Genomic DNA, 56269 nt, shown 5'->3' on the forward strand with positions numbered 1-56269 from the left:
TCTCAGCCGGTGGCAAGACAGCGGTGGTGTCCACCATCAACGGTGACTCCAACGTGCCGTTCTACAAAGAACTGGGCAACGCAGGCTTGAAGGCCAAAGACGTGCCCGTGGTGGCATTCAGCGTGGGCGAAGAAGAACTGCGCGGCGTGGACACCAAGCCGCTGGTGGGCCACTTGGCGGCATGGAACTACTTCATGAGCATCAAGAACCCGACCAACGATGCCTTCATCAAGAAGTGGAGCGACTACGCCAAGGCCAAGGGCATTGCGGGTCACAAAGACAAGCCATTGACCAACGACCCGATGGAAGCCACCTACATCGGCATCCACATGTGGAAGCAAGCGGTCGAGAAGGCCAAGAGCACCGATGTGGACAAGGTGATTGCGGCGATGGCGGGTCAGACCTTCACGGCACCGAGCGGCATCACCAGCAAGATGGATGAGAAGAACCACCACTTGCACAAGTCGGTGTTCATTGGCGAGATCAAGGCCGATGGCCAGTTCAACGTGGTGTGGAAGACACCCGGTCCTGTCAAGGCCAAGCCATGGAGCCCGTTCATTGAAGGCAACGACAAGAAGCCTGATGAACCTGTGAAGAAGTAAGCTCAAGCCTTGCGTTCTTGCTTGTTGGTATCGGCGCACATTTTGTGCGCCGATTCTTTTTAGGAGTCTCTTTATGTCACCCTCACGCAGACATCTTCTTCAAAGTTTCGCCGCATTGGGCGCGTTGGGGTCTGTCGCCCCTTGGGCTTTGTCCGCCGAAAAAATCAAACCGGGCCATGACGCGGCCTTGATCGTGGTGGACGTGCAAAACTGTTTTATCGAGGGCGGCACCTTGCCCGTGGCCAAAGGTGCTGAGGTGGTGCCGGTGATCAACCGCATGGCCAGCGCGTTTGCCAACATCGTGGTCACGCAAGACTGGCACACCCCCGGCCACGCTTCGTTTGCCAGCGCGCACCCCGGTAAAAAACCGTTTGAGACCACCACCATGCCCTATGGCACGCAGGTGCTGTGGCCCGACCATTGTGTGCAAGGCAGTGCCGACGCGGCATTGCACCCTGAGCTCAAGTTGCCCAGTGCCCAATTGATTTTGCGCAAGGGTTACCACGCCGATGTGGACAGTTACTCGGCCTTCATGGAGGCCGACCGCAAGACGGCCACGGGCTTGGCGGGCTACCTCAAGCAGCGGGGTATCAAGACGGTGTTTGTGGTGGGTTTGGCCACCGACTTTTGTGTGGCCTGGACGGCCTTGGATGCGCGCGGCGCAGGCTTTGCCACCTATGTGGTGGAAGACGCCTGTCGTGGCATCGACCTCAATGGCTCAGTGGCCGCGGCTTGGAAAAACATGACCGCCAAAGGCGTGAAACGCATTCAGTCGAGCGACTTGGCCTTGGCCTGATTCAGCCGACTTGTTGCCCACTCATTTGCAAGCCAATTTGTTCTGGGTTGGTGCTGGCCGTGGGCAGGGCGGGTGACAGCTGGCCGTTGGCGATGACGGCCATGCGGTCGCTGATCATGAACAGCTCGTCGAGTTCTTCCGAGATCACCAAAATCGCCACGCCCTGGTTGCGCAAATCAATCAGGGCTTGACGAATCAGCATGGCTGCGCCCACGTCCACGCCCCAGGTGGGTTGCGACACCACCATCACTTTGGGCTTGAGCATGATCTCGCGCCCGACGATGAACTTTTGCAAGTTGCCACCCGACAAACTGGTGGCCAAGGCGGTGGGCCCACCGCAGGCGACTTTGAAGCGTTCAATCACCGCACGTGCAAAGGTGGTGGTGGCTTGGCGTTGGATCACACCCAGTTGCACCATGCCTTGGCGCGCCCCCGTGAGCAAGGCGTTGTTGGACAAACTCATCGGCGGCACCGCACCGCGCCCCAAGCGTTCTTCGGGCACAAAGGTCAGGCCCACGCTGCGTCGCTGCGCCGGGTTCATGCGTCCAACCGCTTGACCGCACAGAGTCACCGTGTGTGCAGCCTCTTGTGGCACTTCGCCTGAAATGGCGGCCAGCAGTTCTTTCTGGCCATTGCCCGAGATGCCTGCAATGCCCACGATCTCGCCGGCGCGCACTTGCAGGTCAATGTGTTGCAAGTGGGTGCCAAAAGGGTCCGCGCTGTGCAGGCTCAAGTCTTTGACTTCCATCAGCACGGGACCAGCTTCTTGCGGCTGACTGGCGCATTCGGGCAGGTCGGTGCCAATCATCAGGCGCGCCAGTTGGCTGGATGTTTCTTGTTTGGGGTTGGCATAGCCCGTGACTTTGCCGCCGCGCAGCACGGTGGCGGTGTCGCACAAGGCACGAATTTCGTCGAGCTTGTGGCTGATGTACAAAATGCTGCACCCTTCAGCCGCTAAGCGGCGCAAGGTGTCAAACAAGACCAGCACGGCTTGCGGCGTCAGCACCGAGGTGGGCTCGTCCATGATCAGCAGCTTGGGGTTTTGCAACAGACAACGCACGATCTCCACCCGTTGCCGCTCACCCACCGACATGGTGTGCACCATGCGGCTGGGGTCGATCGGCAGCCCATAGCGTTGCGACACCTCGGTGATGCGGCCCGACAGGGCCTGGATGGATTCAGGCTCGTCCAACGACAGGCTGATGTTCTCGGCCACGGTGAGCGACTCGAACAAGGCGAAGTGCTGAAACACCATGCCAATGCCAAGGCGTCGCGCTTGGGCTGGGCTGTCGATGGTGACCTCGCGGCCTTCCCACACGATGTCACCGGCGTCGGGCTTGGTGACGCCGTAGACAATTTTCATGAGCGTGCTTTTGCCGGCACCGTTTTCACCGAGCAAGGCGTGAATTTCGCCAGCGCGCACGGTGAGGTCGATGCCTTGGTTGGCGATGACGGTGGGGTAGCGCTTGCTGATACCACTCAAGACAAGCCGTGGGGTGTTGGAAGTCATGCGCAAGCAGGCCGCAATAACTGTGCCGTATGGCTGCGGCGCATCACCGCTGTCTGCGCTGCTTGATTTGTGTACGTCTTGCACTGCACCAGTGATTGCGGCGGGCTTGTTTGCTTCATGCTGGTGCGGCGCGCCTCTTTGCGGGGCTCTTTGAGGGTGGGGCTGCCGTGGGGTCTTGGTATGCAACTTGCGTTGCATCCAGCACCTCCACTTGTTGCCATGAAACACCTGTCCCCAACCCTTCTCGCTCGTGCGATGTTGCGCGTGGTGTTGCCATGAGGCTCAAACTCGTTCCTCGCGCAGAGCCTTTGCAGTCGATGCGGGTGTGGGCACCCGTGATTGCGATTGGCCTGACCTTGCTGGCGGGTTTTTTGATTTTTATGGTGTTGGGCAAGAACCCTTGGTTGGCTTACCAAGCGTTTTTCATTGACCCGCTGCGTGACGCCAACGGCATCAGCGAGTTGCTGTTGAAGGCCTCGCCCTTGTGCCTGATTGCGCTGGGCTTGGCGGTGGGTTACCGCGCCAACATTTGGAACATCGGTGCTGAAGGGCAGATGTATGTGGGCGGCATTTTTGCCAGTGGCTTGGCGATTTATTTCCATGAGGTCGATGCGCCCTGGGTGCTGCCCTTGATGGTGGTGGCCGCTGCGCTGGGCGGGGCACTGTGGGCGTCTCTGACCGCCCTGTGCCGGGCCCAGTTTCATACCAACGAAATTTTGGTGAGCTTGATGCTCACCTATGTGGCCGATCTGGTGGTCAAGTTTTTGGTCTACGGGCCTTGGCGTGACCCCATGGCCAACAACTTTCCCATCACCGTGTCGTTCTCAGACGCGGCCTTGTTTGCGCCGTTGGCTTCTTATGGCTGGGACCTGTGGGAGGGCACGCGCATCAACAGCTCGGTGTTCATCACCTTGGTGGCCATTCCTGTGGCGTGGTTCTTCATGCAAAGCTCCTATGCGGGCTTTCAGCACTTGGTGACGGGTGAGGCCCCGGCGGCGGCACGTTATGCGGGCTACCGCGACCGCTGGATCATCTGGATCACCTTGCTGATTGGTGGCGCTGCGGCGGGCTTGGCCGGTGTGTCGGATGTGGCAGGCCCGCTGGGGCAACTCAACGACCGCTGGACGCCGGGCTATGGCTTCACCGCCATCATCGTGGCGACCTTGGGCCGCTTGCACGCGCTCGGGATTGTGTTGGCCTCGTTGCTGATGGCCTTGCTCTACTTGGGCGGCGAAGCGGTGCAGGTGACCATGCAATTGCCCAAGGCGGTGAGCGAGGTGTTTCAGGGCTTGCTGCTGCTGTTCTTGTTGGCCTGCGATGTGTTGGTCAAGTACCGCGTGGTGTCGCTTGACGTCAACCCCAAAGCGCTGGGAGGCACCGCGTGATGGAGTCTCTCACCCCCTTGCTGGCCAGTGCCTTGGGTGCGGCTATTCCTTTGTTGTTGGCTGCTCTGGGCGAGTTGATTGCCGAGCGCGCCGGGGTGCTGAACCTAGGGTTGGAAGGCATGATGTTGTTGGGTGCCTTGGCCAGCTTCATGACGGTGGCCAACGGCGGCTCGCTGCCACTGGCCGTGTTGGTGGGCATGGCGGTGGGCGTGTTGGCGTCGCTGGTGTTTGGTTTTGTGACCATCACCTTGCAAGCCAACCAGGTGGCGGCAGGTTTGTCGCTGACCATCTTGGGCTCGGGCATCACGGCTGTGTTGGGTCGCCCCTATGTGGGCTTCAGCGCTCCGAGCAGTTTTGCGCCTTTACCCATTCCTTATTTGCAAGACCTGCCATTGCTGGGTGCTTCGTTTTTCTCGCTTGACCTGCTGGGCTATGCCGCGCTGGTGTTGCTGTGGGTGGTGATGTGGTTTCTGCGTCATACCCGCGCTGGGCTGACCTTGAAGGCCGTGGGCGAGTCGCCGGTGGTGGCGCGCTCCTTGGGGCTGCATGTCACGCGTGTGCGTTATGCAGCGGTGGCGTTTGGTGGGGCCTTGTCGGGCCTGGCGGGCACCTACTACTCGGTGGCGCAATTCAAGATGTGGCAAGACGGCCTGACCTCGGGCAACGGCTGGATTGCCTTGGCCTTGGTGGTGTTTGCCACCTGGCGGCCACACCGCGTGGCGATTGGGGCCCTGCTGTTTGGCAGCGTCACGGCGCTGGGGCTGTACTTCCAGGCCATCGGCATCAAGGTGTCCACCTTTGCGTTGGCCAGCTTGCCCTACCTTGCCACGGTGGTGGTGTTGGTGGTGCTGTCGTCCAACCAAGAAACCATCCGCCGCCATGCACCTGCCTGGCTAGGCAAACCTTTTTACGACGACGCCTGAGGCGTTGGGTTGTTTTTTTCTCGCGCTTATCCCTTCATCCACTTAGGAGTTTTGACATGACATTTATGAAGATCAAATTGGCTTGCGCCCTGGCACTGGGTGTGGCGGGCTTGAGCCAAACCGCCGTGGCCGCGCCCCCTGTGAAAGCGGCCTTTGTGTACTTCGGCACGCCGGGCGACGGCGGCTGGACCTTTGCCCACGACATTGCCGTGAAGCAGGCCAAAAAAGAACTGGGTGATGCGGTGGAAACCACCATCGTGGAAAACGTGCCTGAGAGTGCCGATGCCGAGCGCGTGATCCGCGACCTGGCCAGCAAGGGCAACCAGTACATCTTCACCACCTCGTTTGGCTACATGGAGCAAACCTTGAAAGTGGCCAAGACCTTTCCGAAGGTCGAGTTCTATCACAACACGGGTTTCAAGTCGGCCCCCAACGTGCACACCTACAACTCGCGCATGTACGAGCCCGCCTACCTGGCCGGCATCATTGCCGGGCGCATGACCAAATCAAATGTATTGGGCTATGTGGCTTCTTTCCCTATTCCTGAAGTGGTGCGCAACATCAATGCGTACACCATGGGTGCGCGCAGCGTGAACCCCAAAGTCAAAACCAAGGTGGTGTGGATCAGCTCTTGGTATGACCCCGCCAAAGAGCGTCAAGCCGCCGAAACCATGATCGGCCAAGGCGCTGACATGTTGATGCAAAACACCGATTCATCGGCCACCTTGCAAGCTGCTGCCGACAAGGGCGTGTTCGCCTTTGGTTGGAACTCGGACATGTCGGCTGTGGCCCCCAAGGCGCACCTGGCTTCTGTGACCCAAGTCTGGGGCAACTACTACACCGCCGTGCTCAAAGGCGCGGTGGCTGGCAAACCCATGAAAGACAACGTCTGGGGTGGCTTGAAAGAAAAGATGAACGGCTTGGTGTCGTTGAACAGCAGCTTGCCAGCCAGCGTGAAAAAAGAAGTCGAAGCCAAGCAGGCCGAGATCGTGTCTGGCAAGTTCAAGGTCTTCTCTGGCCCCATGAAGTTGCAAGACGGCACCATGAAGCTGGCCGCTGGTCAAGCCTTCACCGACGCTGACATCGACAGCATCAAGTTCTACGTCGAAGGCGTAGAAGGCCAGTTGCCCAACTGATGCCTGAGCTGACCATGTCAGACGTTCAAGCCCAGCCCTTTGCCTTTGCTCTGCGGCCCGCACAAGCCGCGTTGCTGATCATTGACATGCAGCGCGACTTTGTGGAGCCGGGCGGCTTTGGCGAAAGCCTGGGCAACCGTGTCGAGCCCTTGCAAGAGATTGTGCCTACGGTGCGCAAGGTGTTGGACCATTGGCGAGCCATTGGGGGCTTGGTGGTGCACACCCGTGAGTCCCATGCGCCTGATTTGAGCGACTGCCCGGATGCCAAGCGCTGGCGTGGCAACCCCAGCCTGCGCATTGGCGATGTGGGCCCCATGGGGCGTGTGCTGGTGCGCGGTGAACCGGGCAATCAAATTGTGGAGGCACTGGCCCCTGTTGAGGGTGAGCTGGTGATTGACAAGCCAGGCAAGGGCGCGTTTTATGGCACCGACTTGATGGCGCAATTGCAGCAGCGTGGCATCACACAGCTGGTGGTCATGGGTGTGACCACCGAGGTGTGCGTTCAGTCCACGATGCGTGAAGCCAATGACCGAGGCTACGACTGCTTGTTGATCGAAGATGGCACGGCCAGTTACTTTCCAGAATTCAAAGCGGCCACCCTGGCCATGATCACCGCCCAAGGCGGTATCGTGGGGTGGACCTGCAAGGCCCAAGACCTGCTGTCAGCCAGCGTCTGAGGCGGTTTTGCCTTAGCGGCAGACCCAAGAAATCATCTATGTCTGGGCCCTGTGCGGCCACCACGGCGTCTGGAACGCCGTGTTGTGCATGGGAGACATTTTTTCTTTGTAGTATCTCCATACACAGCCAGGAGGTTTCTATGTTCAAAGTTCACGCCGTCGCCGCCCACCGTTTGCCCCAGCTCTTGCGTCAAATGCCCAAGGCTGAACTGCACATCCACATTGAGGGTTCGCTAGAGCCCGAGTTGATTTTTGCGCTGGCGCAGCGCAACGGTGTGGCCTTGCCCTACGCCAGTGTGGAGGCGCTGCGTGCGGCCTATGCTTTCACCAACCTGCAAAGCTTTTTGGATATTTACTACGCCGGGGCCAGCGTGTTGCTGCATGAGCAAGATTTTTACGACATGGCCTGGGCCTACTTGCAGCGCGCAGCGGCCGACCATGTGGTGCATGCCGAACTCTTTTTTGACCCGCAGACCCACACCGAGCGTGGCGTGCCGATGGCGACGGTGATCCACGGTTTGCACCGTGCCTGCGTGGACGCCAAAGCGCAGCTGGGCGTGGATGCCCAACTCATTCTGTGTTTCTTGCGCCACCTGAGCGAAGAGGCCGCCTTGCACACGCTGCAAGAGGCCTTGCCTTTCAAAGACAAGTTCATTGGTGTGGGGCTCGATTCCAGCGAAGTCGGGCATCCGCCTGAGAAGTTCACCCAGGTGTTTGCGCTAGCCAAGTCCCATGGGCTGCACTTGGTGGCGCATGCGGGGGAAGAGGGGCCACCGGCCTACATCTGGAGCGCGCTCGATGTGTTGCAAGTGGAGCGCATCGACCACGGTGTGCAGGCCATCCACGACCCGGTGCTGATGCAGCGCCTGGCCAAAGACCGGGTGCCGCTCACGGTGTGCCCCTTGTCCAACCAAAAGCTGTGCGTGTTCCCCAACTTGGCCGACCACAACATTGCGCAACTGCTCGACGCGGGCTTGTGCGTCACCATCAACTCAGACGACCCGGCCTACTTTGGCGGCTACATGAACGACAACTTCGTGCAGACCTTTGCCGCCACCGGCATGAACGCCCAGCAAGCCTATGCCCTGGCGCGCAACAGCTTTGAAGCCAGCTTTGTCAGCGAGGTTCAGCGCCAGCACTGGCTGCATGAACTCAAGGTCTGTTTTGAGCGCTTTGTTGAGCACGATGACTGAGCCGTTGCGAGGTCAGAAAAACTGTTGCTCAATGGTGGTGACGAATGTATGAGCCTGTTCGGTTGCCCATTGTGCGTCGTCGATGGAAAGTGGATCACCTTTGTAATCAGCGATCAGGCGCAAGTCTTCAACTTTATTCAGCGCACGTCCTAACTCTAGCGATAGCCGACCCGTTTTGACCAGATGCAAAGAGAAAGCAGTGATCAACCCACTGTGTGTTTTGGCAATGTCTGGTGGCACGGGTGAATGGCTGGCCAATAAGGCGGCTCTTGCTGCATCGAACATGGCGTAATAAGCGCGATTGCAAGCCCCATCACTGTCGCCTTCCTTCAGAAGCGCAAAAGCTGATGCAAGGGCGCGGTGTGCCTTGTTCATCAGCTCTTTCGTGTTCATAGTTTGACCCCATCGCGGGCGATATTGCTCAGAAGTTGTGGGTTGGTGTACGCACTGGGATGTGCCCACTCATCTTCCCAAATGGGCAAGGGTTGTATACGAATGCCCGTGTCGAGCAAAACGTCATACGCGATGTCATCCATTGCAAGCTTGGTCGCTACAAAAGGGGCCGATGCGCCGCGCAATAAGACGGCTACATCGGCGTCGCTTTCTTCATGTGCTGTGCCGCGCGCGTGACTACCAAACAAAAAAACTTCGCTGATATCGTAGGTGCGCGCCAGTGCACGTGCAAACTGTTTTGCAGCTAGCAAAGTGGAGATATTAACGTGCGGAATCATGAAAATATTGTAGGCCGAAGCCCCTAAAATGCACCCATGAGCATCAAATCAGACAAATGGATTCGCCGCATGGCAGAGCAGCACGGCATGATCGAGCCGTTCGAGCCAGGTCAAATTCGCCAAAACGCGGCGGGCGAAAAAATCGTCAGCTACGGCACCAGCAGCTACGGCTATGACATCCGTTGCGCGCCCGAGTTCAAAGTGTTCACCAACATCTACAGCACGGTGGTGGACCCCAAGAACTTCGACGAGCGCAGCTTTGTCGACATGAACTCGGATGTCTGCATCATCCCGCCCAACAGCTTTGCATTGGCGCGCACCGTGGAGTACTTCCGCATTCCGCGCAATGTGCTGACCGTGTGCTTGGGCAAAAGCACCTACGCGCGCTGCGGCATCATCGTCAACGTGACGCCGTTTGAGCCCGAGTGGGAAGGCTATGTGACGCTGGAGTTCTCCAACACCACACCGCTGCCCGCCAAGATTTACGCCGGTGAGGGCTGTGCCCAGGTGTTGTTCTTTGAGAGCGACGAAGTGTGCGAGACCAGCTACAAAGACCGTGGCGGCAAGTACCAGGGCCAAGTGGGTGTGACCCTGCCCAAGACCTGAAATCGGCGGATTGGGTCCGATTTTGGGAGATTCGCCAGGGGTGCGACAATCAGCACCTGACATGACGACCTCTTTTTCCAATTTGCAGCTGGCCCCCGCGCTGGCACGCGCCGTAGCCGAAATGGGCTACGAGTCCATGACCCCCATCCAAGCCCAGGCCATTCCGGTGGTTCTGACGGGCCAAGACGTGATGGGCGCCGCCCAAACCGGCACGGGCAAAACAGCGGCTTTCTCGCTGCCTTTGTTGCAGCGCCTGCTCAAGCACGAAAACAGCTCCACTTCGCCTGCGCGCCATCCTGTGCGCGCCTTGGTGTTGCTGCCTACGCGCGAGCTGGCCGACCAGGTGGCCCAACAGGTCAAGGCCTACGCCAAGTACTGCAACCTGCGCAGCGCGGTGGTGTTTGGTGGCATGGACATGAAGCCCCAAACCTTGGAGCTGAAAAAAGGCGTCGAGGTGCTGGTGGCCACACCCGGGCGTTTGCTCGACCACATCGAAGCCAAGAACGTGGTGCTCAACCAAGTGGAATATGTGGTGCTCGACGAAGCTGACCGCATGTTGGACATTGGTTTCTTGCCCGACTTGCAACGCATCTTGAGCCACTTGCCCAAGCAGCGCACCACACTGTTGTTCTCGGCCACCTTCTCGCCCGAGATCAAGCGCCTGGCGGGCAGCTATTTGCAAAACCCCGTCACCATCGAAGTGGCGCGCCCCAACGAGACCGCGTCCACCGTGACGCAACATTTCTACAGCGTGGGTGTGGACGACAAATACCGCGCGCTCAAGCAGTTGGTCAAAAGCAATGGCATCACCCAAGCCTTTGTGTTTTGCAACAGCAAACTCGGCTGCGCCCGCTTGGCTCGCTCGCTCGAACGCGATGGCCTGCGCACCACCGCCTTGCATGGCGACAAGAGCCAAGACGAGCGCTTGAAAGCCCTCGAAGCCTTCAAGCGCGGCGAGGTGGACTTGCTGGTGTGTACCGATGTGGCCGCACGCGGCCTGGACATCAAAGACGTGCCTGCGGTGTTCAACTTTGACATTCCGTTCAACGCCGAAGACTATGTGCACCGCATTGGCCGCACCGGTCGTGCAGGTGCCTTGGGGCAGGCCATCAGCTTTGTTTCGGGCAGCGACCAGCGCTTGGTGGCTGACATTGAGAAGCTGCTCAAGACCAAGATCGAACTCGAAGCCGTGGAGTTTGAAGAAGACCGTCCGCGTGGCCGCATCAACACGGGCCGCCGTGCCTGGGGTGAAGACGATCCACGCGACGTGCTCGACAAGCCCCGTGCCCCAGAAGGTCAAGCCCGTGCTCGCCGCGAAAGCAACTACGCGCCTGTTGCACCCCGTCCTTCGCGTGACCCGTTCTTTGACAAACCCTACGAAGCACCGGTGCGGGCTGAGGGCGAATCGACCGCGCCCAAAGAACCCCTGCGCAAGTCGCCCAACATCAAGCCCAAGCGCAAAGTGGCGGCGTTGTTCAAAACCGTCGAGTGAGCCTCATGCCTTGAGTCTCATGCCAGCGGGTCCAGGGCTTGCTGGCATTTCACGCTCAGAACGGGGAGTTGACGCACATCGCCAATGACCTCTGGCTGCTCGATGCGCAAGGCACTCAAGCAGCCGCCCCACACACAGCCGTCGTCCAGACACACCACGTTGGGTTGGTTCACCTTTTTGAGCGTGGACCAATGGCCAAAGGCCACTGTTACATGGGCGCTGCGCCTGCCTGGCACCTCGAACCAGGGCATCAAGCCCTCAGGCGCTTGGTCTGCGCTTTCTTTCACACTGAAATCCATTGCGCCTTGCGCATCGCAAAAACGCATGCGCGTGAGCGCGTTGACGATCACACGCAAACGGTCGGCACCTTGCAAGTCATCGTGCCACTGGTTGGGTAAGCCGCCATACATCTGCGGCATGAAGGTGGCCAGCGCATCACCGCGCAACACGTCTTCCACTTCGCCGGCCAGTGCCAAGGTTTGCTCAGGTGTCCACTGCGGCAGCACGCCGGCATGCACCATCAGCACCTGTCCCAGGCGAATCGCCATGCGTTGCTGGCGCAACCAATCGAGCAACACCGTGCGGTCGGGAGCGTTCAAGATATCGGCGATGGTGTCTTGCCGGTGTGCAGCGCGCACCCCTTGTGACACCGCCAACAGGTGCAAATCATGGTTGCCCAAAATGCATTGCGCACTGCTGCCATAGGCCATCAAGCGGCGCAGCACACCCACGTTGTCGGGGCCTCGGTTGACCAAGTCGCCCAAGAGGTAGAGCGTGTCACGGCTCGGAGAAAAATCGACGTGGGTGAGTAAACGTGCCAAGGCTTCGTCGCAACCTTGTACGTCACCAATCAAGTAAGTCGTCATGATGGAATTGTCTAACGCTTTTTGGGTGCAACTTCACGCTCTGGATTGAGATTGCGTTCACATTTGCCTGCGTGTGATCGGGATGTCTCGGTGCCAATCGTTTATATACTCAAATGGATATAATTCAAGATGAAACCTGTTCAATTTCTTGGCGACTCCCTCAAGAGGATCGTGAATTTCCTGATGCAGCACGTCAGGACGTCGGGCGTCAACTCGATCTTGTGCAAAAGGGGAGGCAGCCCAATGACTTCAAATCCATGCCATCTATTGGCAAGGGTGTCGAAGAGATCCGGCTTTGGGATGAAGCAGGAACATTTCGTGTCATCTACACCGCTCGAATGAAAGAGGCGATCTATGTTTTGCATGCTTTTCAAAAAAAGACGCAAACAACCTCTAAGAACGATGTGGAAATTGCAACGGCTCGATTTAAATTGTTGAGAGGAGAAAAGTGATGAAGTCCAAACCAGACAGATTCAAAAGCGTTTGGGATGCCCTCGCCGATACACCCGAAGAGGCAGCCAACTTGCGCGTGCGTGCAGAACTCATGGACAAAATTATTCACTTGATCGCCAGCAATGGATGGACGCAAGCCGATGCAGCCATTCATTGCAAGGTGACGCAGCCACGTATCAACGACTTGGTTCGCGGAAAGATTTCCCGGTTTTCCCTCGATGCATTGGTCAATATTGCGGCAGCACTCGGGCAACATGTTCACGTTGAACTTGAGGCTGTCTGACGTTGACTCAGCTTCTATTTTTTAATCTTGTTCTACCCGATTGCCCCACATGGATGTTTTGCTGATTGTTTTACTGACCTTCTTGAATGGCATCTTCGCCATGTCCGAGATGGCGTTGGCATCCAGTCGCAAGGCGCGCTTGGCAGCACTCAATGAGGCGGGCGACAGCGGGGCGCGTGCAGCGCTCAAGCTGATGGCGCATCCGACCCAGTTTTTGTCCACGGTGCAAATTGGCATCACATCCATTGGTGTGCTCAACGGCATCGTGGGGGAGGCGGCTTTCAGTGCCAAGTTGTCGGATTGGTTGCTCACCCAAGGCGTGGCTGATCGCTTTGCCGAAGGCATGGCCACCGCGTTGGTGGTGACGCTCATCACCTTCAGCACGATCTTGTTTGGTGAGTTGGTGCCCAAGCGCATTGGCCAGCTCTACCCCGAACCGGTGGCACGTTTGGCGGCGCCCTTGATGTTGGCGCTGGCCACCATCGCGCGTCCGTTTGTGAGTCTGCTCTCGGCCAGCACCAGCGCCATGCTCAAGCTCTTGCGGGTGGAGGTGCATGGTGGTCGCACGGTGACCGAAGAGGAAATCAGTGCCAGCTTGGTGGAGGGGGTGGATGCGGGCGTGATTGAGCAGCACGAACACCAGATGGTGCAAAACGTGTTCAACCTCGACGAGCGTTCCCTAACCTCCATCATGGTGCACCGCTCTGACATTGAGTGGCTGGACGCCAAGACCACTGTGCCGCAAGCGCTGGCACAAGTGGGTGCGCAAGGCGCGCACTCTTGGTATCCGGTGTGTCGCGATGGCTTGGACGATGTGGTGGGCGCGGTCAGCGTGTCGCAATTGCTGCGTCTGCCACCGGGCACCGACATGACGGTCGAGACCTTGGCTCAGCCGGTGTCGTTTGTGCCTGAGACCTTGAGTGGCTTGGATTTGCTAGAGCAATTTCGCCGCCCTGTGGAGCGGGCCACCGCACACGGTCGCATGGTGCTGGTGGTGGACGAGTACGGCGTGGTGCAAGGCTTGATGACGCCGCGTGACCTGCTGGAAGCCATTACCGGTGAACTGCTGCAAGCCACCGCCACCGACGAAGCCTGGGCCACACCGCGTGCCGATGGCAGTTGGTTGATCGATGGCTTGATGCCCGTGGCCGAGTTCAAGGCACGCTTGCACATTCGTGAATTGCCTGATGAAGACCGTGACATCTACAACACTGTGGCTGGATTGATCATGGCCATCAGCGGCCATTTGCCTGCCGTGAGCGAGTGGGTGGACTGCGCGGGCTGGCGCTTGGAAGTGGTCGACTTGGACGGACGCCGCATCGACAAGGTGCTGGCCACACTCAATGTGAAAGAAAAGCGTTGATCCTGGCGCACACCTGAACCCACTCTGAGTGGGCAATGTTTTCGTAATCGTGGTTGGTGTGCAAGAACGACAACTCGATGGTGGGTGACAGCGGGTATTTGTGAGGCACCTCCTGTCCACCGTATTCGTCGTCAAGGCCTTGAAAAATCAAAAACGGTTTCTTCACGTGGGCCAAGTGCTGTGTGCGTTCTTTCTCTTCCGGTTTGTCCGGGTGTTTGAAGGGGTAACCGAAGCCAATGATTTTTTGAACGGTGGGCGCATCGGCCAGCAACGACGCCATCCGTGCTCCCGCTGAATGGGCCAGCACATGGATGTTTTTTTCAGGCCCTAAAGAGGCCAGAACCTTGCGTAGTTTTTGCACTTGCTTCTCGATGCTGTGTGGTCTCAACACCTGCCAGAAATAAAACCAGCGGCTTGGATGCGGCAACAGCAACAAAGCCTTGATGGGTTTTTTGAACAGTTTGCGTAAGACACTCCATGTTTTGGAGGACAGCCACAGGCTGTGGCGGGTGGTGTCTTCGTAGGTCTGTGTAAGCCATCTTTCGGTGGCCGTCCTCTTGGATTCAAACCACACCAAGGTATAGCCTTGCGCTTGCAATGTGTCCATCAGACCTTGCAGTTGCGCCGAGTTCTTTTGATGGCTGCTGCGCCCTAAAAAGAACAACAACTGCTTGTTCGCAAGCGAGCCCAGGTGGTAGAGATGGCCACCTGCAACGGCACGCGATGAAAGGTTCATCCGCGTTTACACACGCCGTTGGAATGGCAGTTGATACATCCACACGGGCCGTCCATCCGCGCCGTAAATCACGCCTGATGGCTGCAACTCACGGGCTTCAAACTCCAGGCTCACCAACCACGCGCCGCGACGCATTTCTGCCTCGGCTTTTTCCACTGCACGGGGCATGCTCTCTGGGCGTTGAAACAAATACACCAAGTCGTAACTGCGCCAGTCCACCAGCCACATGTCGCCCTGGCGAATGTTGGCAAACGAACAACGCATGGCGCTGAGCACGCGCAGCGGCCAGCTCATCTCCAGCCCATTCAAGTCGGCGCGTGGGTAGGCGTCGCGCAGCGCGATCAAACCGTCGCCCATGCCGCTGCCTGCATCCAGAATGCGCGCGCCACCCAACAGGGTGATGTGCTCGGGCAACTGTCGCAACGCTCTTTTGGGGGTGGGGAACAGCGGTGCATCGCGCCACGCACTGCGTGGGTAGAGCAACACAATCAGCCCCAACAAAATCAACCAGCCCAAGGGCGGCATGGCAAAACTGCCCGATGAAGCGACCAGCGACAGCGGAAAACCCAGCACGATCAACGCGCGACGCATGGTGGTGCTGCCAAACGTGGTGAGCAAGCCACCACAAAAAGTGGCCACCAGCATGGCCACGGTGTCGCTGGCACCTAGGTGACGCAAACCGAGGTAACAGCCCCAAGCAGAGCCCCAGGCGAGCAGAGCGGGAATAGGCCAATTCAAGACTTTCATGGGTGAGAATCATAGGGCTTCACTTCTTGACGTTTTGCATGACCCTTTCCCTCTCTTCAGACAGCGCATCCATTCGACCTTTGGCCACGGTGGACCAAATGCGCGAGACGATTCGTCGCACCGCCCAACTCAAAGGTCGCCAAGCGGACGACCTCTCACGGCAAGAAGTGCGTGCCTTGTTGGGCAGTGGCCCGCATGCGCGTGATCGCTTGATTGAACATTTGCACTTGCTCAACGACGCCTACCGCGGTTTGTTTGAGCGCCACTTGGTGGCCTTGGGTCAAGAGATGAACATCCCCATGGCCGAGGTCTATGAAGTCGCCACCTTCTACCACCACTTCGAGGTGCTGCGCGACGACGCGACGGCCCCTGGCTTGACTGTGCGCGTGTGTGATGGCCTGAGTTGCGAACTCGCAGGTGCGCAAGACCTGTTGGCCAAATTGCCTGCCTTGTTGGGCACGCCCGATGTGCGCGTGATCACCGCTCCGTGTGTGGGCCGTTGCGAACAAGCACCGGTGGCCGTGGTGCACCACCACGCTGTGGCCCATGCCACGCCTGAGCGCGTGGCTGCCGCTGTGAGCGCACAACACACGCAAGCGGTGCTGCCTGATGCGGTGGACCACGAGGCCTATTGCGCCGACGGTGGCTATGCGCTGCTCACTGCGCTCGCACAAGGAGACTTACCGTCTGAACAGGTGCTGCAAGCCCTGGAAGACTCGGGCCTGCGCGGCTTGGGCGGCGCTGGTTTTCCGGCCGGGCGCAAATGGCGTATCGTGCGCGAGCAAGCGGCACCGCGTTTGATGGCGGTCAACATCGACGAGGGCGAGCCCGGCACCTTCAAAGACCGTACCTACCTGGAGCGCGACCCGCACCGGTTTTTAGAAGGCATGCTGGTGGCGGCCCAGGTGGTGGGCATCACGGCCATCTACATCTACCTGCGTGACGAATACCACGGCTGTCGCGCCCTGTTGCAGCAAGAACTGGCCAAGCTACAGGCCAACCCACCGTGCGTGTTGCCCCACATCGAATTGCGTCGTGGTGCGGGGGCCTACATCTGTGGTGAAGAGTCGGCCATGATCGAGAGCATCGAAGGCAAGCGGGGCGAACCCCGCATGCGTCCGCCCTATATTGCCCAAGTGGGCTTGTTTGGCCGTCCCACACTGGAGCACAACTTTGAAACCCTCTACTGGGTGCGCGACATCGTGCAAAAAGGCCCCAGCTGGTTCAGCGGCTTTGGGCGTCATGGGCGTCAGGGTTTGCGCAGCTTCAGCGTGAGCGGGCGTGTCAAACAACCCGGCGTCAAGCTGGCACCTGCGGGCATCACCCTGCAAGAGTTGGTGGACGAATACTGCGGCGGCATGTTGCCCGGCCACACGCTGTATGCCTACCTGCCGGGTGGGGCTTCGGGCGGTATCTTGCCCGCGCACATGAGCCACATCCCGCTCGACTTTGACACCTTGCAGCCGCATGGTTGCTTCATTGGGTCGGCGGCGGTCATCGTGCTGAGCCAGCACGACCGCGCGCGCGATGCGGCGCTGAACATGATGCGATTTTTTGAGCACGAGAGCTGTGGCCAATGCACGCCGTGCCGCGTGGGCACGGCCAAAGCTGCGCAGCTCATGCAGGCCTCGGTGTGGGACCACGCCACGCTCGACGACTTGAACCAAGTCATGACCGACGCTTCTATTTGTGGCCTCGGTCAGGCTGCGCCCAACCCCGTGCGCTGTGTGCAAACCTATTTCCAACACGAGGTGGCTTGAATGGGTGCCCCAATGACTTCTGCCCCAACAACCGCTGCCTCATTGCAGCCCGGCACCGTGACCTTGCGCATCGACCAACAGACGGTGCACGCGCAGGAAGGCGAAACCATTTTCAAAGCCGCGCAACGCCACGGCATAGACATTCCGCACCTGTGCTTCAAGGACGGCTTGCGCCCCGACGGCAACTGCCGCGCCTGCGTGGTCGAGATCGCGGGTGAACGCACCCTGGCCCCGAGTTGCTGCCGCACCGCCACCGCAGGCTTGGAGGTGTTGGTCAACAGCCCGCGCGCGCGCAAGAGCCAAAAAATGGTGCTGGAGATGCTGCTCTCCGACATGCCCGATGTGGGCCACAAGTGGCTGGACGACGGCGCCGGCCAATACGGCGAACTCAGCGACTGGGCCACACGCTTGGACGTGCAGGTGCGCCCCGCCTTGCAAGCGCTGCGGCGCACCCAACCGGCGGCCGATGTGTCACACCCCGCCATGGCGGTGAACTTGGATGCGTGCATCCAGTGCAACCGCTGCGTGCGTGCGTGCCGCGAAGAGCAGGTCAACGACGTCATTGGCTACGCCCACCGGGGCGCGCACAGCGCCATCGTGTTCGACTTGGACGACGCCATGGGCCACAGCAGCTGTGTGGCCTGCGGCGAATGCGTGCAGGCTTGCCCCACGGGCGCCTTGATGCCGAAATCCCAAATCGGCTCACAGGTGGTGGACAAACAAGTGGACTCGGTGTGTCCGTTTTGCGGCGTGGGGTGCTTGCTGACCTACAACGTCAAAGACAACCGCATCGTCAGCGTGGACGGGCGCGACGGCCCGGCCAACCACCAACGCTTGTGCGTCAAAGGCCGCTTTGGGTTTGACTACGCGCAGAGCCCCCAGCGGCTCACCGTGCCTTTGATTCGCAAAGCCGGTGTGCCCAAAGACCCGGCGGCCATCGCCCACCTCAACCGCGACAGCGCCGATTGGTCGGCAGTGTTTCGCCAAGCCTCGTGGGAAGAAGCCCTCACGCTGGCCGCAGGCCAACTCACCCATTTGCGTGACACCCATGGCCACAAAGCATTGGCCGGGTTTGGCTCGGCCAAGGGCAGCAACGAAGAAGCCTATTTGTTCCAAAAGCTGGTGCGCACGGGGTTTGGCTCCAACAACGTGGACCATTGCACCCGGCTGTGCCATGCCTCCAGCGTGGCGGCATTGCTCGAAGGCGTGGGCTCGGCGGCGGTGAGCAACCAGGTCAACGATGTGGCCCATGCCGAGCTGATTTTTGTCATCGGCTCCAACCCCACGGCCAACCACCCGGTGGCGGCCACTTGGATGAAGAACGCGGCCAAGCGCGGCGCCAAGATTGTGCTGGCCGACCCACGCGTCACCGACATCGGCAAACACGCGTGGCGCACCTTGCCCTTCAAGCCCGACACCGATGTGGCCATGCTCAACGCCTTGATCCACACCGTGATCGACGAAGGCTTGGTCAACCAAGACTTCATCCGTGACCGTGCCAACAACTTCGAAGCCCTGAAGCAGAACGTGCAGGGCTACAGCCCCGAAGCCATGGCGCCCATCTGCGGCATTCCTGCGGCCACATTGCGCGAGGTGGCGCGTGCTTTTGCCACCGCCAAAAGTGCCATGGTGCTGTGGGGCATGGGTGTGAGCCAGCACGTGCACGGCACCGACAACGCGCGTTGTCTGATTGCGCTGGTCAGCGTCACCGGCCAAATTGGCAAACCCGGTTCTGGCCTGCACCCTTTGCGCGGCCAAAACAATGTGCAAGGGGCCAGCGACGCGGGCTTGATCCCCATGATGTATCCCAACTACCAACGCGTGAGCAATACTGCTGCACACGCTTGGTTTGAAAAGTTTTGGGACACACCACTCGACAACCAACCCGGCTACACCGTGGTCGAGATCATGCACAAAGCCCTGGCCGACGACAGCGACCCGCACAAGGTGCGCGGCATGTACATCATGGGCGAGAACCCGGCCATGAGCGACCCCGACTTGAACCATGCGCGCCATGCCTTGGCGTCGTTGGAGCACCTGGTGGTGCAAGACATCTTCATGACCGAAACCGCCTGGTTGGCTGATGTGGTGTTACCTGCCACGGCCTGGCCCGAAAAAACCGGCACCGTCACCAACACCGACCGCATGGTGCAACTCGGCCAGCAAGCCATCGATCCGCCGGGCCAAGCCCAACCCGACCTGTGGATCATTCAACAAATCGCACAGCGTATGGGCCCCCACGCGAGCGCACTGCGCGAAGCTCAGCCCCATGCGAGCGCGCTGCGCGGCTCGCTGCCCCCCGAGGGGGCGTCGCCCGCCTTGGGGCGGCCCGGCGTCGGGCGGGCCTTGGCATGTGGTTATGCCGGCCCGCACAGCGGTGTGGCCGAGGTCTACGAGGAAATGCGTCAAGCCATGCACGGTGTGATTGCGGGCATCAGCTGGGAGCGTTTGCAGCGCGAGTCCAGCGTGACCTACCCGTGTTTGAGCGAGAGCGACCCGGGTGAGCCCACGGTGTTCACCCAACACTTTGACACCGACGATGGCCGTGTGCATCTGGTGCCCGCAGACATCATTCCCGCCAACGAACGCCCCGACGCCGACTACCCGTTTGTGCTCATCACCGGTCGCCAGTTGGAACATTGGCACACCGGCAGCATGACGCGTCGCTCCGGCGTGCTCGATGCCATCGAGCCCACGGCCACCGCGTCGATGTGTGGTGCCGATCTGTTGGCCTTGGGGTTGAACGCGGGCGATGTGGTCACCCTGGCCTCACGCCGTGGCGAGGTGAGCTTGCGGGTGCGCCGCGACGACGGCACACCGGCCGGTTCGGTGTTCATGCCCTTTGCGTATTACGAAGCGGCGGCCAACCTGATGACCAATGCCGCGCTCGACCCCTTTGGCAAGATTCCAGAGTTCAAGTACTGCGCCGTGGCGGTGCGTGCGGGTGGTGAGCTGCCACACAACGCCGGGTTTTTTTAGTCGCGACCGCGTGGGCCGCGTCGCTCTTGCGGCCCCTCCATCGAAGGGCGTTGCTCAGGCCTAGGCGCTGATTCCTGCCTAGACCTCTGCTCCTGGTAGTGCTGACGTACCACAGGCTCTACCGGGCTGTAGGGGTAGTGCTGCTCATGCAACTGCTGTTGCTGTTCATGTGGGTAGTGGCTGCCCGAATAGCCGCGTTGGTAACTGGGCAAGGGCGCTGGCGAAACATAGGCGGGACGATGCCCTGGGCCCCAATCGGGTCGACGTTCGCCCCATGCGGGGCCCCAGTGTTCACCCCAACGTGGGGCCGCATCGCGTTGCCAGCCTTTGAAGTAGGGCGGAGGGCTTCTGTAATAGCGCACCGGGGTTTGCAGCAAATACAGCGGCACGGCCTCGGGGGTCACCAAAGACCACGGGCCGTTGTACCAGGAACTGGCGTACCAGTTGTCGTTTTGGTAGACCCAGTGCATGCCGTCGTAGAAGAAGAAATTCAAGTTCAACCCCGGCGCGTAATACACGGGTGAACCTGGCACTGGCACCAGTCTCGGATATACCGGTACATGGATGCCAATGTTCACGTTGGGCAAACCAATGCCAATACTCACTTGGGCAGCCGCTGATAAGACAGTGCCTGCCAGCAAGGCCAATAGCGTGATGAGATAACGCATGGTTGTTTCCCCTAGAGTGGAGCTTCTTTAACGCACACCCTTTGGATGACGTTTACCAAAGCTATCTTGGGGCAATCAGCAAAGCCACGCTGTGCGCTGGAGCACTTAAGCTGGCGTGTGCCTCAATCAGTACAAGATTTGCTGTGCAGCAAGGTTGACAATGGCGTTGCAAGCCTGTTTGAGTGATGCCACCGCTTGGTCCGGGTTGGCCACCACAGCCTCAAAGTTGGGGAAGGTTTTTGTTGAATAGGCGTGTTGCCAGCCTTCTTCGCTGGGCTTCCAGCCAGTCGCCAGATAGCCTTTGTACAAAGGGGTCTGGTGGTCTTTGCCTAACAGCGTCATCACGGTGGTGACGGTGGGCGCGTAGCCTGCTGCATCGCGTGGCGAGACAAAGCCCATGATGGTGGGCGCAATTACCAACACCGCATCGGCGTCTGACGTAATGTCTGCATACGACAAGGTGTAGCGCCCATCGTCTTCAACCCAGGGCCCGTCTTGCACCGACACCTCGTAGCCGGCTTGTTTGAAGCGTTGGACCATGGTGTGGGTCAAGCTGTCGGCAAATGAAAAGTTCTGTTGTGTGATCAGCTGTGTCAGCGCCAGTTGCCAATATTTAGACGCACTCACCGACACCTCTAAGTTCATCGTGCCAAACACAAAACCAGGGTCGTAAAAATTCATCACGGTGTACTCCCGCGGCTCACGCGGGCGAATGATGGTGATGGTTTTGACACCTTCCAGTGCATTTTTGGTTTTGTCTACTTTGGGCAAAGGTGGGTTTGCGCAGCCCACCAAACCAGTGATGCAGACCAGCAGAAAAACAATTATTTTCATGACATGCTATTTCAAATAAATTAAATCAATAGTACTGCATCAGAGGGTGCGCAAAGTCGCTGAAGTGGCGTGTGCATCGAGGACAGTGCTTAATTTGGGCGGAGAATTCGTCACCATGACTTCACCCCAACACCGTCACTTCATCTGTCTTGCTGCTGTATGCGCAGCACTGCTTGCAGGGCCCTTGTGCAGCAACGCACAAACTGCGTTTCCAAGCCGCGTGATCCGCGTTGTGGTGCCCGTAGCACCTGGTGGTGGTGCCGACATGGTGGCGCGCATGGTGACCGACAAAATGTCGCACAGCCTGGGCACCTCCATCATCATCGACAACAAGGCGGGTGCGTCGGGCTCCATCGCTGCGCTCGACGTGGCGCGTGCCGCCCCTGATGGCTACACCCTGATGCAATGCTTTGTGGCCACCCACAGCACCAACCCGGCGGTGCTGAAAATCAAATACGACCCGATTGCCGACTTCACCCCCGTGGGCATGATGGCGCGCACCTCCAACGTGCTGGTGGTGGGCGATAAAAACAAAGCCAAAACCTTGCCCGAGTTTTTGGCCCTGGCACGCAGCAAGCCTGGGGCCATGAGCTACTCGTCGGCGGGCAGTGGCTCGGCCACCCACCTCATCATGGAGTACTTGGAGAACCAGGCCAAAGTGGGCTTGGTGCATGTGCCCTACAAAGGCGCGGCGCCTGCCATTCAAGATTTATTGGGCGGCCAGGTCGACGCCATGTTCCCCAGCCTCACCACCGCCTTGCCCTACATCAAGGCGGGCAAGTTGCGCGCACTGGCTGTGGCCTCGCCCAAGCGCGACCCGCTGCTGCCCGATGTGCCCACCGTGGCCGAAATGGGCTTTGCGGGCTTCAGTGCCATCCAGTGGTGGGGCTTGTGCGCACCTGCAAAAACTCCAGAACCGGTGGTGGCCAAACTCAACAAAGCGCTCAACGAGGCGCTGCAACAACCCGACATCACCAAACGCTTGAGCGACATTGCCGCCGAACCCACGCCCATCACGCCACAGCAGTTTGACGACTTCTTGAAAAGCGAAGTGGCCAAGTGGACCAAGTTGGTCAAAGACGTCAACCTTCAAATCGAGCAGTGACCGATGACCGAGACGCATCGCCCCATTCGCATGCCCGCCATGTATTTGCCGCATGGTGGCGGGCCTTCATTTTTCATGACCGGCGAGCGCAAGCAGCGCTACCAAGACACCGAAAACTTTTTGCGCAGCGTTCGCAGCACCTTGCCTGCGACACCCAAGGCCATTTTGTTGGTTACTGCACACTGGGAAACCGCCGTGCCCAGCTTCACCGGTGGCCAGGCGCCTGAACTGATTTACGACTATTACGGTTTTCCGCCCGAAACCTACGCCCTGCAATACCCCGCACCTGGTCTACCCAAGCTGGCGACGCAGGCCGCGCATTTGCTGCAACAAGCGGGCTACCCCGCACAAGTGGATGCACAGTATGGATGGGACCATGGCGTGTTCATTCCCCTCAAGGTCATGTTTCCCGAGGCCGATGTGCCGGTGGTGGCCATGTCGTTGCACCACAGCCTAGACCCGGCGCTGCACTGCCAATTGGGGCAGGCCTTGCAAGCCTTGCGTGACGACGGTGTGTTGGTGTTGGGCAGTGGCATGAGCTTTCACAACCTGCGTCATTTCAGTGAGGGCGGACCCGCATCGCAGGCGTTTCATCACTGGCTCGATGTGGCCCTGGATGGCAACTGGGCGCACCGCACCCAACACCTGTCGCACTGGGCGCAAGCCCCGGGTGGACGCGCTTCGCACCCGCGTGAAGAACACCTCATTCCCTTGATGGTGGCCAGCGGTGCGGGCAGTGACGCACGCGCTAAAAAAATGTGGTCTGGCATGGTGGGGCCGACCCATCTGGCAGGCTGGATGTTTGAATGACCGATGGAGCGCAACACACCATGAACATGATCAAACCCTACTTGCTCTGTGCCGTTGCTGCGTTTGTCACGGCCTTATCTGCATGGGCCGACACGGCCTATCCCAACAAACCAATTCGCATCGTGGTGCCGTTCACGCCCGGTGGCAGCCCAGACATCTTGGCGCGCACCATTGGCCAAAAAATCACCGAGTCCACCGGTACATCGGTGTTGGTTGAAAACATCGCTGGCGCAGGTGGCACGGTGGGGGCTGACCGCGTGGCCAAAGCGGCACCCGATGGCTACACCTTGTTGATGGGTCACGTCGGCACGCTGGCTGTGGCTACCTCGGTGTACCCGCACTTGCCCTACGACCCACTCAAATCGTTTGTGCCTGTGTCGTGGGTGGCACGCGTGCCCAACGTGCTGGCTGTGAACCCGGCATTGCCTGTGAAAAACGTGGCCGAGTTGGTGAGCTACCTCCAGGCCAACCCCGGCAAAGTCAACTACGGCTCGGGTGGTAACGGCAGCGCGGCGCATTTGGCGACCGAGTATTTCAAGATGGCCACCCAAACTTTCGTGGTGCATGTGCCTTACCGTGGCACGGCCCCATCTGTGACCGACGCAGTGGCCGGACAAATTCAGATGGTGTTCACCGGTGCTCCTGCCATCATTCCGATGGCCAAGAGCGGCAAGCTGCGAGCCCTGGCCGTGTCCAGCCCCAAGCGCATGGAGCCAATGCCAGACATTCCGACTTTGGCCGAGAGCGGGGTCAAAGGCTTGGCAGGTTTTGAAGCCGATCAGTGGTACGGCGTGGTGGCTCCTGCGGGAACGCCCCAGGCCATCGTGCAAAAACTCAACCAACTCATCAATGCCAGCCTAGCTGCGCCTGAAGTCACGGCACGGCTTAAATCAGAAGGTGCGGTGGCTACGCCCAGCACGCCCGAAGCATTTGGGCAACTCATTCAAAACGAAATCAAACGCTGGCGCCCGGTGGTGACCAATGCGGGCATCAAGGCCGATTGATTCCAATGGATCCCATGGGGCGGGTTGTTAACTGCCCTGGTTGCGTGCTTTTTTAACAATCGCATTTGCTTCAAACGACATCTTCACCGCCTCAGCGGCGGCGTCGGATGCGCGCTTGGTGGCTTCGGCGGCTTCGGACGACATCTGAAGCAAGGCGGTTTCTGCCTGTTGCGCCACGGCGGCTGCGGCAGCAGCCGACGCCGCCGATGCGGCTGCTGCGGCTTCCATTGCCGCCTCTGCAGACGCTGTGGCGGCTTCGGCTGCCGCTTCGGCTGCCGCAATCACCAACTGGTTGGCAGCCTCTTTGGCTGCAACGGCGCATTTGCTAGTGGCGATGAATGCTTTTTCGGCAGCAATACAGGCACGCTTGGCCGCGTCAGCCGCGCTCACCGTGAGCTGGCGCAACGACGACAAGGCTGTGGTGTATTTTTCGTTCACCACGATGTAGCCTTTGCGAAGATTCATGATCTCGGTTTCATGCGCAATCAGCTTTTCGTAAATCTTGGCCAATTCGTCTTGCATGATGGAGTTCTTTCAAGTGAGCGCCTAACTTTTTAAGCTTGATAACAATTCATTATGCGCCCTCGGGTCTTAGCGTTCTGTGCGCATTCGCACACAGTGCCAATCAGAGTAGAGTGGCACGATGACAACAGACAAATCACTCGGGCATTTAGGGATCAGCGATTCGGTAGACCGCCGCAATGAGCTAGAGATGCTCAACTGGGCACTGTTGGCCCAAAACAAAGCGGCCTCAGCGTTGAGCCGTGCAGACGACAAGGACTCATTGCTGAAAGAGGTTTGCCAATCCATCGTGGAGCAAAAGCCCTACGAGTTGGCCTGGGTGGGTTTTGCGCAGCATGACGCTGAAAAATCTGTGTTCATTGCTGCCGCTGAGGGCGCAGCCAAAAAGTACGTCACACAGATTCAGGTCAGTTGGTCGGCCGACTCGCCCTTTGGTGCAGGCCCGGCTGGTACTTGCTTACGAACTGGCACGGCCAGCTTGTTCAAAGACTGCACACGTGATGCTGGTTTTTCTGCCTGGAGCGAACGCGCCGCATCTTTCGGTTTGCGCTCAGTGGTGGCTGTGCCTATTTTTGATGGCGAGTTGCCCGCCATTGCCACGCTGCTGGTGTACGCCTCGGTGCCCAACGCCTTTGGCGACAAAGAACTGCTGCTCTTTGAAAGCCTGGCCAAAGTCATTGGCACAGGCCTGCGCAATTTAGAGCGACAAGGCCGCTTGGCCAACGAGGTACAAAAGCGCGAAGAAACACAACAACGTTTGGCCGACGCACTACGCGCCACCATTGAGGCCGTGTCTAAAACCATGGAGTGGCGTGACCCCTACACCGCAGGCCATCAACGACGCGTGGCGCAAATTGCCGTGGCCATTGCACGCAAGCTGGGGTGGACCTCTGAAAAAATCGAAGGCCTGTACTTGGCCGCCATGGTGCACGACATTGGCAAAGTGGGTGTGCCGTCAGAAATATTGACCAAGCCCATGCGACTGACCAGCGTAGAAACGCAACTGGTGCGCGAGCATGCAGAAACGGGGTATCAAATACTCAAAGACATTCCGTTTCCCTGGCCCATTGCAGAAATGGTGCGCCAACACCACGAACGCATGGACGGCACGGGCTACCCCAAAGGCCTGAGCGCCCCCCAAATATTGGACGAAGCCAAAGTGATTGGTGTGGCCGACACCCTGGAGGCCATGGGCTCGCATCGCCCGTATCGGCCAGCGCTTGGACTTGCCGCTGCCATCGATGTCATCACCAGCGAATCTGGCACCGCCTACGACCCGGCCATTGTGCAAGCCGCGTGCTCTTTGATGGATGCACAAAACACCTTGCAAAGCATCTTGGACAAATGAACACGGGGCCCAACAAACGTCTAAGTTTGGCCTTGCATCAATTCGTTGCGATAGGTGTGCGTGCCGTCAAATCGGCTCTGTAAATACTCGCCTGAGATCATCGGCGCATGCTTGGGCTTTTCACCGGGCTGCAAGCAAGTGGGCAATGTCTCAATCTTCAAATGGTAGGGCGGCGTGACAAACAGTGGGATGGAGTAGCGGTGTGTGTTGGCTGGATTGACGACGCGATGGGGGTTGGACACATACCGGTCGTTGGTCCAGATGGACAGCAAGTCCGCCAGGTTGACCACCAGATGGTTGTCGGGAATGGTGACGTCGATCCAATCACCCTCTCTGGGTTTGACTTGCAGGCCGCCCACGCCATCGTCTGACAACACGGTGATGGTTCCGTAATCGGTGTGTGCGCCGCATCCAATGCGTCCATCCTCGGTGTTCACGCGGCTCTCAGGCGGGTAATGCAACATGCGAAGGTTCAGCAGCGGGTAGCCAGGCAAGTTTTCAAAAAAATTGGCATCCAAACGCAACGCAATGGCAATGCCGCGCTGAATGCGACGGGCCGCTTCGTACACCTCATCAAAGTAGGCTTGCCAGGCTTCACGAAAGCCAGGCAAGTCTGGCAATTGGTTGGGTCCGTGCAACGGCGTGCCTGCCATCACTTCAGGGTGGTTCGGCCCGTCTTCGGTGCCCGAGTCAATTGACTCTTTCACATCGCCTGCACCATAGGTTTTGCCCAAGGCCTCATTGGCCAAAGCGCCTTCGAGGTTTTCAAGGCCTATCCCAACATAGCCTCGGTGGACCGGGCTTTTGCCAATGGCAATCTTTTCTTTCTCGGATGCTGGCAAGTCAAAAAACTCTTTCATTTTGGCCAGCAAATTGGCTTTGGTTTGAGGGGCCACACCATGTCCCGTCACCAACAGAAAACCTATGTTTTTGCAGGTGTCGTCAATGACTTGCCCCACCGACAAAGCCTCTGGCGAGTTGTATGACAAACCTGTGGCGAGGCTTGACACGTCGATGGTTGGAATGGATGGCGCTGTGGAGGTGGGCATGGTTCGGATACTCACGGGTGTGTCTGTTGTGCTTGAGGAAACATTTGAAACCGCTGTTCAATGTTAGGTCCTAAACCGCTTGCGGTTTTGATCGGGGTCAAGTGATGAAGGTATGGTTTGCAGCTGTCGTTGTTGCATGTGATCGAGATACTTGTTGTGCGATCCCGATAACTCAGTTACATTAGGTGCGTTGCAGCATTTTTGCTACCTCATGTTGCAAACAAGTTCGATTTGAGCAGCGGTACTCCCAACACCGCACACCTCCACCACCCCAGACGATCTGGGATCCCACTGGTGGTCTGACTTTCTCCCTAGGCAAGCTTTTTTTGGGTGACCTTTACACCGTCGCCAACGATCATGTTTAGTTGTACTTTGCAACTGCATGAATCCGGGCGCTGAGCGCCCGAACATCACTGGTTTTCATGTCATTTGCTTCTTCACATCCGTTTGCCGTCGGCAATTTTCGGATCACACCGCTCAGCCGGTCACACGACGCGGGTCATCACACTGCCGTTCTCTCCATCCGCAGGGGTGAGGGATCGCAGACCAATGACCGCATCTACACCTTCAAACCTGAATTCAAATGTCAGGACAGCGCGCTGATGTATGCAGCCGCGCAAGGTCGCTACTGGCTGATCAATCCAAGCTCGCTGGCTTGAATCCTCAACACTCTGTTTTTTTACCTGCGTCCGATGCATTTGCAAGGCGCATTTTTTTGAAAGGCTCCAAAATGAGCAGCAAACTTTATGTCGGCAATCTGACCTATTCGGTTCGTGATGAAGATCTCCACCAACAATTCTCTGCCTTTGGCCAAGTGCAATCTGCCAAGGTGATGATGGAACGTGACACGGGTCGCTCCAAAGGCTTTGGCTTTGTCGAAATGTCTAGCAGCCAAGAAGCCGAGGCAGCCATCCAAGGCCTGCACGGCAAGAACATGGGTGGCCGTGACCTGACCGTGAACATCGCCCGTCCCATGGAAGCTCGACCACCCCGCAGCGGTGGTTTCGGCGGAGGTTACGAAGGTAACCGTCGTAGCAGCTATTAAAGCTTGAACGTCGATTCAGAAAAGCCAGCATCACTGCTGGCTTTTTTTTGCATGGATGGGTTGGACATGTTGTCTGGCGTGTGCCACTTGGCCCAACCGCTGACAACCGCAACCGCTGCAAACCTAAGGGTTGATGGATTTCTTAAGACACAAGCGCGTCAAATCATCCGCCACCGCATTCAAAGCCCCTGGCCAATCGCCCACGCGTTGTTGTCGGTACAAGCGCATGCTGGGGTACCACGGCGTTTGTGCCGTGTGCATACCCCAGCGCCAATCGGGCACAAATGACAGCAGCACCCACACCGGTTTGCCCATGGCACCCGCCAAGTGCGCCACCGAGGTGTCCACGGTGATCACCAAATCTAGGTCTGCGATGCAGCGTGCCGTGTCCAAGAAATTGCCAAACACCTGCGGCTCACCGAGCGGCGCAGGGGCCGCATGCTCGCCTTGTTGCAGATTGACCCAGTGCACACCAGGCACCGTCCACAACGGGGCCAACAGGGCTGTGGAGATGGAGCGGTTGGCATCGTCTGTGTGCGTGGGTCGGCCTGCCCACACCATGCCCACGCGCATACCCGTGTGACCAGTGCCGCGTGCGCCTCGTTTGTGTGCGGGTGCTGACGCAATGTGCAGATAAGGGGCGTTGCAGAAAGCGGGGTTGAAGTTGGGCAGCAGGCTGGGCAAATCCAACAGGGGCAAGTGCGCATCAAACGCGCTGGTGCTGCCCGGTTGTGGCTGAAAGATAGGAACGTGCGGCAAGGTTTGTGCAAACAGCGCTTGCAAAGGTTCGGGACATTGCAATTGCAGTTGCAGGCCTTGTTGTTGTAGCCAAGGCAGGTAGCGCACAAACTGCAAGGTGTCGCCAAACCCCTGTTCGGCCCAAAACAAAAGGGTGGTGTTGGGTTGAATGCCTCCGTCCCACAGATGTGCTTTGGGGTAGTGCATGGTTTCTGTCCATGCGGGGGTGTCCCAGCGGTTGCGGTAGAGCTGCCAACCATCGGCATGCCCCATGTGCAAACGCAGCATCCCTAAGTAGGTTTTAGCCTGCGTATGCCCTGGTTGCACACGCAACACGGCCTGTGCTTCTTGCATGGCGGCCTGGTAGTCACCCATGGCACGCAGCACCACCAGCCGGGCCATCCGAAAGTGCGGCTCGTCAGAGCCTTGCAGCGTGCGCAGTGCCTCGTCCAACTGCCCGCGTGCCAACAGTGCGCGCGCAGCGTCTATGGGGTTGATGTGGGGCTGCGTCATGGTGCTTATTTTGTCGGCACAGTCACTTGCCTACAGACTGTGCGCAAGCACTTCACTTGTGCATCAACCCCATCGTGGCTTGAAACAACGCACTCTGCGCATCCATCCAGTCGAGCACGATGTTGAAGTGGTTGCGCTGCGGTGCTTCATGCCACGTCACCGGGTTGCCATGCGCACGGCACGCGGCAGCGTAGTGGCGTGACTGACGTTTGAATTCATCGGTGTCGTGCTCGGCCACAGCCACATACAGCGGCACTTGTGGGTGAGGCAGGTGGTGCATGGGGCTCAAGGCCTGGGCTTGTGCCACGCTCAGGTTGAGCCAGGTGTTGGGCACGCAGCGTTGCACGGGCTCCAGGTCGTACAAGCCGCTGAGCAGCACGCCACCGCACAATGCGTTGGGGGCCAAGCCGTGTTCAGCTTGCCACTCAGGCGCAAGCAGCATGGCCGCCAAGTGCGCCCCGGCTGAGCTGCCCGTCAGCACGGTGCGTGGCGGTGCCACGCCATGTGGCGCGGCGTCTTTTAACAGCCAGGCCACGGCGCGTTGACATTGATCCACGATCTGCGCGAGTGTGGCTTGGGGGGCCAAGGTGTAGTTGATGGCGGCCACCGCCACGCCATGCGCGGTGAACTGCTGCGCCATGAATACCGAGTCTTGGCTGGTCAGTGCACGCCAGTAGCCGCCGTGGATGAACACCAACAAGGGCGCATCGGGACGGCCCGCCACCGGAAACAGGTCCAGCGTTTCATCGGACCCGCTGCCATAGGTCACATCACGCACGCAGGGCGTGAGCTGGTACATGGGAGTCGAGCTGTCGCGGTAGGCTTGGAGTTCAACCGCAATGTCGGGCACGGTGGCGCGTGCGTCGTATTGGCGTTCTAACTCAGCCTGCGGCCAACTGCGCCAATCAGACACCGAGGCTGTCCTTGAGTTCATGTCGTGCATCCATCAGGCTGTCAGAGCTGCCGTGCCAAATGGTTTGGCCTTTTTCCAAGATGTAGTGGGTGTCGGCCAAGCGCATCAGGGGCACCAGGTTTTTGTCGATCACCAGCACCGACAAGCCCGAGGTCTTGAGAGTTTGCAAACAGTGCCAAATCTCGGCGCGCACCAGCGGAGCCAGGCCCTCGGTGGCTTCGTCCAAGATGAGCAAACGTGGGTTGGTCATCAGCGCACGGCCAATGGCCAGCATTTGTTGTTCACCGCCTGAGAGGTTGGCACCCAAGTTGCCCGCACGTTCTTTGAGGCGCGGAAACAACTGGTACACACGCTCCAGCGTCCACGGCTCGCGTTGGTTCAAACGGTTATGCGCGGTGGCCACCAGGTTTTCATAGACCGTGAGGTTGGCAAACACTTGGCGTTGCTCAGGCACCAGGCCAATGCCTAGACGGGCGATTTGGTGCGAGGGCAGGTGGGTGATGTCTTGGCCCGCAAACACAATGCGCCCTTGGCGTGGCGTCATGATGCCCATGACCGAACGCACCGAGGTGGTTTTGCCCATGCCGTTGCGCCCGAGCAGGGTGACAAACTCGCCCTCGGCCACCGACAGGCTGGCGCCAAACAGGGCTTGCGCGTCGCCATAGAAAGTTTCTAGGTCGTGCGCTTGCAGCAAAGCGGTGGTGCTCATGCGGGCAGCTCCTCATCGCCCAGATAGGCGGTGCGCACATCGGGGTGTTGGCGAATTTCTTCGGGCTTGCCGCTGGCAATGATGGCGCCATTGACCAGTACTGAGATGGTGTCGGCCAAGGCAAACACGGCCTGCATGTCGTGCTCCACCAGCAGCAGGGTGTAGTCGCCCTTGAGGGCGGCCAGCAAGTCCACCACCTTCATCGATTCCTGGTGGCTCATGCCGGCCATGGGTTCGTCCAGCAACAGCACCTTGGGTTGGCTCACCAGCACCATGGCCAGCTCCAACTGACGGCGCTCGCCGTGGGCCAGCTCAGACACGCGCTGCGTGATGCGGTGGCTCAGGCCCGCTTGGGCAATGGCGTGTTCTGCGGGGTCGACCAACTGCGTGCGTTGCAGCAGGGTACGCCAAGCGCCAAAGCTGTGGCCTGCATGCGCTTGTTTGGCCAAGGCCACGCATTCGAGCACGGTGAATTCTGGAAAGGCCGACGAAATTTGGTATGAGCGGGCCAGGCCCCGCAAGGCGCGGTCAGCGGCGGGCAAGTGGGTCACGCATTCGCCTTGCAACAACACATCGCCGCTGTCGGGTCGCAACTCGCCACCGAGTTGACCAATGAGTGTGGTCTTGCCCGCACCATTGGGGCCAATGATGGCGTGCAGTTCGCCTTGTGCCAGGGTCAGGCTCACATGGTCGGTGGCCAGCAAACCGCCATAGCGTTTCACCAGCGCGTGTGTCTGCATGGGGGTGTGGGTGTGTGCGCTCATGCCGACGCTCCGCGTGACGCATGACGCGACGCTTGGCGTGCATCCCAATCCAGCGCCAGGCCATACAAGCCCCGACGTGCCAGCAATACCACCAACACAATGAAGGGGCCCAGGATGATGGGCCAGTGTTCGGTCAGGCCTTTGAGCCACTCTTCACAACCCAGCAAAGCCAAGGCGCCCACCAAGGGGCCCAGCACGGTGCCCATGCCGCCTAGCACCACCATCACAATCAGCTCGCCCGAGACCGTCCAGGCCAGGTACGCGGGTGACGCATAGCCCGTGAGGTTGGCGTACAAAAAGCCCGCCACACCGGCGAGCACGCACGACAGCACATAGGCGCTGAGCTTGTAGCGCAGCGTGTGAAAACCCAAGGCGTTCATGCGCCGCTCGTTCATGCGGCAGGCTTGCAACACCATGCCAAACGGGGCGTGCACCATGTGCTGGGTCCACACCACCACCGCCAGCACGCAGGCAAACGCGGTGTAGTAAAGCGTGAGCGGCGCGCCCATGTCCAGGCCCAGCAATTGGCTGCGCAGCGAGATCGACAAACCGTCGTCCCCGCCGTACTGTTTGAGGCTGACAAACAGGTAATAAAACATTTGGGCAAAGGCCAGCGTGATCATGATGAAGCCAATGCCACTGGTGCGCAGCGACACCCAGCCCGTGGCCAGGCCCACCAAGGCACACAGCACCACCGTAGCCAGCAGTTGCAGCGCGCCGTTGTCTATGCCGTGGCTGGCCAAAATGCCCACGCTGTAGGCCCCCAAACCCAAATACAAGGCATGACCAAAACTCACCAGGCCACCAAAGCCCAGCACGATGTTCAGGCTCAACGCCGCCAAGGCCAGCACCAAAGCGCGGGTTGAAAAGGTCAACAAGAAGGGCTCTTGCACCCAACGTGCGTACAAAGGCAACACGGCCAGTGCGAGCAGCAGCAGCACCGTGATGGACAAAGACAAGCGTGGCTTCATGCGTTCTTCACCGGGAACAAGCCTTGTGGGCGCAAGGCCAGCACAGTGGCCATGAAGATGCAGGTCAGCATGGACGCGATGGCGGGGCCCGCCGCTTGGGCGCTGCTGCGGTCGATGAACTCGCGCAACAGCATGGGCAAAAAGGCACGGCCTGCGGTGTCAATCACGCCCACCATCAAGGCGGCATAAAACGCGCCTTGCACCGAGCCAATGCCGCCAATCACGATGACGATCATGACCAAAATCAAAATCGGTTCACCCATGCCGGGTTGCACCGACAAGATGGGGCTGCTCATCAAACCCGCCAAGCCCGCCAGCGCGCCACCGAGCGAAAACACCAAAGCGTTGAGCAGGCGGATGTTCACGCCCAAGGCCGCCACCATGGTGGGGTTGAGCGAGCCCGCACGAATCAGCATGCCCACCCGTGTCTTGGCAATCAACAGGTAGCAGCCCAGCGCCGCAATCAGACCGGCGCTGATGATGGCAAAGCGGTACATGGGGTACATCACGCCCAGGATGTCGATCGTGCCCGACAAGGCGGGTGGCACGTTCATGTACGAGGGCGATGCACCCCACACCCAATGTGCCAGTTCGTTGAAAAACAAAATCAGCCCGAACGTGGCCAACACGTGGTCTAGGTGGTCGCGCGTGTACAAGCGCCGTGCCACCACCCACTCCACCAAGGCGGCCAACACACCACCGCCCACCACTGCGGCCACACCGGCGGCCACAAACGATTCGGTGGCCGCGTACACCGTGGCCGCAAAGTAGGCGCCCATCATGTACAAGCAACCGTGTGCCAGGTTGACAAAGCTCATGATGCCAAACACCAGCGTCAAGCCAGCGGACAACATGAACAGCAGCACACCGAGTTGCAGGCCGTTGAGGAGTTGTATGAAAAACAGCGACGACGTCATGCGTTCAGGCCATGGCGTGTCGCGTGGGGCGTCTTGAAACCCAGGCCCATCATCAGTTCATGGTGCACTGGCTGGCGTAGGCGTCGGCATGGTCTTTGAGCACCACACCTTTGTTCACCAAGGCCGCTTGACCGCTGCTGTCTTTGGCCACGTCCACACGGTAGAAGTTGCGGATGGGGAACTGGTTGTTGTTGAACTTGAAGGGACCAGCCACCGATTTGAAGTTGGCTTGCTTCAAGGCTGCGCGGAAAGGCTCGCGGTCGAGCTTGCCTTGGGTTTTGAGCAAAGCCGAGTTGATCAACATGGCGGCGTCATAGCTTTGTGCGGCATACAGCGATGGCACGCGGTTGTATTTTTTGCGGAAGTCGTCCACAAACTTTTTGTTTTGTGGGTTGTCAATGTCAGGGCTGTAGGGCGAGCTGGTGATCACGCCCAACGCGATGTCTTTGAGCGCGGGCAGCGTGGTGCCGTCCACGGTGGAGGCCGACAGCAGCGGCACCTTGCCCAGCAAACCAGCTTGCTGGTATTGCTTGACGAAGTTCACGCCCATGCCGCCTGGGTAAAACACATACACCGCGTCAGGCTTGGCTGCTTGCAGTTGGGCAATTTCAGCCGAGTAGTCGGGTTGGTTGATCTGGGTGTAAATCTCGTCCAGCGCTGCGCCTTTGTATTGGGTTTTGAAACCCGCCAACGCGTCTTTGCCCGCTTGGTAGTTGGGCGCCATCAGGTAGACGCGCTTGTAACCTTGCTCGCGGGCGTAAGCGCCCATGGACTCGTGCAGCGAGTCGTTGTTCCAGGAGGTTGAAAAATACATGGGGCTGCAACCTTTGCCCGTGATGGGCGTGGGGCCCGCATTGGAGCCAATCAAGAACACGCCCGCATCGGTGATGGGCTTGTGCACGGCCATCATCACGTTGGAGAAGGTCACGCCAGTGATCAGACCCACTTTGTCTTTTTCAATCAGCTTCTTGGCCAGCTCCACGCCCACGTCGGGCTTGAGCTGGTCATCTTCTTTCAACACCTGCACCGTGCTGTTGCCCAGCTTGCCACCCAAGTGCTCAATGCCGAGCATGAAGGCGTCGTACTGGTCTTGCCCCAAAGCACCCGCAGGGCCCGACAAGGTGCCCAAGAAACCAATTTTCAGGGGCTGCTGCGCCTGGGCAGCCAGGCCGGTCATGGCCAGCGCACAGGCTACCGAGAAGGACTTGACGGAAATTTTCATCATAGGAAGTCTCTTGAGGTTGAAAGTTGAAAGGCTGGAGAAATTTTAATCTTGAAATAATTTATGGCATCAGGGTTTTCACGAAACTACGGCCGCAAATTTGGTGCCAAGTTTGCCAGTCGCGTCCGCTGTGCACCGTGCCGCATTGGGTGCAGGTGCGTTCGGCGTCAGACGTGTCGTAAAACGAGGCAAAGGCCTTGGGCAAGTCTTCCACAATGCTGTGCAGCTGCAACTCGCGGCGTGCCACTTGGTGACCGCATTGGGCGCAGTACCACTCAAAGGCATCGATGTCGCCTGCGGGGCGGTTGCGCTCAATCACGGTGCACAGGCTGCCCGCTTCGGGCCGTTGTGGGGAATGGCGCACGAAAGCGGGCAACAAAAACACGTCGCCTTCGCGCAGGTGGATGCGCTCAATCTTGCCCCGGTCGGCAATCAGCAGCGACGCATTGCCCTTGAACTGGTGAAAGTACTCTTCAAACGGGTCCACATGAAAGTCGGTGCGCTGGTTGGGGCCACCCACCACGGTGCAAATCAGGTCAGAGTTTTTCCAGATTTGCTGGTTGCCCACCGGTGGCTTGAGCAAATGCGCATGCTCATCCACCCAATGGTTGAAGTTCAGCGGCGCGCTGTACAGCGTGGGAGAGGGCGGCTGATTCGACGAAGGAGCTGAAGACATGGTGCTTACTTTCTGAAAATAAGTGGGTGCCAGTGACGAAAAAGTTCGGCGATAGCCGAAAAGAAACCGCGCTTTGGCGGGCTGGCGTCTTGCCCAGACAACACGCGCGCCAAACGCTCAAAAAATTGTGTGCTCAAGCTGCGTGCGCTGGCTTGCATGAGCCGATTGCCCAGCTGCGCCAGTTGACCACTCATCTGCGGCGTGGCTTGCCACTGTAAGTGCGTGCCTTGGGCCGCAGGGCTGGTGCCTGTCGCGTGGGCGCGCAGTTGCACCACCACCTCGGCTTCGCCTTGGCCCAAGCTGCCCGCTTGGCCTGAGAGGTGCAAATGGCAAACAGCAGGCTCGCCTTGTGAGGGAGTGCACACGGGCATGACGCGTATCTGTGTCTCAAAGCGCGCCGACACCGGGCCCAGCCCGACCTTGACCACGGCGGTGTACTGCGTGTCGCTCAGGCGTTGCATTGACTCGCAGCCCGGAATGCATTGCTGCAACACCACTGGGTCCAACACCGCGTCCCACACCACCGCCACGGTTTGCCCCAAGTGGTGGCTGCCGCTGATGGCCGTCGGGTTGTTCGTTGGCTGCGTCGCGCTGTGGGCGCGGTCCTTGCGCACGCGTGAGGCTGGCGCTCGGGGTGTGCTGGGTGGTGCGTGCCTGGGCAGGTGCGCCTCTTCGCCCGTGTGGGCCGCCACCGCACGGCGACACAGCACTGCGCTCAAGTGGGCGCGGTAGCTGGCGCTGGCGTGCACATCGGTGTGCGCCAGCTCAGCGCTCAGGTGCACACCGTTCAAGGCCTGCACCGACCAGTGTGCTTGCAGGGCAGCTTCGGCTTCAGGCCAACGCGTGACACCGTTGCCCAAGCCCGTGATCGCCACGCGCACGGCGCTGTGGTCGTGCCCGGTGGCGCGTGTCACGGCCACCCCCACCATGGCAAAGCGCGAGGCCGGTTGTTCGTACTTCACATACTGCGCGCAGGCACAGGCGGGCCACAGCACGCCCAGCAACACCTCATCGGGTTTGAGGGCCGTGGTGAACAAGTCGGTGAAAAACTCATCGGCGGGTATCTCGCGCTGGGTCGTGAACAGCGTGGCCCCATAGGCCAACACACCGGCAGGCCAACAGGCCGCAGGGTCGTTGTTGGCCAATGAGCCACCCAGGGTGCCCACGTTGCGCACCTGTTGGTCGGCAATGCCATGCGCCAACTTGGCCAGCATCGGGTGGTGTTGCTGAATCTCTGGATGGGCGGCAATGCGGGCGTGGGTGGCCATGGCACCGATCCACACGCCGTCGTCGGTGACCCGAATGTCTTGCAACTCTGGCACGTCTTGCAGATCCACCAGGTGCGAAGGCTGCGTCAGCCCGAGGCGCATGGCCGCGAGCAAACTTTGCCCGCCCGCCAGCAACTGGGCCTGAGGGTGTTGCTGCAAGCAGGCCTGCACCTCGGCAAGCGAGGTGGGGCGCAGGTATTGCACACCGCTCATGGCGCGGCCTCTTGGCGCAGCAAGCGCAGGCCTTCGCACACGGCTTTGACAATGCCCTCGTAGCCGGTGCAGCGGCACAGGTTGCCAGAGAGCGCGGCACGCACCGCGTGTTCTTCGGCGGGCACAGCCTCGTGCACCATGGCCAGCGCACGCATCACAAACCCTGCGGTGCAAAACCCGCATTGCAGCGCGTGGTGGCGGGTGAAGCATTGCTGCATCACGTGCAGCGCGTGTTCGTCGGGGGCCACGCCTTCAATCGTGGTCACGCTGCGGCCCTGTGTTTGCAGGGCCAGCCGGTTGCACGACTTCACCGCCAGGCCGTCCACCAGCACGGTGCAGGCACCGCACTGGGCGGTGTCACAGCCTTGGTGGGTGCCCGTGAGTTGGCAGTCGTCACGCAGCACGTCGATCAGCCAAGCCGAAGGCACCACCTCCAGCGACGTGGGCTGACCGTTGAGCGTGAGCTGCAAAGCACGGTGCATGGTGTGACGCTTGCTGGTGTGACGTTTACTTGAGGCGCAAGCCCGACGCGGCAAAGGCTTGGCGCGTGGCCTCGCGCTCGGCGTCGGTCAGTTGCAACAGCGGGCGACGCACCAAACCACCGTGTTGGCCCAGCAGCTCTTGCCAGTACTTGCTGTGGGCCTGGGGCTTGCCTTTGGGCTTGGATTTGCGCATGGCCTGACGCACGGGGTCGAGGCTTTGGCTGACTTGGCGTGCTTCGTCGAACTTGCCTGCAAACGCCAGACGGGTGTACTCGTTCATGCGTTGGTCCACCTTGGTCTGCAACAAGAACGGGGGGGTGGAGCACAGGTAGAGCTTCCAGCCCAGCTCGATGATGTTGTCCAGCCAGTCTTCTTCGTCGGGGTTGCTGACGTGAATTTTGTGGCCAGACAGTTGCGTCAGTCGGGTGTAGGCCGCCCGGTCGGTGCTGTACTTGATGGCCACCACGCTGGGCAGGTCGGCAATGCGGTCGCACAGCTCGGGGCTCATCACGTAGCCGCAGTCGGGGTGGTTCCACATGGCCAGGCCGATGTCGAGTTGCTCGGTCAGGTAGCGGTAGTACTCGTAAATGGTTTCATCCGTGTGTGCGCCAAAGTGCAGCACGGGGCTGTGCACGATCACGTAGTCGGCTCCAATCTCTTGCGAGTAACGGCCCAGCTCCAGCACCACATCGAGGTTGGTGTCTGAGCACGAGGTCACGATGCCGCAGTGGCCCATGCCGCCGCGGTCACCGGCTTTGGCCGCTTCTTCCACGGCAATACGCATCAAGGTTTTGCGCTCGTCGATGCTCATCGAGAAAAACTCGGCCTGCTTGCCGGCAATGAACAGGCCGCCGAGTTTGAGGTCGTTGATCCAGTGTTGCAGGTTCTCGCGGTAAGCCTGCTCGTCGAGCTTGCCGCTGGCGTCAAAGGGCGACAAGCTGGCCGCCCACACCCCCACCATGTGTTGGCGGGCATAGGCTTTGGCGTCAGATTTTTTGTACTTCATCACAGGTCCTCTTCAAAGTGATCTTGCATGGCACGCCAGAGTTGCTCTGACGTGAGGGGAAAGTTCAACGCGCACTCACCCAGGGGCGAGAGCGCATCGCGTGCGGCATTCATCAAAGCGGCGGGCACACCAATGCAGCCGGCCTCACCCACGCCCTTGGCACCCAGCAGGTTGTTGGGGCTGGGGGTGTGCAACGAGGTGATCTCGATGGCAGGCATGTCGTCGGCGCGGGGCACGGCGTAGTCCATCAGCGAGCCAGTGATGAGCTGGCCTTGTGCGTCGTACACCAAGCGCTCCAGCATGGCTTGGCCCAGGCCTTGTGCGGCCCCGCCCACGAGTTGCCCGTGCGCGAGTGTGGGGTTGACGATGTGGCCCGCGTCGTCGGCCCACACCAGGCGTTCCACTGTGGGGTGGCCGGTGTCGGGGTCTAGGCCCAGGCGTGCCATCACGCAGCCACAGCTCCAGGCTTCGTCGCTGGTGAAGCGCTCGTCCACCACGATGGGGTACGTCGCGCCGCCCTCGCGCAAAGCCAGCGCTCTGCGACAGGCTTGCACAATCGCGCTGCCACCAATCGCGGTGCTGCGGCTGGCCAACGCGCCCGTGCCGTCGGGGCAGTGGTCGGTGTCGCCCATGAGCACCGTCACAAGTGACGCGTCGCAGCCCAGTGCCTCGGCGGCAATCTGTGCGAAGGTGGTGGCGTGGCCTTGGCCTTGCGCAGGTGCGCCGCTGGCCACAGTGACGCGGCCATCGCCGTGCAGGGTCACGCGGGCCGACTCAAAGCCCTGACCACAGGGCTCTACATACAAGGCCAACCCAATGCCCACCCACTCACCGCGCGCGCGGCGCTCGGCTTGTTGTTGTCGTTCTGCGGTGTAGTCAAACTTCTCGCAGGCTTGGCGCAGCAAGGCCGCGTAGTCGCCCGAGTCGAGCACCTCACCGCTGGGTGTGGTGTAGGGCATGTCGGTGGCGGCAATCAAATTCTTCAGGCGCAAAGCCACCGGGTCGATGCCCGCTTGGCGCGCCGCTTGCTCGACCAAGGTTTCCATCAGCAAGGCGGCTTCGGGGCGCCCAGCGCCTCGGTAAATGTTGACCGGAGCCGCGTGCACTTGGGTGGCTTGGCCTTGCACATCCAGCGCCGCCACCCGGTAGGGGCCGGGCAAGATGCGCGCCGCATTGCGCAAGGGCACCACGGCTGAGAACGGCAACCAAGCGCCCAGCGAGAAATGCAACTGGGCCGACAAGCCGATGAACTGCCCCTGTGCATCCAACTGCAACTGGCCTTCCATCTGTGAGCCGCGTCCTTGCATGCCCGCTGCAAAGTCTTCCGAGCGGGTGGCGGTCCAGCGCACGGTGGCGCGCAGGTGTTGGGCGGTCAAGGCGACCAACAAGTCTTCGGGGCTGACCGAGGCTTTGGCACCAAAGGCACCGCCCACGTCAGGGCTGATCAAGCGCACCTGGTTGTGCGGCAGACCGAGCACACGCGCCATGTCGGCGCGCGCGCGTGAGGGGGTTTGGCTGCCCAGCCAAATGGTGACGCTGGCCGTGTCGGCGTGCCACTGTGCGCTGCACGAACGGGGCTCCATGGCCATGGCGGTGACACGGGGTGACACCAACTGCACCTGCACCTGGTGCGCGCTGTGGCTGGGCAGCTGACCGTGGCGATGCTGGGTGTGGGTGGTGGGGGCTTGCGCGTCGGACCAATCGGTGCGGGCCGGTAAAGCCTGGCAGTGCAGCACCACCTGTGCGGCGGCGGCTTGGGCCGTTTGGCGCGTGTTGGCCACCACCACTGCCACGGGTTGGCCCACGTAGTTCAGGGTGGTGCTGGCCAGCAGCGGAAAGTCTTGGGGCTGCAGCAGTGGCAGCAGTGGGTTGATCTGGGGCATGTGGTGCTCGCCCAGATCGGTGGCCGTGAGCACTGCCACCACACCGGTCATGTCTTTGGCGGCTTGTGCGTCAATGCGCAGCAAGCTGGCATGCGCATGGGGGCTGCGCACAAAGGCCATGTGCCAGGCCCCCGGCAGTGCCACGTCTTGCCCAAAACACGCTTGGCCGCGCAGCAAAGCGTTGTCTTCACGGCGTGTGGTGTGCTGGTTCGCGCTGGATGGGGTGGTCGATGTCACCCCTGTATTCAACCAAAGCCTGCTTCAGAGTCGAAGCGAAATAAATTGAACAATCATGCAGAGAAGCTGTGCAATCTTGTGGATGCTCATGGCGTTGATGGTTGGGTCTTGCGCAGGTTGGCCAAGGTGTTTTGGTAGGTCTGTGCGTGCGGACCACCCAAGGCCACGGCGCGCAGAGCGGCTTCGTTGGCGGCTGCGGTTTGTCCCATCTCGTGCAGCACCTGTGCCAAGTTGTTCCAGGCGTCCCCCGCTTGCGGGTGGTGCAGCGTGGCTTGGGTGTAGGCGGCCCTGGCATCGGCCAGCGCATGTTGGCGGTAGCTGGCATTGCCCGAGGCCATCAAGACTGGTAAGTGGGTGGGCCAGGCTTTGAGTGCTGTTTGGTAGGCCTGTTGGGCTTGCAGGGGCGCGACACGCTCCAGCGTGATGGCGGCGCTCACATAGTCTGTGGCCCTTGCTGTCGCAGGCAAGGTGTCGGTGCGTAATGCCACAAAGGCCCAGCGCTGCGCCCTGGCCCAACTGCGGTCGAAATCTTCGACCGACATCACCAGTCGTTTTTGGTCACCCGAGCGCAGCAGCATCGTGCCCGCATTCAAGTCGTAACCCACCACCACGGCGTAGTGCCACAGTGGCAAGGCATTGAACCTGAGGTTTTGCAACACCACCACCGGGTGCCCGGCCGCCAGTTCGGCCAGCAGCGCTTGCGGTTGCGCTTGCAGCACATAGGGCAGCGCACCGGCACGCCGCGTGGCACCCAGCATTTCTAGTTGAAGGCTGCCCTGGCGTTGCGGCAGGTACACCTCGTCTTCCAGCAACTGCGGCGAACGCAGGATCCCGGCGTGGCTCAAGACCATCGCCAGGGAGGAGGGGCCGCACTGGAAATCGTCTTGCGGGTAGAACGGCACGTTGACCAGTTCAACCTGTTGCGGCAGGCTGTTTTGCGCGCGGTAATCCGCCAAACGCGACACGTCCACGGACGCCGGGCTCACGCACCCCGCCAGCAGCCAAGACAGCGGCCCGGCCAGCCACCAGAGCGACCAGCCCAAGGAGCGCTGCGCCATCAGATGGCCACGGCGACCAAAATGGCGACCATCAGAATGATCACCATGTCCATCTGGCTCAGGGTGCCGCCTGCGGGCATGGCATCAATGCGTTGCGCCAAGGCGTGCACTTCTTGTTCGCTCAGCGCATCCACGCGGCCCTGGGACACCAGCCCCCCCACGCCCATGGCTTCGAGTTTTTCTTTCACGCTGGCGCGCTCGACAAAGCTTTGCACTTTGGCGCGGTCTTGCTCCAACTGGGTTTGTGCATTGAGGGCCTCGGTCTCGACGATGTCGGCTTTGGCCAGGGGCGCTTGGGCGAGCATGGCTGTGGTCAATACGGCGGTGAGCACGCGGTAAAAAGCAGTGTGGTATTTCATGATGGTTCCTTTAAAAAGTGAGAGAGAAAGGAGAGACACGCCATGGCTGACCGTGCCGGTGCCGCCACCCGACAAACCTGCTGCATCGCAGAGGTTTGATCCTTGGTCAAACCTTCCCGATGTGTGTTGTGTGTCTGGTGCGGTGTTCATATTGCGCTTATGAAGATCGTTTTTGTGAGTTTATATCAAAAATGTGCGAAAAGCACATTTATTAATAAATTCATCAAAAAGTGCTCATACACGCCCGCTAGCCTGAGCCGACCCGTTCAAACGCGCGACATAAACTTGGACGATGTCTTCCCAACTCGCCACCTCCAATCTGAGCTTGCGCCAACTGCGTGCTTTCTTGGCCGTGGCCCAAGAGTCCAGCATGACGCGTGCGGCGGCCAAGCTGCACCTCACGCCTTCGGCTTTGTCGATGCTGGTGCGTGCCATGGAAGACGACTTGGGCGCACGCTTGTTCGAGCGCACCACGCGTCGCTTGGTGTTGACGGAGGCCGGTCAACAGTTTTTACCCACGGTCGAGCGGGTGTTTGAAGAGCTGGAGCAAGGCTTGAGCCGTTTGCACGCAGCACAACACATGAAAGATAGCCTGCTGCGTCTGGTGGCCACGCCTTTGTTGGCCAGCGCCTTGTTTCCTCAGTTGATTGCGAGTTTTCGCTTGCAGCACCCGCAGGTGCGGGTGGAGTTGCTAGACGGCCCTGTGGATTCGTTGCCCGCGCTGGTACGCCAGGGCCACGTGGACATGGCGGTGTGCACCGCCAACGATGACAGCGTGGATTTGCTGGCTACACCGCTGTATGCCGACACCTTGATGCTGGCATGCCACACCTCGCACCCTTTGGCCGAGCAGCGCGAGGTGGCGTGGCAAGACCTCTTGAGTGAGCCCTTGATTTTGTTGCGTCATGGCAGCGGTTTGCGCACGCTGGTAGACCAAGCGTTTGCGCGTTGGAGTCGGCGCATACAACCCGCGTATGAGGTGTCCCAAGTGGCCACAGCTTTGGGGCTGGTGGCCGCGGGCGAGGGCGTGTCGGTGTTGCCGTCTTACGCCATCTCCAGAGCGCAAGCTTTGTCGCCCGTATCGGCCATTGCCACGCTGGCCTTGGTCACGCCCACGGTGTCTAGGCAAATCGTTGCGCTGACCAAATCAGGGGCTGAGATTTCGCCTGCTGCGCAGGCGTTCATGGAGCATTTCAAAAAGCACGCAGGCAAGGCCTGAGACAGGGCCTCAGTCAGAGCACGAGAGAGAGCGTCTGTTTGTGCTGTGGCCCAGGTGTCAGTCAGGCACCACGGCGGTGACTTCGATTTCCACCTGCGCGCGGTCTTCCACCAAGTCGGCCACTTGCACCAAGGTCATCACCGGATAGTGGCGGCCGATCACTTGCTGGTAGACCTGGCCGAGTTCGCGGCCTCGGGCCAGGTATTCTTTTTTGTCTTTCACATACCAGGTCATGCGCACCATGTGCTGCGGCCCCGCCTTGGCGCAGGCCAAGGTGTCCACAATGTTTTGCAGCGCCTGCGCGCATTGCGCCACAAAGTCGTCGCTCTCAAACTGGGCTTGGCCGTTCCAGCCAATCATGCCCGCCACATAAATTTGCCGACCCCGCGCCTCAATGCCATTGGCATAGCCTTTGGGGGCGATCCATCCTTCGGGTTGTAAAACGTGCCACATGGTGAGTGACCTTTCTCAGTGAGGACTCTGCGCCATTTGGCGCAGACGAAAACGTTGCAATTTGCCGGTCTCAGTGCGCGGCAGTTGGGCCACGAAGTCGATGCGACGTGGGTATTTGTAGGGCGCAATCTGGGCTTTGACAAAGTCTTGTAACTCGCTGGCCAACGCGTCGCTGGCCACCACGCCAGCTTTGAGCACCACATAGGCGCTCACCACATGGCCGCGTGCTTCGTCGGGGGCGCCCACCACGCCGCATTCGGCCACAGCCGGGTGTTGCAACAACACGCTCTCAACCTCGGGGCCTGCGATGTTGTAGCCCGCCGACACAATCATGTCGTCGTTGCGCGCGAGGTAGCTGAAGTAGCCGTCGGCATCCATCACAAAGGTGTCACCGGGCAGGTTCCAGCCGTCTTTCACGTAGTCGGTTTGGCGTGGGTCGTCCAGGTAGCGGCAGCCGGTGGGCCCACGCACGGCCAGGCGTCCGGGGGTGCCGGGTGGCACGGGGTGCATGTCGTCATCGACGATTTGCGCTTGGTAGCCCGGCACCACTTGGCCCAAGGTGCCGGGGCGCCAGTCTTTGCCCGCGCTGGCGATGTAGATGTGAATCACCTCGGTGCCGCCAATGCCATCGGTGATGGGAATGCCCGTGTGGTCAAGCCACAGTTGCCGTGTGGCCTCGGGCAAGGCCTCACCGGCCGACACCGGATGGCGCAAGCTGCTCAGGTCCACGCCAGCGGCCAGCACCGCCATTTGTCGGTAGAAGGTGGGTGCGGTGTAGCACTGGGTAGCGCGGTATTTTTCGATGGTGTGCAGCAGCAAGTCAGGGGTGAGCTTTTCCAACAGCACGGTGCTCGCGCCATGGCGCAGTGGAAACGCCAGCAAGCCACCCAGTCCAAAGGTGAAGGCGATGGGCGGTGTGCCGCACACCACATCGTCAGGCCCCATGTGCAGGACATGGCGTGGGAACAGGTCGCACATGGCCAGCACGTCGCGGTGAAAGTGCATGGTGCCTTTGGGCTTGCCGGTGGTGCCGCTGGTGAAGGCAATCAGGCACACGTCGTCGCGGGTGGTGGGGTGGCCCACATACGGTTTGTCAAAGCGCTGCATGCGTGCTTCCAGCCCATTGGGCGCATCGCTGCCAAACACCACCATCTGCTGCAAGCTGGGTGCGTGTTGCGCGTGTGCCGGGTCCAGGCAGTGTGCCAACTCGTCGGCCAAGCTGCTGGCGCACAGGGCGGCGCTGACCTGGGCTTTGTCGAGGATTTGTTTCAGCTCGGTGGCGCGCAACAAAGGCATGGTGGGCACTGCCACCATGCCGGCTTTGAAGGCGGCCAAGCAGCACGCTGCCATCATGGGGCTGTTGGCACCGCGCAGCAGCACGCGGTTGCCCGAGACCAGCCCCATGTCGTGGATCAACACCTGGGCAATGCGGTCGATCTGTTGTTGCAGTGCTCGGTAGCTCCAGCAGGCGTCGGCGCCGTGAATGGCCGGGCGCTCGCCTCGGCCCTCTTGCACATGCCGATCTACCAGTTCGAGGGTGACGTTCAAAAAGTCGGGGTAGTGCAGCTCGGGCTGGTCAAACACAAACAGCGGCCACAGCTCAGGCGGGGGCAGTCGGTCACGGGCAAAGGTGTCCAAGTGCGAGGACGCGGTGAGCGGCGGGTTGTCAAGTTGCGTGGGGTCAAGGTGTGTCATGCCGTGCCTTTCGTCCTGTCAGGGCTTGAGCAGGTCACGCCCGATGATGAGCTGCTGCACTTCGGTGGCACCTTCGTAGATGCGCAAGGCGCGAATCTCTCGGTAGAGCGACTCGACGATGCTGCCTTTTTTCACCCCCATGCCACCGTGCAGCTGCACTGCCATGTCAATGATTTGCTGGGCGCTCTCGGTGGCGGTCATCTTGGCCATGGCCGCTTCGCGGGTGATGCGCTGCCCCTGGTCACGCAGCCAGGCTGCACGGTAGGTGAGCAAGGTGGCGGCATCCAGCAAGGTGGCCATTTGGGCAATTTTGGTTTGGGTGATTTGAAAGTCGCCCAAGGTGTGGCCAAACATTTGCCGTGTACGCACCCAACTGATGGAGGCGTCCAGGGCCCGCCGTCCAAAGCCCAGAGCAGCGGCTGCCACCGAGGTGCGAAACACATCGAGGGTGGCCATGGCCACTTTGAAGCCTTGGCCGCCTTCGCCCATGCGTTGTGATACGGGCACGCGTGCGTTGACAAAACGCAGCGTGGCCAAGGGGTGAGGCGCAATGACGTCAATGCGTTCTGAAATTTCCAGCCCCGGTGTGTCGGCGTCGACAATGAAGGCGCTGATGCCGCGTGACCCCGGGGCCTCTTGCGTGCGCGCAAACACCACGTAGAAATTGGCAATGCCGCCGTTGGAGATCCAGGTTTTTTCGCCGTTGAGCACGTAGTGGTCGCCATCCAAGGTGGCGCTGCAAGCCATGGCGGCCACGTCCGAGCCTGCGTGGGGTTCGCTCAAGGCAAAGGCGGCGATGGCGCTGCCTTCGACCACACGGGGCAGGTAGTTTTGTTTTTGCGCTTCGGTGCCAAACAGGCTGATGGCGCCTGAACCCAAGCCCTGCATGGCAAAGGCAAAGTCAGCCAAGCCGTGGTGCCAAGCCAGTTCTTCGCGCAGCAAGCAGATGGAGCGGGTGTCGATCACATCTTGGTCGCCCCCGTAGGCCAAGCCCGCCACGGCATAGCGCAACCAGTCGCCACGGCCCAAGGCTTGTACCCAATGGCGGCACTGGGCATCGACATCGTGGTCGTGTTCGGCTTCACCGCCAATGTGTGCGATACACCAAGCATGCAGGTCGCTTTTGAGTTGACGGTGTGCGTCGTCAAAGAAGGGCCAATCCAGTTCGGGTGGCCACTCACCGGGCATGGGTCTGAGGCGGGTCATCGTCAGTCTCCTTGGAAAACCGGAGTTTGCTTGGCCACGAAGGCGTGATAAGCCCGGTGGAAGTCGTTGGTCATCATGCAAATGGCCTGGGCCTGGGCTTCGGCCTCGATGGCTTCGTCCACGCCCATGTTCCATTCTTGTTGCAGCATCTTTTTGGTCATGGCGTTGGCAAAGGTCGGGCCATGAGCGAGTTGGTGGGCCATGGCCTGGGCTTGGGCCAACACCTCGTCAGGAGCGCACACGCGGTTGTAAAAGCCCCAGCGTTCGGCCTCGGCACCGGGCAGACCTCGGCCGCTGTAGAGCAACTCAGACGCACGGCCTTGCCCAATGACACGCGGCAGCAGCGCACAGGCCCCCATGTCGCAGCCGGCCAGCCCCACCTTGTTGAACAAGAAATAGGTTTTGCTGCGCTCGGTGCCGTAGCGCAAGTCGGAGGCCAGCGCCAACAGCGCACCGGCACCGGCACAAATGCCGTCAATGGCCGCCACGATGGGTTGCGGGCAAGCCCGCATGGCTTTGACCAGGTCGCCCGTCATGCGCGTGAAGGCCAACAAGCCCGGCATGTCGAGTTGGGTGAGGGGGCCAATGATTTCGTGCACATCGCCGCCTGAGCAGAAGTTGCCGCCCGAGCCGGTGATGACCACGGCGTGCACGTCATCGGCGTAGCTCATGGCGCGAAACAGGTCGCGCAGCTCGGCATACGAGCCAAACGACAGCGGGTTTTTGCGCTCGGGTCGGTTCAAGGTGACGGTGGCCACGCCGTCGTTCACTTCGAATAAAAAGTGTTCGGCTGGGTAACCCGCCAGGGTTTGGCGGTGACGTGGCAGTTGGTGCGGTTGGCCATTGAGGTAGGTGGTGCTCATGCGTGCTCCGAGGGAGGGGTGGACTGGCTGTGGTGGATGCTGGTTTTGAGGTGGCCCAGCAAGTTGCTGAGTTGCTGCTGTTGGCGCTCTGACAAGCCGCTGAACAAGGCCACCACCCAGCCTTCGTGGGCCGAGGCCATGCTGGCGAAGGCTTTGTGGCCCGAGGGCGTGAGCAGCACACGAAATGAGCGGCGGTCTTTGGCGGCGACTTGGCGCTGCACCAGCTGTTCTTTTTCCAGTTGGTCCACGATGACGGTGGTGTTGCCGCCGCTGACCATCATGCGGCGTGACAGCTCGCCCATGGTCAGCCCTTCGGGGTGGCGTTCGAGTTGCGCCATCAAGTCAAAGCGCGAGAGCGAAATGTCGAACTGCTCGCGCAGTTGCTGCCGGATGGCGTCTTCCACCAGGGTGGTGCACGACAGCAGGCGCAGCCACAGGCGCAGTGAGGCGTGGTGGTCGTCGCGCGCGCGCAACTCCAGGTCTTCGGTTTCTAGGTGGTTCATCCTGCCAACTCCCCGCCATCGACGGCGATGGCTTGTCCGTTGATGGCATTGCTGCCGGGCAGGCACACGCTGAGCACGGCGTGCGCCACTTCCATGGGTTGCACCAGGCGTTGCTGTGGGTTGCGTTCGGCCAGTGCAGCACGCGCCTCGTCGGGCGTCTTGCCGGTTTTCTGCACGATGTTGGCAATGGCCTCGGTCACGATGTCGGTCTCGGTATAGCCGGGGCAGATGGCGTTGACGGTGATGCCTTTGCGCGCCAATTCCAAGGCCAGTGACCGGGTCAGGCCAATCACGCCGTGCTTGGCGGCGCTGTAGGCGCTGACGTAGGCGTAGCCTTGCAGGCCTGCCGTGCTGGCCACGTTGACGATGCGCCCAGGCGTGCCTTGGGCGGCGGCTTGCAGCATGCTGGGCAGTGCGGCATGGGTGCACAGGTAGGTGCCGGTGAGGTTGACGTTGAGCATCTGTTGCCACAGCGCCAAATCGGTTTTGCCAAAGGGCAGGCTGGCTGCTTGGCCTGCGTTGTTGATCAGAATGTTCACCGGGCCCAGGGCCTGCACGCTGGCCGCCATGGCGTGCTCGATGGCGGCAGCATCGCTGACATCGGCTGCCTCAATGTGCACGCGCACCTCGGGGCCAAAGGTGCGAGCCAGTGCTTGCAGGCTGTCGGCGTTGCGCCCCATCAAGGTCAGGCTGGCACCGGCATCGGCCAGTTGCTTGGCGATGGCAGCACCAATGCCACGGGCGGCGCCGGTGATCACGGCATGACGTGCGTGGAGGGGAAGGGTTGTCATAGGTTTATTTGAGTGCTTGTGTGGCCGCGCGTTCGAAGTTGGCTTCGATTTGGCGCTTGGCCGATAGGTATTGCTTGGGCCATGACACGGCTTGGTAGCCGATCCGGGCCGCTTCGGTCAAGGTCCAGGCGGGGTTGGCCAGATGCGGGCGGGCCACGGCGCACAAGTCGGCACGGCCTGCGGCAATGATGCTGTTGACGTGGTCGGCTTCGCTGATAGCACCCACGGCGATGGTGGCAATGCCCGCTTCTTGTCGAATCTGGTCGGCAAACGGGGTTTGGAACATGCGGCCAAACACGGGCTTTTCTTGTTTGCTCACCTGGCCCGACGAGCAGTCGATCAGGTCAGCGCCTGCGGCTTTGAAGGCTTTGGCCATCAGCACCGCATCGTCTGGCGTGATGCCGCCTTGTACCCAGTCGTGGGCGGAGATACGCACCGACATGGGCAGGTGCTCGGGCCACGCCGCACGCACCGCCTGGAACACTTCCAGCGGGTAGCGCAGCCGGTTGTCGAGCGAGCCACCGTACGCGTCGCTGCGGTGGTTGGTGAGCGGTGAGATGAAGCTTGAGAGCAAATAGCCGTGCGCGCAGTGCAGCTCCAACCAATCAAAGCCGGCCCGTGCGGCCCGCTGCGTGGCCGCCACAAAGTCGGCTTTGACGCGGTCCATGTCGGCGCGGGTCATGGCGTGCGAGGTTTGGCTCACGCCTTCGATGTATTGCTGGGGCGACGCGCTCAAGAGCGGCCAGTTAGCTTCGGTGTCGTCGTCGCTCAGGGGTTGGTCAATGCCGTCCCAGGCGCGACGGGTGGAGCCCTTGGCTCCGGCGTGGCCGATTTGTGCGGCCATTTTGGCGTCGCTGTTGGCGTGTACCCAGGTCACGATGCGTTGCCACGCGTCGGCTTGGGCGTCGTTCCACAGGCCCGGGCAACCGGGGGTGATACGCGCGTCGGGGCTGGTGCAAATCATTTCGGCAAACACCAGGGCTGCGCCGCCCATGGCGCGCGCGCCTAGGTGCACCAAGTGGTAATCGCCCGCGATGCCGTTGACGGCCGAGTACTGCGCCATGGGCGAGACCACCACCCGGTTTTTCAGCGTGACCGAACGCACGCTGTACGGCGTGAACATAGGCGGTGTGGCGGGCAAGGCCGGGTTGTCTTGGGCGAACCAGTGCTCATAGCCGTCCAGCCAGGCCTTGTCGCGCAAGCGCAGGTTCTCGTGGCTGATGCGCTGGCTGCGTGTGAGCATGGAGTACATGAATTGCTCAGGTTCCAACTGGTCGCAGTAGCGTTCGCCACACACCTCGAACCAGGCCATGGCGTTCCAGGCGGCGTTTTGAATTTTCAGCGTTTCAATGCGGCGCGCTTCTTGGTAGGCCTTCAACACATCGGTGATGTGGCTGGGGTCATCGCCGAGCAGCTCGAACTGGCGGGTGAGTTCAATCGCATCTTCAATCGCCAGCTTGGTGCCCGAGCCAATGGCAAAGTGGGCTGTGTGCACCGCATCGCCCATCAGCACCACGTGGCTGTTGTGTTGGTTTTTGAGCCACCACTGCTCGCAGACCACGCGCTGAAAATTGAGCCAGGCCGAGCCGCGCAGATGGCGCGCATTGGTCATCAACTTGGCACCTTGCAGGTTGTCGGCAAATAGTTTTTCGCAAAACGCAATCGAGGCTTCTTGGTCGGCTTTGTCTAGGCCGTGGGCCAGAAACACATGCTCTGGGCACTCGACGATGAAGGTGGTGGTGGTGTCATCAAACTTGTAGATGTGGGCTTGGAACCAGCCGTGCTCGGTCTTTTGAAAATCAAAGGTGAAGGCGTCGTACAGGCGGTGCGTGCCCAACCAGATGTAGCGGTTGGGGCGCGTCACGATGTCGGGCTTGAAGGTGTCTGCGTAGCGGGTGCGGACGGTGGAGTTGATGCCGTCACTGGCGATGATCAGGTCGGCATCGGGGAAGTCGAGGTCGGACTGCACATCGCAGTCAAACACCAACTTCACACCCAGTTGTTCGCAACGTGCCTGCAAGATGTTGAGCAGTTTTTTGCGGCCAATGCCCACAAAGCCGTGGCCACCTGAGCGAATGCGACGGCCTTTGAAGAGCAGCTCAATGTCGTCCCAATGGTTGAAGGCTTCTTGAATCTGATCGGCTGTCTCGCGGTCCCAGGCGCGCATGTTGTCCATGGTGGCGTCTGAGAACACCACGCCCCAACCAAAGGTGTCGTAAGGGCGGTTGCGTTCGACCACCGTGATGTCGTGGGCCGGGTTGCGTTGCTTCATGAGCAAACCAAAGTACAGCCCCGCTGGACCCCCTCCGATACAGACGATTTTCATGACGCACTCCTGATTTGTTTCGGACTTGTATATTTCAATATTGAAATAACTTTCCTTCAAATTCAAAAATCTGTCAAGTGCTTTTCTTGTGCAAGGCGTTGACCGGCTTCATGACACACGTCCTGTAACCAAAGTTATATGACTCTTGTTAATCTAGTTTTTAGTAATTTTGATGAATAAACTATTTATCACAAATACAGTAAAGCAATGAGGTTGCCACGTGGCCGAAGCCAATATCTCTACCAGCCAACAGGCCTTCGACGCGCAAGAGCTCGACAGCTTGAATGTTCAGCAGCAACTGGCTGAGCAGGGGGATTCTTCTGCGCCATCAGGCGGCCCCACCCAAAATCGGGTGGATACGCCCGTGGCAACGCCTGCTGCTGGCGTGCAAGACGGGCCGAGTTTGTTCTCTAAAGATCCGGTGCCAACGCACAACCAGGAAGACCTCAACAGCAGTGCCCGAGCGGCCGAGTCGAACGATTCACAAACCAGTGGCAGCAACAGTGACCGTTCGGGCCGCAGTGCCGATCTGGGTGGCGTGAACACCTTGGCAGGGCTGGCGGCACCAGTTGCCAATAACAATGTATTGCCCACAGGGCTTGTGGCAGGTGGCGCGGGCCCAGATGTGGCCGTTCAGCAAGGGACCGTGGCAGAAGCAGGTGGCATGAGAACGGGCCTTGCACAAGCGCAGGTGGCTCGCGCTGGCGTGACAGCCGGGTCAGGCGCTGCGAGTGTGACCAATGCAACAGCGGCCACCGTGACGGCTCCCAGCGTGACACCTGTCACACCCACGGTGACAGCGCCCACGGTGGCCAGTCCGGCCGAAGCCGTGGCGGCAGCTGCGGTGGTGCCTGTGGTCGCCCCAATCAGCAGTCCGACAGTGACCAATGCGGTGATCACGCCCACGCAGGTGTTTCAGCCCAACACAGCAGCCTTGTTGGTGACCCCGATCACTCCCACCAACACGGCTCCAGTGGTGACGGCTCCTTTGGTGGTGAGCACCATTGAAGACAGTGCAACTCTGCGCGTGGATGCTTTGCTCAATGCATCAGACCCAGATGCGGGCACTGTCTTGAGTGTGGTGAATTTGCCCAGCAGTTTGCCCAATGGCGTGACTTTCAACGCCAGCACCCACTCGTTTGTGATTGATCCCAGTCATGCGGCTTTTCAGTCGCTGGCGGCGGGACAACAACAAGTGATTCAAATTGATTACGGCGTCAGCGATGGCAGCTTGGTCACCCCGACGTCGGTGAAGCTAACCGTCACAGGTACCAACGATGCGGCAGTGATCACAGGCACAAGCACGGTTGGCTTGGTAGAGGCCAACAGCGCAGCAGCATTGAGCACCAAAGGTGTTTTGTCGGCCACAGACGTGGACGGCAGTGCTTCGTTTGTGGCGCAAAGCAATGTGGCGGGAAACAACGGTCATGGCCAGTTCAGCATCGGCACCGACGGTGTTTGGACCTACACGGCCAACAGCGCGCACAACGAGTTTGTGGGTGGCCAGACCTACACCGATAGCTTCACGGTGGCTACCGCAGACGGAACAACGCAGGTCATCACGGTGAGTATGACGGGTTCGAATGATGCTGCAGTCATCACCGGGACCAGCACCGCTAGCTTGACGCAGAGCACCACGGTTGCGTCGTTGAGTACCACGGGGTCGTTGTCTGCGACGGATGTGGACAGCAGTGCCGCCTTCGTTGCTCAGACTGGTGTTACTGGTAACAATGGCTACGGTCAATTCAGCATCGGCACCGACGGTGTTTGGACCTACACGGCCAACAGCGCGCACAACGAATTCGTTGGTGGCCAGACCTACACCGACAGCTTCACGGTGGCGACGGCAGACGGAACAAGTCAAGTGATCACGGTCAGCATGACGGGCAGCAACGATGCAGCGGTCATCACCGGAACCAGCACGGCCAGCTTGACGGAAATAAACGCAGCAGCATCCTTGAGCACCACAGGGTCACTGTCTGCAACAGACGTTGACAGCAACGCAGTCTTCGTTGCTCAGAGCAATGTGGCTGGGAATAACGGTTACGGTCAGTTCAGCATTGGCAGCGATGGTGCTTGGACGTACACGGCCAACAGCGCGCACAACGAGTTCGTCGGTGGACAGACCTACACCGACAGCTTCACGGTGGCGACGGCGGATGGCACGAGCCAAGTGATCACGGTGAGCATGACTGGATCGAATGACGCAGCAGTCATCACTGGAACCAGTACCGCTAGTCTCACCGAAACAAACGCAGCAGCCTCGCTCTCCACCACGGGCTCACTCTCGGCAACAGACGTCGACAGCAGTGCGGGGTTCGTCGCTCAGAGCACTGTGGCCGGTAACAACGGTTATGGTCAATTCAGCATTGGCACAGACGGCGCTTGGACCTACACCGCCAACAACGCACACAACGAGTTTGTGGGTGGTCAGACTTACACCGACAGCTTTACGGTGGCGACCGCGGATGGCACCTCGCAGGTCATTACCGTCAGCATGACGGGCAGCAACGATGCAGCGGTGATCACAGGCACCAGCACGGCAAGTCTCACCGAGACCAATGCAGCAACCTCGCTCTCAACCACAGGTACGTTGAGCGCCACCGACGTGGACAGTAGCGCCGCCTTCGTCGCTCAGACTGGTGTTGCAGGTAGCAACGGCTACGGTCAATTCAGCATTGGCACAGACGGCGCCTGGACGTACACCGCCAACAGCGCGCACAACGAGTTCGTCGGTGGGCAGACTTATACCGACAGCTTCACAGTCGCGACAGCCGATGGCACGAGCCAAGTGATCACGGTGAGCATGACGGGTTCGAACGACGCAGCAGTCATCACCGGAACCAGCACGGCCAGCTTGACGGAAACAAACGCAGCATCTTCCCTGAGCACCACGGGCTCACTGTCTGCAACAGACGTTGACAGCAGCGCAGCCTTTGTTGCGCAGACTGGTGTTGCTGGTAACAACGGCTACGGTCAATTCAGCATTGGTACTGACGGTCAGTGGACGTACACGGCCAACAGCGCGCACAACGAGTTCGTCGGTGGGCAGACTTATACCGACAGCTTCACAGTCGCGACAGCCGATGGCACGAGCCAAGTGATCACGGTGAGCATGACTGGATCGAATGACGCAGCAGTCATCACTGGAACCAGTACGGCCAGCTTGACAGAAACAAACGCAGCAGCTTCTTTGAGTACAACGGGTACGTTGTCAGCTACGGATGTAGATAGCAGCTCGGCCTTCGTTGCCCAGAGCAATGTGGCTGGGAATAACGGTTACGGCCAGTTCAGCATCGGTACCGACGGTCATTGGACCTACACGGCCAATAGTGCGCACAACGAATTCGTTGGCGGTCAGACTTACACCGACAGCTTCACGGTGGCGACGGCGGATGGCACCTCGCAGGTCATTACCGTCAGCATGACGGGCAGCAATGATGCAGCGGTCATCACCGGAACGAGTACGGCCAGCCTTACGGAAACAAACGCAGCAGCATCGCTCTCCACAACAGGCAGCTTGAGTGCCACGGACCTGGACAGCAGCGCCGCCTTCGTTGCCCAAAGCAACGTCGCTGGCAACAACGGTTATGGCCAATTCAGCATCGGTACAGACGGTGCCTGGACCTACACGGCCAACAGCGCGCACAACGAGTTTGTGGGTGGACAGACCTACACCGACAGCTTCACGGTAGCGACGGCGGATGGCACGAGCCAAGTGATCACGGTGAGCATGACTGGATCGAATGACGCTGCGGTCATCACAGGAACCAGTACGGCGAGCCTCACAGAAACAAATGCAGCGGCTTCTCTGAGCACCACTGGCTTACTATCTGCCACGGATGCGGACAGCAGAGCTTTGTTTGTCGCCCAAACAGCTGTGGCAGGCAGCAACGGTTATGGTCAATTCAGCATCGGAACCGACGGTGCCTGGACCTACACCGCCAACAGCGCGCACAACGAATTCGTCGGTGGTCAGACCTACACCGACAGTTTCACAGTCGCGACGGCCGATGGCACGAGCCAAGTGATCACCGTCAGCATGACGGGTTCGAACGATGCAGCGGTCATTACCGGAACTAGTACAGCTAGCCTGACGGAAACAAACTCAGCAGCTTCCCTGAGCACTACGGGCTCACTGTCTGCAACAGACGTTGACAGCAGCGCTGCCTTTGTTGCGCAGACTGGTGTTGCTGGTAACAACGGCTACGGTCAATTCAGCATCGGAACCGACGGCGCCTGGACCTACACGGCCAACAGTGCGCATAACGAGTTCGTCGGCGGTCAGACTTATACGGATAGCTTCACGGTGGCCACAGCGGATGGCACGACGCAGGTCATCACGGTGAGTATGACGGGTTCGAATGATGCTGCGGTGATCACGGGTACCAGCACTGCTAGCCTGACAGAAACAAACGCAGCAGCCTCGCTCTCTACAACCGGCACCCTCAGCGCGACGGATGTGGACAGCAGCGCAGCCTTCGTGGCGCAAACAGGCGTAGCCGGTAACAACGGCTACGGCCAGTTCAGCATCGGTACTGATGGTCAGTGGACCTACACCGCCAACAGCGCACAAAACGAGTTCGTGGGCGGACAGACCTACACCGACAGCTTCACGGTGGCGACAGCCGATGGCACCAGTCAAGTGATCACAGTCAGCA

Annotated in this window: 53 protein-coding genes and 2 pseudogenes (1 of these 55 cut by a window edge); 22 read left to right on the forward strand and 33 right to left on the reverse strand. The window is 60.0% G+C overall.

All coding sequences use genetic code 11. From position 1 onward, the window contains the following. Both B9Z41_RS15135 and pncA read left to right on the forward strand, forming a co-directional pair. On the forward strand, window positions 1–602 hold a 602-nt coding region (locus B9Z41_RS15135), incomplete at its 5' end, for a transporter substrate-binding protein (protein WP_158236202.1). Window positions 603–675: 73 nt separating this feature from the next. Next, a complete protein-coding gene (pncA, locus tag B9Z41_RS15140; protein WP_100147923.1) occupies window positions 676–1398 on the forward strand; it encodes a bifunctional nicotinamidase/pyrazinamidase in 723 nt (240 codons plus the stop codon). A gap of 1 nt (window position 1399) precedes the next feature. On the opposite strand, the gene B9Z41_RS15145 is transcribed toward pncA, so the two are convergent. After that, window positions 1400–2908, reverse strand: a complete 1509-nt coding sequence (locus tag B9Z41_RS15145; RefSeq protein ID WP_100147963.1) for an ABC transporter ATP-binding protein — start codon at window positions 2906–2908, stop codon at window positions 1400–1402. 275 nt (window positions 2909–3183) lie between these two features. Between B9Z41_RS15145 and B9Z41_RS15150 the strand changes: the two genes are divergently transcribed. The 5 genes from B9Z41_RS15150 to B9Z41_RS15170 all read left to right on the forward strand — a co-directional run bounded on the left by B9Z41_RS15150 (window position 3184) and on the right by B9Z41_RS15170 (window position 8222). Then, window positions 3184–4293, forward strand: coding sequence for an ABC transporter permease (locus B9Z41_RS15150; RefSeq protein ID WP_233202727.1), 1110 nt, complete (start codon window positions 3184–3186; stop codon window positions 4291–4293). Beyond that, window positions 4293–5216: an ABC transporter permease gene (locus tag B9Z41_RS15155; RefSeq protein ID WP_100147925.1), complete on the forward strand. Its 924-nt coding sequence runs from the start codon at window positions 4293–4295 to the stop codon at window positions 5214–5216. Before B9Z41_RS15150 ends, B9Z41_RS15155 begins: the two co-directional genes overlap by 1 nt. A gap of 56 nt (window positions 5217–5272) precedes the next feature. Further along, window positions 5273–6352, forward strand: coding sequence for a BMP family ABC transporter substrate-binding protein (locus B9Z41_RS15160; RefSeq protein WP_100147926.1), 1080 nt, complete (start codon window positions 5273–5275; stop codon window positions 6350–6352). A 14-nt stretch (window positions 6353–6366) separates the two neighbouring features. Beyond that, complete coding sequence (locus B9Z41_RS15165) at window positions 6367–7029, forward strand: cysteine hydrolase family protein (protein WP_233202728.1); 663 nt, start codon at window positions 6367–6369, stop codon at window positions 7027–7029. Window positions 7030–7169: 140 nt separating this feature from the next. Beyond that, window positions 7170–8222, forward strand: coding sequence for an adenosine deaminase (locus B9Z41_RS15170; protein WP_100147928.1), 1053 nt, complete (start codon window positions 7170–7172; stop codon window positions 8220–8222). 12 nt (window positions 8223–8234) lie between these two features. Here the strand turns inward: B9Z41_RS15170 and B9Z41_RS15175 are convergent, their stop codons facing one another. After that, complete coding sequence (locus tag B9Z41_RS15175) at window positions 8235–8615, reverse strand: HEPN domain-containing protein (RefSeq protein ID WP_233202729.1); 381 nt, start codon at window positions 8613–8615, stop codon at window positions 8235–8237. Then, on the reverse strand, window positions 8612–8953 hold the full coding sequence (locus tag B9Z41_RS15180) for a nucleotidyltransferase domain-containing protein (protein ID WP_100147929.1): 342 nt from the start codon (window positions 8951–8953) through the stop codon (window positions 8612–8614). Before B9Z41_RS15180 ends, B9Z41_RS15175 begins: the two co-directional genes overlap by 4 nt. A gap of 36 nt (window positions 8954–8989) precedes the next feature. On the opposite strand from B9Z41_RS15180, the gene dcd reads away from it, so the two are divergent. Both dcd and B9Z41_RS15190 read left to right on the forward strand, forming a co-directional pair. Beyond that, window positions 8990–9559 carry a dCTP deaminase gene (dcd, locus tag B9Z41_RS15185; RefSeq protein ID WP_100147930.1) on the forward strand — a complete coding sequence of 190 codons (570 nt, stop codon included), beginning with the start codon at window positions 8990–8992 and terminating at the stop codon, window positions 9557–9559. Between the two features lie 61 nt (window positions 9560–9620). Next, on the forward strand, window positions 9621–11051 hold the full coding sequence (locus B9Z41_RS15190; RefSeq protein ID WP_100147965.1) for a DEAD/DEAH box helicase: 1431 nt from the start codon (window positions 9621–9623) through the stop codon (window positions 11049–11051). A gap of 17 nt (window positions 11052–11068) precedes the next feature. Here B9Z41_RS15190 and B9Z41_RS15195 read toward each other — a convergent pair whose 3' ends face one another. Continuing rightward, window positions 11069–11917 (reverse strand): symmetrical bis(5'-nucleosyl)-tetraphosphatase, encoded by an 849-nt coding sequence (locus tag B9Z41_RS15195; RefSeq protein WP_100147931.1) that lies wholly within the window; start codon window positions 11915–11917, stop codon window positions 11069–11071. Window positions 11918–12030: 113 nt separating this feature from the next. On the opposite strand from B9Z41_RS15195, the gene B9Z41_RS15200 reads away from it, so the two are divergent. From B9Z41_RS15200 to B9Z41_RS15210, 3 genes are read left to right on the forward strand one after another with little or no spacing between them, the layout of a single operon-like run. Next, a complete protein-coding gene (locus B9Z41_RS15200) occupies window positions 12031–12369 on the forward strand; it encodes a type II toxin-antitoxin system RelE/ParE family toxin (protein ID WP_199173007.1) in 339 nt (112 codons plus the stop codon). After that, window positions 12369–12653 (forward strand): helix-turn-helix domain-containing protein, encoded by a 285-nt coding sequence (locus B9Z41_RS15205; protein WP_100147932.1) that lies wholly within the window; start codon window positions 12369–12371, stop codon window positions 12651–12653. Before B9Z41_RS15200 ends, B9Z41_RS15205 begins: the two co-directional genes overlap by 1 nt. A gap of 49 nt (window positions 12654–12702) precedes the next feature. Further along, window positions 12703–14016: a hemolysin family protein gene (locus B9Z41_RS15210; RefSeq protein WP_100147933.1), complete on the forward strand. Its 1314-nt coding sequence runs from the start codon at window positions 12703–12705 to the stop codon at window positions 14014–14016. Here B9Z41_RS15210 and B9Z41_RS15215 read toward each other — a convergent pair. Together B9Z41_RS15215 and B9Z41_RS15220 are read right to left on the reverse strand one after the other, a co-directional pair. After that, window positions 13994–14752: an alpha/beta family hydrolase gene (locus tag B9Z41_RS15215; protein WP_100147934.1), complete on the reverse strand. Its 759-nt coding sequence runs from the start codon at window positions 14750–14752 to the stop codon at window positions 13994–13996. The genes B9Z41_RS15210 and B9Z41_RS15215 overlap by 23 nt on opposite strands. A 6-nt stretch (window positions 14753–14758) precedes the next feature. Then, window positions 14759–15499: a class I SAM-dependent methyltransferase gene (locus B9Z41_RS15220; protein WP_100147935.1), complete on the reverse strand. Its 741-nt coding sequence runs from the start codon at window positions 15497–15499 to the stop codon at window positions 14759–14761. A 38-nt stretch (window positions 15500–15537) separates the two neighbouring features. Here B9Z41_RS15220 and B9Z41_RS15225 point away from each other — a divergent pair, with 38 nt between their 5' ends. Together B9Z41_RS15225 and B9Z41_RS15230 are read left to right on the forward strand one after the other, a co-directional pair. Continuing rightward, the gene (locus B9Z41_RS15225) at window positions 15538–17259 is read left to right on the forward strand and encodes an NADH-ubiquinone oxidoreductase-F iron-sulfur binding region domain-containing protein (RefSeq protein ID WP_100147936.1); all 1722 of its coding nucleotides are present in this window, start codon (window positions 15538–15540) and stop codon (window positions 17257–17259) included. Window positions 17260–17271: 12 nt separating this feature from the next. Continuing rightward, on the forward strand, window positions 17272–20238 hold the full coding sequence (locus B9Z41_RS15230; RefSeq protein WP_100147966.1) for a molybdopterin-dependent oxidoreductase: 2967 nt from the start codon (window positions 17272–17274) through the stop codon (window positions 20236–20238). Here the strand turns inward: B9Z41_RS15230 and B9Z41_RS15235 are convergent. Beyond that, complete coding sequence (locus B9Z41_RS15235) at window positions 20235–20906, reverse strand: hypothetical protein (protein WP_199173008.1); 672 nt, start codon at window positions 20904–20906, stop codon at window positions 20235–20237. The genes B9Z41_RS15230 and B9Z41_RS15235 overlap by 4 nt on opposite strands. Window positions 20907–21032: 126 nt before the next feature. Further along, entirely contained in the window at window positions 21033–21740 is a 708-nt protein-coding gene (locus B9Z41_RS15240; protein ID WP_100147937.1) for a hypothetical protein, read from the reverse strand. A 115-nt stretch (window positions 21741–21855) separates the two neighbouring features. On the opposite strand from B9Z41_RS15240, the gene B9Z41_RS15245 reads away from it, so the two are divergent. The 3 genes from B9Z41_RS15245 to B9Z41_RS15255 are packed head-to-tail and all read left to right on the forward strand — an operon-like array spanning window position 21856 to window position 24659. Further along, window positions 21856–22845, forward strand: coding sequence for a tripartite tricarboxylate transporter substrate binding protein (locus tag B9Z41_RS15245; protein ID WP_100147938.1), 990 nt, complete (start codon window positions 21856–21858; stop codon window positions 22843–22845). Window positions 22846–22848: 3 nt separating this feature from the next. Further along, window positions 22849–23655 (forward strand): class III extradiol ring-cleavage dioxygenase, encoded by an 807-nt coding sequence (locus tag B9Z41_RS15250; RefSeq protein WP_233202730.1) that lies wholly within the window; start codon window positions 22849–22851, stop codon window positions 23653–23655. A gap of 20 nt (window positions 23656–23675) precedes the next feature. Next, complete coding sequence (locus B9Z41_RS15255) at window positions 23676–24659, forward strand: tripartite tricarboxylate transporter substrate binding protein (RefSeq protein ID WP_233202731.1); 984 nt, start codon at window positions 23676–23678, stop codon at window positions 24657–24659. 27 nt (window positions 24660–24686) lie between these two features. On the opposite strand, the gene B9Z41_RS15260 is transcribed toward B9Z41_RS15255, so the two are convergent. Then, on the reverse strand, window positions 24687–25181 hold the full coding sequence (locus tag B9Z41_RS15260; RefSeq protein ID WP_100147940.1) for a hypothetical protein: 495 nt from the start codon (window positions 25179–25181) through the stop codon (window positions 24687–24689). Between the two features lie 121 nt (window positions 25182–25302). On the opposite strand from B9Z41_RS15260, the gene B9Z41_RS15265 reads away from it, so the two are divergent. After that, on the forward strand, window positions 25303–26529 hold the full coding sequence (locus tag B9Z41_RS15265; RefSeq protein WP_100147941.1) for an HD domain-containing phosphohydrolase: 1227 nt from the start codon (window positions 25303–25305) through the stop codon (window positions 26527–26529). A 20-nt stretch (window positions 26530–26549) separates the two neighbouring features. On the opposite strand, the gene B9Z41_RS15270 is transcribed toward B9Z41_RS15265, so the two are convergent. Then, window positions 26550–27593: an isopenicillin N synthase family oxygenase gene (locus B9Z41_RS15270; RefSeq protein WP_143474215.1), complete on the reverse strand. Its 1044-nt coding sequence runs from the start codon at window positions 27591–27593 to the stop codon at window positions 26550–26552. A gap of 407 nt (window positions 27594–28000) precedes the next feature. Here B9Z41_RS15270 and B9Z41_RS15275 point away from each other — a divergent pair, with 407 nt between their 5' ends. Continuing rightward, window positions 28001–28237 (forward strand): hypothetical protein, encoded by a 237-nt coding sequence (locus B9Z41_RS15275; protein WP_100147943.1) that lies wholly within the window; start codon window positions 28001–28003, stop codon window positions 28235–28237. Between the two features lie 71 nt (window positions 28238–28308). Then, on the forward strand, window positions 28309–28623 hold the full coding sequence (locus B9Z41_RS15280) for an RNA-binding protein (protein ID WP_100147968.1): 315 nt from the start codon (window positions 28309–28311) through the stop codon (window positions 28621–28623). Between the two features lie 123 nt (window positions 28624–28746). On the opposite strand, the gene B9Z41_RS15285 is transcribed toward B9Z41_RS15280, so the two are convergent. The 14 genes from B9Z41_RS15285 to B9Z41_RS15350 all read right to left on the reverse strand — a co-directional run bounded on the left by B9Z41_RS15285 (window position 28747) and on the right by B9Z41_RS15350 (window position 42552). Further along, the gene (locus tag B9Z41_RS15285; RefSeq protein ID WP_100147944.1) at window positions 28747–29874 is read right to left on the reverse strand and encodes a hypothetical protein; all 1128 of its coding nucleotides are present in this window, start codon (window positions 29872–29874) and stop codon (window positions 28747–28749) included. A gap of 52 nt (window positions 29875–29926) precedes the next feature. Then, window positions 29927–30808 (reverse strand): alpha/beta hydrolase, encoded by an 882-nt coding sequence (locus B9Z41_RS15290; protein WP_100147969.1) that lies wholly within the window; start codon window positions 30806–30808, stop codon window positions 29927–29929. Continuing rightward, window positions 30780–31496 carry an ABC transporter ATP-binding protein gene (locus B9Z41_RS15295; RefSeq protein WP_100147945.1) on the reverse strand — a complete coding sequence of 239 codons (717 nt, stop codon included), beginning with the start codon at window positions 31494–31496 and terminating at the stop codon, window positions 30780–30782. The genes B9Z41_RS15290 and B9Z41_RS15295 overlap by 29 nt, the downstream gene beginning before the upstream one ends. Continuing rightward, a complete protein-coding gene (locus B9Z41_RS15300) occupies window positions 31493–32260 on the reverse strand; it encodes an ABC transporter ATP-binding protein (RefSeq protein WP_100147946.1) in 768 nt (255 codons plus the stop codon). The genes B9Z41_RS15295 and B9Z41_RS15300 overlap by 4 nt, the downstream gene beginning before the upstream one ends. Further along, window positions 32257–33231: a branched-chain amino acid ABC transporter permease gene (locus B9Z41_RS15305; RefSeq protein ID WP_100147947.1), complete on the reverse strand. Its 975-nt coding sequence runs from the start codon at window positions 33229–33231 to the stop codon at window positions 32257–32259. The genes B9Z41_RS15300 and B9Z41_RS15305 overlap by 4 nt, the downstream gene beginning before the upstream one ends. Next, a complete protein-coding gene (locus tag B9Z41_RS15310; protein WP_100147948.1) occupies window positions 33228–34148 on the reverse strand; it encodes a branched-chain amino acid ABC transporter permease in 921 nt (306 codons plus the stop codon). Before B9Z41_RS15310 ends, B9Z41_RS15305 begins: the two co-directional genes overlap by 4 nt. 52 nt (window positions 34149–34200) lie before the next feature. Next, window positions 34201–35373 (reverse strand): ABC transporter substrate-binding protein, encoded by a 1173-nt coding sequence (locus tag B9Z41_RS15315; protein ID WP_100147949.1) that lies wholly within the window; start codon window positions 35371–35373, stop codon window positions 34201–34203. A gap of 58 nt (window positions 35374–35431) precedes the next feature. Next, window positions 35432–36046, reverse strand: a complete 615-nt coding sequence (locus B9Z41_RS15320) for a 3-hydroxyanthranilate 3,4-dioxygenase (protein WP_100147950.1) — start codon at window positions 36044–36046, stop codon at window positions 35432–35434. A 5-nt stretch (window positions 36047–36051) separates the two neighbouring features. Then, on the reverse strand, window positions 36052–37527 hold the full coding sequence (locus B9Z41_RS17345; RefSeq protein ID WP_100147951.1) for an FAD binding domain-containing protein: 1476 nt from the start codon (window positions 37525–37527) through the stop codon (window positions 36052–36054). Further along, window positions 37524–38009, reverse strand: coding sequence for a (2Fe-2S)-binding protein (locus B9Z41_RS15330; protein ID WP_100147952.1), 486 nt, complete (start codon window positions 38007–38009; stop codon window positions 37524–37526). Before B9Z41_RS15330 ends, B9Z41_RS17345 begins: the two co-directional genes overlap by 4 nt. Window positions 38010–38034: 25 nt before the next feature. After that, the gene (locus B9Z41_RS15335; protein WP_100147953.1) at window positions 38035–39015 is read right to left on the reverse strand and encodes a dihydrodipicolinate synthase family protein; all 981 of its coding nucleotides are present in this window, start codon (window positions 39013–39015) and stop codon (window positions 38035–38037) included. Then, window positions 39015–41135: a xanthine dehydrogenase family protein molybdopterin-binding subunit gene (locus B9Z41_RS15340; RefSeq protein ID WP_199173009.1), complete on the reverse strand. Its 2121-nt coding sequence runs from the start codon at window positions 41133–41135 to the stop codon at window positions 39015–39017. The genes B9Z41_RS15335 and B9Z41_RS15340 overlap by 1 nt, the downstream gene beginning before the upstream one ends. Before the next feature lie 86 nt (window positions 41136–41221). Next, window positions 41222–42193, reverse strand: coding sequence for a PA2778 family cysteine peptidase (locus B9Z41_RS15345; RefSeq protein ID WP_100147954.1), 972 nt, complete (start codon window positions 42191–42193; stop codon window positions 41222–41224). Beyond that, window positions 42193–42552 (reverse strand): PA2779 family protein, encoded by a 360-nt coding sequence (locus B9Z41_RS15350; RefSeq protein WP_100147955.1) that lies wholly within the window; start codon window positions 42550–42552, stop codon window positions 42193–42195. The genes B9Z41_RS15345 and B9Z41_RS15350 overlap by 1 nt, the downstream gene beginning before the upstream one ends. Window positions 42553–42844: 292 nt before the next feature. Between B9Z41_RS15350 and B9Z41_RS15355 the strand changes: the two genes are divergently transcribed. Beyond that, entirely contained in the window at window positions 42845–43771 is a 927-nt protein-coding gene (locus B9Z41_RS15355; protein WP_100147956.1) for a LysR family transcriptional regulator, read from the forward strand. Between the two features lie 57 nt (window positions 43772–43828). Here B9Z41_RS15355 and B9Z41_RS15360 read toward each other — a convergent pair whose 3' ends face one another. The 9 genes and pseudogenes from B9Z41_RS15360 to B9Z41_RS15390 all read right to left on the reverse strand — a co-directional run bounded on the left by B9Z41_RS15360 (window position 43829) and on the right by B9Z41_RS15390 (window position 51608). Beyond that, window positions 43829–44224 carry a RidA family protein gene (locus tag B9Z41_RS15360; protein ID WP_100147957.1) on the reverse strand — a complete coding sequence of 132 codons (396 nt, stop codon included), beginning with the start codon at window positions 44222–44224 and terminating at the stop codon, window positions 43829–43831. Window positions 44225–44239: 15 nt separating this feature from the next. Next, entirely contained in the window at window positions 44240–44509 is a 270-nt protein-coding gene (locus tag B9Z41_RS17350) for a hypothetical protein (RefSeq protein ID WP_369823352.1), read from the reverse strand. A 4-nt stretch (window positions 44510–44513) separates the two neighbouring features. Further along, window positions 44514–44591: pseudogene (locus B9Z41_RS17355) on the reverse strand (hypothetical protein); the annotation flags it as partial. Window positions 44592–44740: 149 nt separating this feature from the next. Further along, window positions 44741–45919 (reverse strand): annotated as a pseudogene (locus B9Z41_RS15365) (AMP-binding protein); the annotation flags it as partial. A gap of 18 nt (window positions 45920–45937) precedes the next feature. Then, on the reverse strand, window positions 45938–47125 hold the full coding sequence (locus tag B9Z41_RS15370; protein WP_233202732.1) for an acyl-CoA dehydrogenase family protein: 1188 nt from the start codon (window positions 47123–47125) through the stop codon (window positions 45938–45940). Window positions 47126–47127: 2 nt separating this feature from the next. After that, window positions 47128–47988: an enoyl-CoA hydratase family protein gene (locus B9Z41_RS15375; RefSeq protein WP_100147959.1), complete on the reverse strand. Its 861-nt coding sequence runs from the start codon at window positions 47986–47988 to the stop codon at window positions 47128–47130. Further along, complete coding sequence (locus B9Z41_RS15380) at window positions 47985–48491, reverse strand: MarR family winged helix-turn-helix transcriptional regulator (protein ID WP_100147960.1); 507 nt, start codon at window positions 48489–48491, stop codon at window positions 47985–47987. Before B9Z41_RS15380 ends, B9Z41_RS15375 begins: the two co-directional genes overlap by 4 nt. Beyond that, window positions 48488–49282 carry an SDR family NAD(P)-dependent oxidoreductase gene (locus B9Z41_RS15385; RefSeq protein WP_100147961.1) on the reverse strand — a complete coding sequence of 265 codons (795 nt, stop codon included), beginning with the start codon at window positions 49280–49282 and terminating at the stop codon, window positions 48488–48490. Before B9Z41_RS15385 ends, B9Z41_RS15380 begins: the two co-directional genes overlap by 4 nt. A gap of 4 nt (window positions 49283–49286) precedes the next feature. Next, the gene (locus tag B9Z41_RS15390) at window positions 49287–51608 is read right to left on the reverse strand and encodes a bifunctional salicylyl-CoA 5-hydroxylase/oxidoreductase (protein WP_100147962.1); all 2322 of its coding nucleotides are present in this window, start codon (window positions 51606–51608) and stop codon (window positions 49287–49289) included. Between the two features lie 220 nt (window positions 51609–51828). On the opposite strand from B9Z41_RS15390, the gene B9Z41_RS15395 reads away from it, so the two are divergent. Further along, the coding region annotated (locus tag B9Z41_RS15395; protein WP_143474216.1) for a VCBS domain-containing protein crosses the window boundary (this coding region is incomplete at its 3' end): on the forward strand, window positions 51829–56269 show 4441 of its 13582 nt. The annotated region continues 9141 nt past the right edge of the window.

It is taken from the genome of Limnohabitans sp. JirII-31 (assembly GCF_002778315.1).
Taxonomy (GTDB): domain Bacteria; phylum Pseudomonadota; class Gammaproteobacteria; order Burkholderiales; family Burkholderiaceae_C; genus Limnohabitans.

Bases quoted from the DNA above. Each gene is read 5' to 3' on its own strand.
- B9Z41_RS15170 (WP_100147928.1), top strand. From the start codon at position 7,170: ATGTTCAAAGTTCACGCCGTCGCCGCCCACCGTTTGCCCCAGCTCTTG.
- B9Z41_RS15350 (WP_100147955.1), bottom strand. From the start codon at position 42,552: ATGAAATACCACACTGCTTTTTACCGCGTGCTCACCGCCGTATTGACC.
- B9Z41_RS15245 (WP_100147938.1), top strand. From the start codon at position 21,856: ATGACTTCACCCCAACACCGTCACTTCATCTGTCTTGCTGCTGTATGC.
- B9Z41_RS15205 (WP_100147932.1), top strand. From the start codon at position 12,369: ATGAAGTCCAAACCAGACAGATTCAAAAGCGTTTGGGATGCCCTCGCC.
- B9Z41_RS15285 (WP_100147944.1), bottom strand. From the start codon at position 29,874: ATGACGCAGCCCCACATCAACCCCATAGACGCTGCGCGCGCACTGTTG.
- B9Z41_RS15320 (WP_100147950.1), bottom strand. From the start codon at position 36,046: ATGTCTTCAGCTCCTTCGTCGAATCAGCCGCCCTCTCCCACGCTGTAC.
- B9Z41_RS15220 (WP_100147935.1), bottom strand. From the start codon at position 15,499: ATGAAAGTCTTGAATTGGCCTATTCCCGCTCTGCTCGCCTGGGGCTCT.
- B9Z41_RS15380 (WP_100147960.1), bottom strand. From the start codon at position 48,491: ATGAACCACCTAGAAACCGAAGACCTGGAGTTGCGCGCGCGCGACGAC.
- B9Z41_RS15190 (WP_100147965.1), top strand. From the start codon at position 9,621: ATGACGACCTCTTTTTCCAATTTGCAGCTGGCCCCCGCGCTGGCACGC.
- B9Z41_RS15180 (WP_100147929.1), bottom strand. From the start codon at position 8,953: ATGATTCCGCACGTTAATATCTCCACTTTGCTAGCTGCAAAACAGTTT.
- B9Z41_RS15195 (WP_100147931.1), bottom strand. From the start codon at position 11,917: ATGACGACTTACTTGATTGGTGACGTACAAGGTTGCGACGAAGCCTTG.
- dcd (WP_100147930.1), top strand. From the start codon at position 8,990: ATGAGCATCAAATCAGACAAATGGATTCGCCGCATGGCAGAGCAGCAC.
- B9Z41_RS15315 (WP_100147949.1), bottom strand. From the start codon at position 35,373: ATGATGAAAATTTCCGTCAAGTCCTTCTCGGTAGCCTGTGCGCTGGCC.
- pncA (WP_100147923.1), top strand. From the start codon at position 676: ATGTCACCCTCACGCAGACATCTTCTTCAAAGTTTCGCCGCATTGGGC.
- B9Z41_RS15375 (WP_100147959.1), bottom strand. From the start codon at position 47,988: ATGAGCACCACCTACCTCAATGGCCAACCGCACCAACTGCCACGTCAC.
- B9Z41_RS15290 (WP_100147969.1), bottom strand. From the start codon at position 30,808: ATGAACTCAAGGACAGCCTCGGTGTCTGATTGGCGCAGTTGGCCGCAG.
- B9Z41_RS15150 (WP_233202727.1), top strand. From the start codon at position 3,184: ATGAGGCTCAAACTCGTTCCTCGCGCAGAGCCTTTGCAGTCGATGCGG.
- B9Z41_RS15165 (WP_233202728.1), top strand. From the start codon at position 6,367: ATGTCAGACGTTCAAGCCCAGCCCTTTGCCTTTGCTCTGCGGCCCGCA.
- B9Z41_RS15235 (WP_199173008.1), bottom strand. From the start codon at position 20,906: ATGCGTTATCTCATCACGCTATTGGCCTTGCTGGCAGGCACTGTCTTA.
- B9Z41_RS15355 (WP_100147956.1), top strand. From the start codon at position 42,845: ATGTCTTCCCAACTCGCCACCTCCAATCTGAGCTTGCGCCAACTGCGT.
- B9Z41_RS15275 (WP_100147943.1), top strand. From the start codon at position 28,001: ATGTCATTTGCTTCTTCACATCCGTTTGCCGTCGGCAATTTTCGGATC.
- B9Z41_RS15145 (WP_100147963.1), bottom strand. From the start codon at position 2,908: ATGACTTCCAACACCCCACGGCTTGTCTTGAGTGGTATCAGCAAGCGC.
- B9Z41_RS15390 (WP_100147962.1), bottom strand. From the start codon at position 51,608: ATGAAAATCGTCTGTATCGGAGGGGGTCCAGCGGGGCTGTACTTTGGT.
- B9Z41_RS15330 (WP_100147952.1), bottom strand. From the start codon at position 38,009: ATGCACCGTGCTTTGCAGCTCACGCTCAACGGTCAGCCCACGTCGCTG.
- B9Z41_RS15250 (WP_233202730.1), top strand. From the start codon at position 22,849: ATGACCGAGACGCATCGCCCCATTCGCATGCCCGCCATGTATTTGCCG.
- B9Z41_RS15225 (WP_100147936.1), top strand. From the start codon at position 15,538: ATGACCCTTTCCCTCTCTTCAGACAGCGCATCCATTCGACCTTTGGCC.
- B9Z41_RS15345 (WP_100147954.1), bottom strand. From the start codon at position 42,193: ATGGCGCAGCGCTCCTTGGGCTGGTCGCTCTGGTGGCTGGCCGGGCCG.
- B9Z41_RS15360 (WP_100147957.1), bottom strand. From the start codon at position 44,224: ATGTGGCACGTTTTACAACCCGAAGGATGGATCGCCCCCAAAGGCTAT.
- B9Z41_RS15240 (WP_100147937.1), bottom strand. From the start codon at position 21,740: ATGAAAATAATTGTTTTTCTGCTGGTCTGCATCACTGGTTTGGTGGGC.
- B9Z41_RS15200 (WP_199173007.1), top strand. From the start codon at position 12,031: ATGGATATAATTCAAGATGAAACCTGTTCAATTTCTTGGCGACTCCCT.
- B9Z41_RS15215 (WP_100147934.1), bottom strand. From the start codon at position 14,752: ATGAACCTTTCATCGCGTGCCGTTGCAGGTGGCCATCTCTACCACCTG.
- B9Z41_RS15260 (WP_100147940.1), bottom strand. From the start codon at position 25,181: ATGCAAGACGAATTGGCCAAGATTTACGAAAAGCTGATTGCGCATGAA.
- B9Z41_RS15155 (WP_100147925.1), top strand. From the start codon at position 4,293: ATGGAGTCTCTCACCCCCTTGCTGGCCAGTGCCTTGGGTGCGGCTATT.
- B9Z41_RS15280 (WP_100147968.1), top strand. From the start codon at position 28,309: ATGAGCAGCAAACTTTATGTCGGCAATCTGACCTATTCGGTTCGTGAT.
- B9Z41_RS15265 (WP_100147941.1), top strand. From the start codon at position 25,303: ATGACAACAGACAAATCACTCGGGCATTTAGGGATCAGCGATTCGGTA.
- B9Z41_RS15210 (WP_100147933.1), top strand. From the start codon at position 12,703: ATGGATGTTTTGCTGATTGTTTTACTGACCTTCTTGAATGGCATCTTC.
- B9Z41_RS15335 (WP_100147953.1), bottom strand. From the start codon at position 39,015: ATGAAGTACAAAAAATCTGACGCCAAAGCCTATGCCCGCCAACACATG.
- B9Z41_RS17345 (WP_100147951.1), bottom strand. From the start codon at position 37,527: ATGAGCGGTGTGCAATACCTGCGCCCCACCTCGCTTGCCGAGGTGCAG.
- B9Z41_RS15300 (WP_100147946.1), bottom strand. From the start codon at position 32,260: ATGAGCGCACACACCCACACCCCCATGCAGACACACGCGCTGGTGAAA.
- B9Z41_RS15385 (WP_100147961.1), bottom strand. From the start codon at position 49,282: ATGACAACCCTTCCCCTCCACGCACGTCATGCCGTGATCACCGGCGCC.
- B9Z41_RS15305 (WP_100147947.1), bottom strand. From the start codon at position 33,231: ATGAAGCCACGCTTGTCTTTGTCCATCACGGTGCTGCTGCTGCTCGCA.
- B9Z41_RS15370 (WP_233202732.1), bottom strand. From the start codon at position 47,125: ATGACCCGCCTCAGACCCATGCCCGGTGAGTGGCCACCCGAACTGGAT.
- B9Z41_RS15230 (WP_100147966.1), top strand. From the start codon at position 17,272: ATGACTTCTGCCCCAACAACCGCTGCCTCATTGCAGCCCGGCACCGTG.
- B9Z41_RS15310 (WP_100147948.1), bottom strand. From the start codon at position 34,148: ATGACGTCGTCGCTGTTTTTCATACAACTCCTCAACGGCCTGCAACTC.
- B9Z41_RS15255 (WP_233202731.1), top strand. From the start codon at position 23,676: ATGAACATGATCAAACCCTACTTGCTCTGTGCCGTTGCTGCGTTTGTC.
- B9Z41_RS15175 (WP_233202729.1), bottom strand. From the start codon at position 8,615: ATGAACACGAAAGAGCTGATGAACAAGGCACACCGCGCCCTTGCATCA.
- B9Z41_RS15295 (WP_100147945.1), bottom strand. From the start codon at position 31,496: ATGAGCACCACCGCTTTGCTGCAAGCGCACGACCTAGAAACTTTCTAT.
- B9Z41_RS15160 (WP_100147926.1), top strand. From the start codon at position 5,273: ATGACATTTATGAAGATCAAATTGGCTTGCGCCCTGGCACTGGGTGTG.